Here is a 55671-nt window from a genome sequence, read left to right as displayed (position 1 = left end):
CGGATATGCGCCCGAAACGGCCACCGTGGGGTGCAAGTGCAAATGCTGACCCAGGTGCGGGTGGCGCAAGCCGCTGCGCAGCAGCAGCGTCGGCGTTTGAATGGCCCCGCCGGCTACCACCACGCGGGCGGCTCGCACGGTTATGCGCACGGTGCGGCCATCGGCGGCGGTGCACAGGGCCTCGGCACCCGTGGCGCGGCCAGCTTCAATGGTTACGCGCTCTACGTGGGTATTGGGCAGCAACCGGGCGCCGTGTTCGGCGGCGGTTTTCAAGTAAGTGTTCAGGGTGCCCTGCTTCACGCCATACCGGTCGCCGAGGGTGCTGAAGCCAAGGCCACGAAAATGCAGCTCGGAGTCGTCGAGGTTTTTCTCGTTGCGCGGAATCAGGCGCACCTCCTGGCCCAGCTTACGCGAGCCGTCGAGCAAGGCCTGGTTTTGCCCGTTATGGCGCGGGTAGTCGGTGTTTACGCTTAGGGCCGCCGTTACCGCCTCAAGGCTGGATTTAAACGACGCCTGCGTGAAATGCGGGACCTGATGCTCCCGGGCCCATTCTTCCAGCACGTAATCGGGCGTGCGGAACGAGCCGGCCCAGTTTACGGTAGTGCCGCCGCCCAGGCAGCTGCCGGCCAGCAGGGTAATGCCGCCGTCGGTGGTGCTAAGGGTGCCGCGGGCGTCGTAGAGCTGGCCGATCATGTCGGCTTCGCGCTGGGTGAACTCGCAGCCGTGGCAGTAGGGGCCTTTTTCCAGCACCAGCACATCGTGACCGGCCGCGGCCAGCTCGCCGGCCACCACGCCGCCCCCCGCGCCGCTGCCTATCACCAGTACGTCGCAGGTGTAGGTTACGTCGCGCTCGGGGTGCAGCGTGGCCAGGGGCTTGGGCGTGTCCACCACGCCGTCGGTAAGGGCGAGGGGGCCGGGGTAGCCCAGGGCTTCCCAGTTGGGGTTAGCGGAGCTGGCGTCGCCGCCGGCGTAATACAGAAACGTGCACAGCTTGCGCAGCGCCTGAAAACCCTGACGCAACGGCGGCAGCATGCTCTGCGCCCAGGACTGCAAAAGCTGCTCGCGCTGCTCGGGGCGCAACTCGGCAAATGCTTTGGGCGGCCCAAACCAGGTTAGGCCCAGCAGCGGGCCACCCAGCAAATCGAGCAGCTGCGCAAACTGCTTTTGGGCGGACTCGGGCTGCGCTTGAATTGCCGCCTCCAGCTGATCCAGGTTTACGCCCTCGGAGCCGCGGCGGGCCCAAAAAGTGGGGTGCGCATCGTGGCGTCCGGGTATGGCCGGAATAAAGGCATCGGCCAGGGCAGCCAGGGTGGTACGCTGTTCGGCGGAGAATTTCATGCGGCAAAAGAGATAAGCAAAAGCGGCGCAGCTGACGGGGCCGGGCTGGTGGCAGTGGATGCTGCCCGGCCTTCTGCTAAATATCCGCATTATTCATCGAAAGCGCTGCATGCCGAGCTTTTATAACACCGCAAAATCGAGGTTAATAAAAGGCTGGCCCACGCTTGGCTCGCTTGCTTCGTATTTTGACGGCCGTGTCCACCCCGGCCGCCGCGCTTATCAGGGGCAGAAAGAAACCGGTGGAATTAACCGGCCACAGCTATGCAGATGAGGCCTTAAAAAAACTTCAGCAGCCAGCCGATGAGCTTTTTCACCTGCGGGGTATATGGCGGGTACATGGCCTTGAGGGCGGTGCGGCCCACGCGCTGTTTCAGCACCGATTTCTCGTTGGAGAACTGCAGAAAACCCGCGTAGCCGTGGGCCCGGCCCAGCCCGCTGTTGCCAAAGCCGCCAAAGGGTAAATCGGGGTGGGCCAGGTGCAGAATGGTTTCGTTCACGCAAGCGCCGCCGGCGGGCATGTGCCCGAGCAGGTACTGCTGGTTTTGGCTGCTTTGGCTGAACACGTACAGGGCCAACGGGCGGGGGCGGCTGTTCACAAAATCGGTGGCTTCCATGAGCGTGCGGAAGGTGTGCACCGGCAGCAGCGGCCCGAATATTTCCTCCTGCATCAGGCGGCTGTCGGGCGGTACCTGGCTGAGCACGGTGGGCTCGATAAAGCACTGGCTTTGGTCAACGATGCCCCCGATTTCGACGCGGGCGCCCTGGCGCTGGGCGTCTTCCAGCAGGCTGGCAATGCGCTGAAAATGGTGCCCGTTCACAATGCGGGCGTACGATTCCGACGCGGCCACGCCCCGGTTGTCGGGGTTGTAGAAGCGTTCGATTACGGCCCGGATTTCCTCTACCAGCGGCGCTTTTACGCTTTCGTGCACCAGCAGGTAATCGGGCGCTACGCAGGTTTGGCCGGCGTTAATGCACTTGCCCCACACAATTTTCTCGGCCGCGTCGCGCAGGTCGGCGGTTTCGTCTATCACGGCCGGCGACTTGCCGCCCAGCTCCAGGGTAACGCTGGTGAGGTGCTCGGCGGCGGCGCGCATCACCACCTTGCCCACTTGCGGCGAGCCGGTGAAGAAAATGTGGTCGAAAGGCAGGCTGAGCAGCGCGGTGGCCACGTCCTTGTCGCCTTCCACCACGGTTACCTCGGCGGGGTCGAACAGCTCGCGGGCCATGCGCGTGAGCAGGGCGGCCACGTGCGGCGTCATTTCCGAGGGCTTGATAACGCAGCAGTTGCCGGCCGCCAAAGCCGACACCAAGGGGTCAATGGCGAGGTAAAACGGGTAGTTCCAGGGCGCAATAATCAGGCACACGCCCTTCGGCTCCACCTGCACCCAGGAGCGGGTGCCCACCAACGACAGCGGCGTGCTTACGCGCCGGGGCCGCAGCCACTGCTTCAGGTGTTTAAGCGTGTGGCGAATTTCGGTTTGCGACGCCCAGATTTCGGTGACGTCGGTTTCTTCGGCGGGCTTGCGGAAGTCGGCAAACAAGGCCTGCTGAATGGCTTCGCGGTTTTGGGCTATCCAGGTACCCAACTTGCGCAGCCGAGTGGCCCGCTGCTCAAACGTTTCCTGACGCAGGGCTTCGCTGCGGCCGCGCTGGCGGTCGAACACGTGGTGAACATTAGTAGCGGCAGGGGCAACGGGCGTAACAGAAGCCATAGAGCGGGCAACAGGAATGACACAAACAAGATAAGCGAAAAGCAGCCGCAGGGTTGCAGGCCGGCGGCAATACGCGACGGGTTTCGCGCTTTGGCCGTTGGCTACTCCTGCTTCCGCTTGCGCCTGCTGCCCTTAACCATTCACGGAAACATATGGTTGCCGGTTGTGACATTGATGGACGCCCGGCATGCCGCCAACGCGCTGCTGCCCAAAGCCGCTTTTCGTACCGCCGCTACCCTGCGCCCGGGCCAGCCCCGAGGACCTTATTCGTACCCTAGAGTTGCTGCCCTCGAAGAACACCTACCGGACTGATTTCGCCAGAAGCAACTTTCTATATCCGTCCGTTTCTATGTAGCACGTCGCTCGAAGGGTAAGGCCGCGGTGGCCGCACGCCGGGCGTGCGGCGGGCTTCTTCGTGATGAACATGCGCTATTTTTTGGCGGCGGCCTGTACGTTGCTTGCCGGCCTGGCGGTTGGCCAGGAGTTACCCCGCCGTGCTTTCGTGGGCATTAACCTGCGCGGTATTAACGACAGCATTCAGCAGCGGCACCGCTTGCCCAACCAGCAGGGTATTCTGGTAACGGGCGTGCGCGAGGCGTCGTCGGCCAGGGCGGCGGGGCTGCTGCCGAACGATGTGGTGGTGAAAGTGGGCACCCAGCCCGTGCAGGACGTGCCGCAGTTCGTGGGCATGCTGAAGCAGTTTAAAACCGGCGACCAAAGCACGTTTACGCTGCTGCGCAACGGCAAAACGGTGCGCCGGAAGGTAGCCTTCAAGCCCTACCCACCCGAGGTCAGTCCGTTTTACGACGTGGCGTATTCTGCCGTGCGTTTCGGCCCAAACACCTTGCGCACCATTGTTACCAAACCCACCGGCAACCCCGCCCAGAAGCATCCCATGGTGCTGTTCATTCAGGGCGTGAGCTGCCATTCCGTGGATAACCCACTAGCGCCCGGCAACACGGAGCAACGCATCATCGACTCGCTCAGCCGGCACGGCTACGCCACCATGCGCGTGGAGAAAACCGGCATGGGCGACAGTCAGGGCACGCCGTGCGCCGAGTCGGATTTTCACATGGAAGCGGGCGGTTACAAGGCCGGGCTAGCGGCCATCCGGCAAATGCCCTGGGTCGATCAGGACAATATTTTCCTCACCGGGTTCAGCATTGGCGGCATCATGGCGCCATTGGTAGCCGAGGGCCAGCCCATCAAGGGCATCGTATCCTGGGGCACGGCCAGCCGCACGTTTATCGAGTACCTGCTGCACAACAAGCGCAACCAAAGCACGCTGCAAGGCATGCCCCTCGACCAGGTTAACGCCCAGCAGCAGCTCTACGCGGCCGTGCTGCACCTGCTGCTCACCGAAAAGCAAACGCCCGAGCAAGTGCTGGCCAAATACCCGAACGCCAAGGACCTGCTCCGCTTTCCGCAGCACTACACCTACATGCAGCAGTGGCAAGACGCCAACTTGGCCGCGGCCTGGAAGCGGCTGAACACCCGCGTGCTGGTGCTGCGGGGCGCCGCCGATTTCGTGTCCTATAACGAGGACCAACAGCTGATTGTAGATGTGGTGAACCGCGAACATCCCGGGCAAGCCACGTTTCAGCTCATGCCCGATGTAGACCACGGCTTTACCCGCGCCCGTACCATGCAGGAAAGCATGCAGCTGGCCGGGGTCCCGAACACCGAAAAAAACTTCGAGTTCATGAGCGTCATTGTCCGCTGGCTGGATGATGTGCGTAAGCAGAAAGCATAGCCTGTAGCGTACGGCCACAGCGCAAACGGTCCGGTGCAAAATCATTTGCACCGGACCGTTTGCGTTGTTACTGCTACTTGCGTTTCTGCAGCACAATGTCGCCACTGTCTACGGCACCGGAGGCCACGCTGCGCGTGCGGCTGCCGCGCACCAACTGGAAGTTGCGGAAATACGCGGGCAGACCCTCCACGTTCATTTCCTTGCCGGTGCGCAGTTCGTAGTGAAGGTGCGGGAAGTACGAGCTGCCCGACGACCCAACCCGGGCCAGCACCTGATCGGCGCGCACTTCATCGCCCACTTTCACCGTTAGGCTGTTTTGCTTGAGGTGGCCCAGCAAACTGAACTCGCCGCGGCCGTGGTCGATAACCAAGTAGTTACCATACAGCAGCAGCGGGTCTTTTCCCACCATGTCGCGGGGGCTGAAGTAGTCCTGGCCGTTGTCGTTATCGGGCTGGGCGGCGTAAGCGGCCACCACCCGGCCGGCAGCGGGCGCGTGCACCGGCTGATTGAAACCGGGGTAGTCGGTGTTCTTTTTGCCGTTGCCGGTGTGCAGCTCACCGGTCGGGGTTACCACCGCAAAGTCGTGGCCGTAACGCATAAAATTCGACCGAATGCCTACCTGCTGGGCCACGGGGTGCAAAAAATCGAGGCGGCGGTGGTGGGCATTTTCGTCGTGGCCGTCCCACACCAGCTGGCGGCCGGTGAGCGGCAGCGCTAAAGCCGCCAGGGGCTTGTAACGTTCGGGCCATACCTCCACGCGGGCCTCTTTCTCGGCGCGTTTCGGGGTTTGAAAATGGAACACGTAGGCCATGCGCCCTACTTCTACATCGTCGGCAAAGCTGTGAAAGGGGTTGAAAACCAGCGCCGCGGTGCCCGGGTTAAACTGGCGGTGCGACAAGCCGTTTACCGACGGACTGAATCCGTTGTTGTCGACGAATTTGCGCAGCACCAGCGCACCGCTGCGGTCGTAGACCGATACTTCCACCTTGCTCAACGAAAGCGTATCGCGGCTGCGGTTGCGTACCAGCAAATCGAAATTCAGGCGCTGGCCGCTGCGCTCTTCCAGCCACACCTTACCGGGGGCGGTGGTAACGGTTACGCCGGTGGTATCGGGCGTGGCAGTGAAGGCAGCCGGGGCACTGGCTAGGGTCAGACTGAGTAGAAGAGCAAACATGAGCAACGCGGCTAAAGGGTACGCAGCGCCAGACGCCAGCGTACCGGTGGCCGTTGCCTGAGGCCGCGGCATTTCTTCTCGCTTAGCCCTAAAACCGACTGCGGCCACCCAACGCCGAAGCGCCGAATGGCCGCACACGCGCGTTCAAGTCTGTTTTAAGCCACGACGCCGGTTTGCATCAGGTGTTGAGAATTTCGCCGCCGTTGGGGTGCAGCGCCTGGCCGGTTATGTACGAAGCGTCTTCGCAGGCCAGAAAAACGTAGCACGGCCCCACTTCGGAGGGCTGACCGGGCCGCTTCATGGTGGTATCCTGCCCAAACTCGCCAACTTTCTCGGGCGGAAAGCTGGCCGGGATGAGTGGCGTCCAGATGGGGCCAGGAGCCACGGCGTTTACCCGAATTTTCTTATCGGCCAGCTGCTGGGCCATGGACCGGGTAAAGGCCGTAATGGCGCCTTTGGTGGAAGTATAATCCACCAGTTGCTGATTGCCGCGGTAGGCGTTAATGCTGGAGGTGTTGATGATGGAGTCGCCGGCTTTCAGGTACTCCAGCGCGGCCTTGGTCACGCGCACAAACGAGAAAAAATTAACCTCGAACGTGTCTTTCCACTGCTCTTCGGGCACCTGGGTTAAGTCGGTGCTGATAAACTGCTCGGCGGCGTTGTTCACCAGCACGTTCAGCCCGCCCAGCTCTTTGGCAGTTTGCTCCACAATTTCGATGCAGAAGTCGGCTTCGCGCAGGTCGCCGGCTAACAAAAGGCACTTGCGTCCTTCCTTTTCCACCAGTTCGCGGGTTTGTTCGGCATCGGCTTGTTCTTCGGGCTTGTACACGATGGCCACGTCGGCGCCCTCACGGGCGAAATGCACGGCCACCGAGCGGCCGATGCCGCTGTCGCCGCCGGTTATAAGGGCCACTTTGTTTCGAAGTTTGTCGCTGCCCTTGTAGCCCGGGCGGATGTACTCGGGCTTGGGATGCATTTTCTGCTCGAGCCCGGGCTGCTGGTTCTGGTGCTGCGGGGGCAACGAGGTCGGTTTGTTTTCCATGGATAAGAGCTGTTAAGGGGCCGGTGCCAGTTTCCGGAAACGGTGGGGCAGCGGCAGTAGTTATAGTCCAGATTACCCAAACGGCGCGTCTGCGCCGTGTTTTTCGGCGCTTTTGCCACCAATCTACCCGCGGTTTTTGCTACATCGTAGCCGGCAGCAACGCCGTGCACCTCCGACTCTATTAGTCTTGTTTCGCCCCTTTGAACTGAAGGACTGAACCCCACGGGGGGCCATGTGCGTTGCGGCCTAGCTACTGAATCTGTATTCATGCCCCGGTTACTTGCCGTTTTGTGCTCGTTGCTGCTTATGGCAGCCCAGGGAGGGCGGCCCGGGCCGGCTGTGCCTCCATTGATGCTTCGGGCCGAAACCCTGCCTTTTACGCCTACCGAATTCTACCTGGCCGACGTGCGCGACGAGCGCGCCAACCGAACCGCCGTGGCCCAGCTGATTCCCGCGCCGGCTACTCCCGGCGGCTCCCTACCGGTCGCACAGCCCGTGGATTTGCAGGGCGGTACCTTGCCAGCCGTGCGGCAGTTCGTGCGGGCCAGTTTGCCCCGTAACTCCGCTTTGCGGGCTGTAACCATGCGGCTGCAGGAGCTAAGCGTACGCGAAACCGCAGCACCGGGTATGCCGGGCCTGGTAGAGGGCCGCGTTACCGTGCAGGCTGCCTTCGACTGGCAACGGAACGGCCGCGCTATTCACCTAACCGATTACCGCGGTGCCGCGCGCTACATCCGCAGTGCAGGACCGCCCACAGCCGCCGAACCCGCGCTGCGGCAAGCTCTGGGAGAGTCTTTGCGTTACCTAAACGGCTGGGTGACCCGCGAAGTAAACGGCAATATCAAGCTGGCCACTCGCCTGCAAGTACATGCCACCGATTTCACGCAGAACACTGACGCCGACACGCTCTACTACTCGCCCGATCAGCCGTTGGCTTTTTCCGATTTCCACGCTTTGCCCCGACCCGCGGGCCGTTACCAGGCCTCAGTGTTTCCCAGCTTTGCGTACACCGCTCGGGCTCAAACCGTAGCCGGCGTACTGCACTTGCACCTGAACATGAAAGTGTTTGTGGTGCGCAGTTCCTCTTGGGTGCTGCCCGACGCCCACACGGCTCACACCCTGAACCACGAGCAGCGCCATTTCGATTTGGTAAAGCTGGTAGCCGAACGTTTCAAGCGCAAAGTGCACCCCGACAGCCTCACCCTCGATAATTTCGACGCCCGCATGCAATACCAGTATCTACAGTCGTGGTGGGAGATGAACCGCCTGCAGGAGCAGTACGACGGCGAAACCGGCGGCGGCACGAACGAGGCCGCCCAGCAGCGCTGGAACCAGCGCATTGAGGCGGAGTTACGGAGCTACGGCGTTACCGGGTAAAGGCTGGCAGTTCGGGCTGAACACGGCACCGCCCGCTTTGCGCTATGCAAAGCGGGCGGTGTTATAGCGGCAGCAGGAAGCGACGTTAGTCTTTTACTTTACGCGTACCGTCGTCGGCGTCGCGCTTCACTTTGGTACCGTTCGGGTACTCTATTTTTCGGTCGCCGTCTTTGTCTACCTTAACTACGGTGCCGTTGGCGTATTCCACTTTGGTACCACTGGCGTCTTTCTTGTACTTCACAATGGCCGGACCGCGGCGACGCGGGGTGGTGCCGCTGGCCGTGGCCCGCGCATCGACCTCAGATGCTTCTTCGGCATCGTTATAGCCGTAGTAGCGGGCGCGGTTGGTTTGGTAGGTACGGTAGCGGGCGTCGTCGTTGATAACCGTGCGAATTTCGTTGTCGGTGTCGGTATCTACTTGGCGCACGGCAGTGTAACGGCCGGTGGTATCGGAGGCGTAGCGGGTTTCCAACTCGCCCAGGCGGCGGGCGCGGGTGTAGTATACGGTGCGCACGCGGCGGGTTTGGGCGGTGTCGGTCAGGCCGAGGTCGGCGTTAACCATGTCGGCGGTACGGTTGGCCTCGTCCTGGTACACGGTCATGTCGGCGTCATCGTCTACCACCACCGCGGTGTCGGCTGCGGGCGTGGTAGCGGCATCAACGGCTGCCGACTTATCCTGACTACAAGAGGTCAGGGCAATAGCAGCAGCAAGGGGAAAAAGCAAGAGAGTATTTTTCATCGGAGTAAGCGCGCAGGGCGCGGGTTTGTGGGAGGCTATTCTATATAGCCGTTTGGCGCTTTACGGCGGAGGTTGAAGCACGGTTATCCCACGCCCTGCCAGCGTAGCAACTCCAATAGGCCTCTAGCTTATTTCCCGGCAACTTTTCCGTGTCACGGCAACATCAGAGACCATCGATACCTCGAATGCAATCAGTTCTGATTAACGCAGTAGCAAAAAACTCCGTTATTTACCCGCTGCCTCTCCCTCTCCATGGTATCGAGCGAAGAAAAAGTTACGCTACGGCTACTTCGCTTGACTTGCCCTAACAAGCTCATGAATATCACCAAACTTACCCTTAACAAGCATTTGCTGTATTGGCTTAGCAAAGTCGGCTATCTGCGTAATCGTAAAACACTTACCAATCTGCGTGTCCTCGAAAAAGGCCGGTTCTTTATTTACAACCTAGAGGGCTTCCATATCGCATCAGAAGCATTTAACTGGTACCTGACCAAAGATGTCCTAGAGCAGGAAGTGCTCAACGTAAGCTGCCGGTATTACCGCCCCAAACCCGGCGACACCGTGGTGGACATTGGGGCCGGCTTGGGCGAAGAATGCTCTATATATTCCCAGATGGTGGGCAAAAGCGGCCACGTGTACGCCATTGAGGCCAACCCCACGGTTTTTAGGGCGCTTTCCGAAGTAACGGCCCTGAACCACGCCACAAACGTGCAGTTGTTCAATATCGCCATCAACGACAAGCGTGCGAAAGTAGCCATCGAAGACGCCCACGACAGCTACCTTTCCGCGTCCCTCGACAACAAGGCTTCGCAGGGCGTAACCTACCAAGTGGAGGGTTTGCCTTTCGCCGAATTCTGCGCCGACCATTCTCTTCGCCACATCGATTTGCTGAAAGTCAATATCGAGGGCGCGGAGCGGTTCATGGAATCCGCGTTTCAAAACCCCGAGCTAACGATTCGTAACGTGGCCATTTCTTGCCACGATTTCCGCTTTGTGAACGAAGGCAACGAGTTCTTTCGCACCAAGGCTTTAGTAAGCGACTTTCTCACCAAGGCCGGTTACGAAATTTGCTCGCAGCAAACCGGCAAGGGCTACGTCGACGATTGGGTATACGGGCGCAAAAAATAGGTTGGCATAACCTATCAGCCTCCCGCAGGTCCCTATTCCCTGAGCTTGCCCCACATGCCCCACCAGCATTTCATCATTCACAAGCCTTACGGCTACCTGTGCCAGTTTGTGAGCGAGAGCCCCCAGGAAATGCGCAAAAAGCGTTTTCTGGGAGAGTTATACGACTTTCCAGTCGGCACCATGGCCATTGGGCGCCTTGACGAAGAAAGTGAAGGGCTGCTGCTATTAACCACCGATGGCGTGGTGAGCGAACGGGTGCGAGGCAAGCACATCGAGAAAGAATACTACGCCCAAGTAGACGGGCTGATTACCGACGAGGCCGTAACCCAATTGCAGCAGGGGGTAGAAATCGGCATTCGGGAAGTGAAATACCAAACCGCTCCTTGCGCGGCGCGGCGCCTGGAACAAGTACCGCCTTTTGCCCCGCGCACCCGCAAAATTCGCGACGACCGGCACGGGCCCACCAGTTGGGTTTCCATTATCCTCACCGAAGGCAAATTCCGCCAGGTGCGGAAAATGACCGCCGCCGTGGGCTTTCCTACTCTGCGCCTGATTCGGGTGCGCGTGGGCGACTTGTGGTTAGGCGACTTGCCGCCGGGCGTGGTGTGCGAGCTTGATCCGGCGTTGTTGCCGGCGTAATTTATTCTGGAATTGCGGCCGGTAGCACGGCCCCATTAGCACTGCACGAAGTACTCCAGAACCAACCGGAACCTTCGTCTCGCCGCAATTCGTTACCTTATATGCATGCCCCCGGCTAAGCCCGACAACGCAGCGGATTATTTTCCGGCCTGCCGGTTTCGTATCTTCGTCGCGGTGCAGTCATCTGTTTAAAACTCCCTTTCATTTCGGGGAACAGATATTCACCTCAAGCAACCGAAACCTATGGGCAGAGCACAAGAAACTTTTGGCAAGAAAGAGAACGAGAAAAAGCGGCTGAAAAAGCGCAAAGAGAAAGAAGAGAAGCGCGATGAACGCCAGGCCAACGCCAAAAAAGGCCAGAACCTGGAGGACATGCTCGCCTACGTGGACGAGAACGGCAACATTTCGGCCACGCCGCCGGACCCCACCAAGAAGCGCGAAATCAAGACCGAGGACATCCAGATTGGGGTGACCAAGCGCGAAGACATGGAGGACGAGGACCCCATCCGCACCGGTACCGTTACGTTCTTTAACGAGTCGAAGGGCTACGGATTCATCAAGGATTCGCAAACCCAGGAAAGCGTGTTTGTGCACGTGAACGGCCTCGTAGACCGCATCAAGGAAAACGACAAAGTGGCTTTCGAGGTAGAAATGGGCCACAAGGGCCCGAGTGCCGTGCGCGTAAAGCTGGCACCTGCTGCTGTGTAATACACCGCTACTCTCTACTTGCGGAAAGGCCGATGCTTCCCAGCGTCGGCCTTTTTTAATGCCGGCAGCGCTACCCGCGGTTTGCCGATATTTGCCTTACAACCGGCCTGCCCCTATAGGTCGGCCTCCCGCATTCATTCCATGGAAGTAAAGGACAGCAACGGCACCCTGCTTGCCGAGGGCGACTCGGTAACGCTCATTAAGGACCTGAAAGTAAAAGGCTCCTCTACCACCCTCAAGCGCGGCACCCTGGTGAAAAACATCCGCCTCACAAACAACCCGGCCGAAATAGAAGGCCGCGCCGGTGGCTCGGTGATGGTGCTGAAAGCAGAATTTTTGAAGAAAGCGTAAGCCTCGTTTACGCTCATAATAGCACATTGCCACGCGGCAGCCTCGGCTCGTGCGTGGCAACGTTCATTCGCACGAGCAGCGTTAGGAACCTACTCTGCCCGTGTTGCCTCCCATAACATTTGCCCCATGACCCAACCGCCCAAGGATTTTGCTGCCGATAAAGAGGGCTTGCACCCGCGCAACCGCCACCGCGACCGTTACGATTTTCCGCAGCTCATCGGCACCTCGCCCGAGTTGGGGCCGTTTGTGGCGGTCAACGCGTACGGCGACGCCAGCATTGACTTTGCTAACCCCGATGCAGTAAAGGCATTGAACCGGGCGCTGCTGAAGCATTTTTACGGCATTCAGAACTGGGATATTCCGGCCGGCTACTTAGCCCCGCCCATTCCAGGCCGCGCCGATTACGTTCATTACCTGGCCGATTTGCTGGCCTCGGCCAACGAGGGAGTGGCGGTGAAAGGCAAAAGCATTCGGGTGCTTGATGTGGGCGTGGGCGCCAACTGCATTTACCCCATTGTGGGCCACCGCGAGTACGGCTGGCGCTTTGTGGGCACCGATGCCGACCCCGTAGCGGTGCGCATGGCCAAGCAAATTGTGGCCAGTAACAGCGGCATCAGCGGTGCCGTGGACATTCGCCTGCAGCTCTCATCAGCCGATATCTTTAGCGGCGTGGTAAAGCCCGCCGAGGTGTTCGACCTAACGATGTGCAACCCGCCCTTCCACGGTTCTGCGGCCGAAGCCGAAGCTGGCACGCGGCGCAAAGAGCAGAACCTGGGCACGGCCAAAGGCCCGAAACCGGTGCCCACTTTCGGCGGGCAGTCGAACGAGCTGTGGTACCCAGGCGGCGAGGCCACGTTCCTGTGGCGAATGGCCGAGGATAGTGCCCTGATGCGCAACCGCTGCTTCTGGTTTACCACGCTGGTTTCGAAAAAGGAAACCCTGCCGGGGCTCTACAAGTCGCTCAAGAAGCTGGGCGCTACCGAAGTGCGCACCATTGGCATGAGCCAGGGCCACAAAGTGAGCCGCCTCGTAGCCTGGACGTTTCTCGACGAAGCCCAGCAGCAGGAGTGGCGCACGAAACGCTGGACGCCCACGGGTTCGGCCACCGCGCCGCCCGCCGTATAGCCCCCAGCAGTATTACCACTAGTTATGGCTATGCCTACAAACAAGTCGCGCCGATTTGTAGCATGGACTCTCACTGGGTTGTTAGCCAGTTGCTCTCTTAACTCCCAAAATACGCAGAGCTACACTTCACCCAACGGGTGGTTTACTTTGGAACACCCTATTAGCTGGCAACTTGAACTGGAAGCCGGAGTTTACACTTTCGTTGACCCAAATGATCTAAGCTGGGCCTTCCAAGTATCCGCTTATTAATCAAAACGCAACTCCGCACCTGATTTCGTTATTACCGATGAGCTACAGGAGGAAGTCAAGCTTCACCCAGAAGCGAAGATTATTTCAATAGGAAACCGCAAAGCCATTTATTACACGAAATGGCAAGAGGGTTATTTTTTACACGGATGGATAACGGTTGGCAAGCGGTGCAAAGCCTTCTGCACTTTCACCTCAAGTTTGGATAACGACAGCCCAGCTTTAGAGGCGGCAAAGAATATTGTAGCTACTATGACCCTACAATGAGAAAGACGGCCGATGCCTTGAGCATCGGCCGTCTTTCTCATTATATGCTTCTCCGTTTTAGCTGCCCAACTGGTAGCTCAGCGAGGCTTGCACTACTTGATTGCGCAACGGCGCACGGTATTCGTGGCGGTGAGTAGGCTGTTCGCCGGTGAGCGGCAGCAAACCGGCGGATGCGCGGATGCCCAGCCCGAAACCGGCCGGCAGCTTCACGCCCACGCCGGCGCTCAGGGCCACATCGAGGCGGCGGTAACGGTCGGTGGCGGGGCGGTCGATGGTGTACTCGCGGGAGCCGGCAATGGAGCCTTTTTCCTCGGCGCCCTGCTCGTGCGCGGCTACTTGCAAACCCAACTGCGGACCCGCTTCCAGGTAAAACTTCCCGAACGTGGCTCGCAGCAGCACGGGCATGTTCAGGTACGACAACCCGAGCTGATACTGAGCGGCATAAGCACCGTCTGAAAGGTGGTAGTCTTCGAGTTTCAGGCCTACGCCCTGGCGGCTGAAGCTGAGTTCGGGCACTATGGAAAACCGTTCGGTGAGCTGCTTTTCGTAGAATAGGCTGACCTGGTAACCCGATCGACTGTTCGCGCTGGCCTTGCGCTCGGGCAGGTTGGTGCGGGTGGCCATGGTGGCGAGGTTCATACCGGCACTTACCCCGAGCTGAGCGTGGGCATGGCTGGTGATGAACAGTAAACCTGCGGTGCAGGCAATCAGGATTCGGCTCATGGTGGGGGGCTGTGGAACGTAACGGCGGTTCGCCTTCTTCTGCCAGAGCTCATGGCGGAAGCCAAAGGTTGCAACGGCGGAATGCCACTGCATAAAAACCCATTATTCAGCACCACAAAACGGTTTTACCCTCGCACTCAAGCCTCCATTTTTGCCAGGTTAGCTTCGGCGGCAGCGGCATCGGGGCTAGCAGCCGCGGCCCGAGCCTGGGCCTGTTTTACCGCCAGGTACGTAAGTCCGGCCGCCACCAGCGCCGCGCCGCTGGCCACCTTTTGCGCAGTGCTCAACTTGGAAACCTGCTTGCCAAGCTTTTTAACCGACTTCAGACCGCTGCGGAACCAGTCGTTTGCAGGCAGAGTACTGAACGCAAGCTGATTGCTAAACGGCTTCCGTTTCGAAGCCTTCTTCGAACCTTTCTTTTTATCGGACTTCCTGGATGCTTTCGACATAACGGGACAGGCATGGAACAACCGGGCGCACCGATGCAGCCCGTGCACCCACACGCGGGCTTACATTCGCAGCCTTGCACTGGAAGGTTTCTTTTTTTACGCCTGCTTTTCCGATACCGTGCGCAACGGTTGCGCTTGCTTGCGAGCCGCTCAAGCTTACAGTAGCAGCACGTCGATGCGGTGGGCGTGGACCATTTCCAGGGTGACGGACCACGCAAAGACGGTAAAGAAGCCATCCTGCGAAGCCACCAGCGCCAGGGCATCGCGCTGGTCGTGCACGAACTGGGCGGCGGCCAGGTGCCGGGTCCCGCCGTTTTGGGCCGGGTGCAGGTACCGGGCTACGCTGCCCACCACAGGCTCGGTCAGCACCATTCTATCGACGGGGGTGCTGTGAGCGGCGCGGGCCACTTTGGCACCGAAGGCCAGCAGGTGGTAGTCGCGGGTAATAACGGTGGCGCCGTCAACAGCGGTAAAACCGCCCACGATGCCGATGGCGCGACGAATTTCCTCCTGCCACTGCCAACGAGCCTGCTCCAGCTGTCGGCCCTCGGCAATACCGGTATATGCCGGGGCTACGGGGTAAGTCATGGGCTGCACAATGGAGGCCTGCCAGCGGGCCGAATCGGAGGGCACCACCAGCACGAGGCCGCCGCGGCCGTGGGCACGCATGGCGCCGGCCAACTCCACCAGAATGTTGTCGGTTTCGCCGGCAGTGCTGGGCAAGCCGCCGCCCGGCAGGAAGTTCTGAAGGGCCGGGCAGTCGTCGATGGCAGTATTTTCGGCATCGACGAGCTGCAGCTGGTCACCGCGCAAAATGGCTACGTTCACGAATTTGCCGAAGCCATCGGTGCGCCGGTGCTTGATAACCAACAGGCCCGGCTCCACCACTTCCAACACAAAGCACAGGGGCGGAATGCTGGTGGCGGTACCCCACACGTACAGGCCTTCGTCGTCGTACCACACGCCCAAATGAATGCCGGGCTGCTCTACGGCGGGCGCGAGCTTGAGCAGGTTGTAGGGCATGAGGCGGCGCTTGCTGAACACCACCGGCTGGGTGGTTTGCTCGGGCGGCAGCAGGGCCAGGGAAATTTTGGGCGGGTGACCTTCCTCGCGGCGCAAACTGGCCCAAAAAGCCGCATCAATCATGACCTCGGCCACGTTGGCGGGCGGGGGCGGCGCGAGCAGGGCCACGTCCCAGGCATTGGCCGCGGCGCGGTGCCGGGCAAAATGCGCTTCGATCATGGGCGCCACCACGCGAGCGGCCAGGTAGGTGGGTTCGGAGAGCATAGAAACAAAGTACGAAACCCGGCGGGCGCGGGTGTGAAAGGCGGTTAGCCCGCGAAACAATCTGCCGGCGCCGGAACGAGAGAGGTGTAAAGCATCGTGAAGCCCTTTCGGTTTGGGTCAGGCCGGAAATCCGTGCGCTTTTCCTCTGAGTTACGGCACCTACCCCGTGGCTTTTCGGCGGTCCTTCTTTCGCACGCTCTTGGCTCCGCCGTGCATCAGCCTTGCCTGGCAGCTTCCAGAATTTTGGCGGTGGTGTGGAAAAAACGAGTGGTGTTCCGGCGACCCAGGGTTTTGTCGAGAAAGGTAGTAGAGGCAGGCGGGCGGCCGTTTTGCATGTGCCACACCACAAAAGCATCCTGCTCGGTCAGGTGCACGATTTCCATATCGGCTTTGGGCGAAAGCAGCGGCAGGGCAAGGCCGGTGGGCAGGGGTTCGGCGAAAAACATCAGGCAGAGCCGTACATCGTCGGGCGCCGCGTACTGCCGGAAGGGGTTCAGGTTTAGTAGCTGCTCCAGCTCGGCTGCGGTGCGCAAAAATACCGGCACGCTGTAGCCCAGCGCCTGCTGCAGGTGTTGTTCGATGCGGGCGGCGAGATGGGCGCGGTCGGGCTCTTCGGCAGAATCAAAGAACACGTTACCGGTCTGAATGTAGGTGCGCACGTTAGCCAGGCCCAACTCGGCAAACAGCTGGCGCAGCTTCTCCATGGAAACGCGGTGGCCGCCCACGTTAATACCGCGCAGCAAGGCAATGTAAGTCATGTGTGGAAGGAGGAGGTTTTGGGGTGCCCAAGCTACCGAAATGCACCAGCTAACCCAACTTGTGCTTGGCAATGGGTTCCCCGAATGCCAAGCGGTAAGGGCTTTGTTTGGGGTGTTGCTGTAGCCTTGTGCATCATGTCGCAAACGCCCCCGCAGGTTGTCGCATTCACACGCGCTGGTCACCCTGCCGGGCCGATACCTTTGCTCTGTACTCTTTAACCCACTACAGCCATGGCCACCAAGATCTTTGTTAACCTGCCCGTTCGCGACCTGAATGCCTCCGTTGCATTCTTCACGCAGCTCGGCTTCCGCTTTAACGCCCAGTTCACCGACGAAAACGCCACGTGCATGATTGTGAGCGAGGATATCTACGTGATGCTGTTGGTGAAACCCTTCTTCCAGACTTTCACCACCAAGGAAATTGCCGATTCCACCAAGACCACCGAAGTAATCCTGGCGCTGTCGGCGGAGAGCCGCGAGGATGTGGATAGCATGGTGGATAAAGCCCTGGCCGCGGGCGGAAAACAATCCAAGGAGCTGCAGGACCAGGGCTTCATGTACGCCCGCAACTTCCAGGACCTCGACGGCCACCTCTGGGAAGTGATGTACATGGACATGAGCGCCGTGCCGCAGGCGGAAAACGCAGCGCCGGTTAGCGTCTCGTAAAGGCCGCACTCGTTCAAGAAACAGGCAATGCAAAAGCGGCTGAAGCTACTAGTAGCTTCAGCCGCTTTTGGCAGTCAATTTTCGGCTTAACAAGCCCGAATTGGCGTGCGGTTACCGAGCCAGAGCCGGCCCGGCAGGCGTTACAGGGTGGCGCCTTCGGTGGCAGTCAGGGCCTCGCCGGTGTTCGGGTCTGTATCGGCGGAGGCCGTGGCAAACATACCCCGGCGCTGCGCCAGGTAGCCCAGGCCCAGGGCCAGCAAGGCCGAGCCGCCGGCTACTTTCTGGGTGGTGGTGAGCTTGCGCAGCGACTTAGCCGCGCCGCTGAACAGGGTTTTCTGCTTTTTTCCGGCTTTGTTTTTCTTCTTAGACATGGCGGGTGCTGGGTTAGGAGTAAGACAAGAAATTGAAACAGGCTGGAACTAGGTATCCGCAAGGCGCGGACCCAAGGTTGCGACCGGCGCAATTCTTAATACGATACGCCCGGCCAAGCCCACCAAGTCGGGCGTTATCGTTCGTCGTCGTCGGGGCTGGCGGCGGGCGTTTTGCCGAAGCTGCCGGCCCGCTTGCCCGACGACTTGGCCGGCTTGGCCGATTTGTGGTGCTTGCGGGGCGCGGGAGCTGGCGCTAGTACTTCGGCTTCCTGCGTTTCCTCGGGCTCCTGCGGCACCGGGCCTTCGCCCAGTAGCAGCGGGCGCCAGGCCAGCGGCAGCAGCCCCACCACCGGCGACTCGCGCCAGTCTTCGCCGCGGTGGTTCCTCACGTAGAGGTAGCCCGCCGCCAGCAGCGTAAGGCCGCCCACCAGCTTCTGCGTGGGGCTGAGCCGGGCTATCTGATTGGTCACCTTGCGGTACTTCTTAATCGACAGCGCCGTGGCGTCGAACAGGTCTTCCGATACGCTGTCGTGGCGTTTCGAGTGCTTCTTTTTCTTCTTGCCCATGGGAGTGCGGAGTTGAGCGGAGCAGAATATGATCGGGCTTACAGGCCCGGCGTAGGGTATTCGCAGGGTAGGCCCGGAAGGTTTCTGTTAGGCCGGGCAATTACCGGGCTAGCCAACGGCCAACTAGCACCCTGCCCCCGCTGCATCTGGGTGCACGAAACACGGAAAAACCCAAAGCGGCTGAGGCTTCAGCCGCTTTGGGTTTTTGCCATTTTGCAAGGAAATTATATATAAATGGCTTGGTTCTTAGTGGCAATGAACCGGCTCCCTGCCTTCGGCTAAACGAGCGTAGATGTGGCTCACACGGGCTCCATTCCAAGTAATACCTACTTAATCCCGACCATAAGGAAGCTCCACCGTTATCGAGATAATATAAATTATATAATATATTCCTAAGAAACTTGAACGTTAACGGGACGTATAGGCAGGCCAACAGGTACATGTTCCACCATCACCTACTGCTCCATTATCCTATGAAAAAACTGACCTTCTTCCCCGCCCTGCTTGCTTTACTGATTGCTACTTCCAGCTGCGATAAGAACCAAGACGCACCTGCGCCTGCTTCGGCCGCAGCCGCTTCTGCCGATGGCAAAGGCGGTAACGACAACCCGGGTGGCCTCACCCAAGGCAAAACCGTTATTTCTACCAACACCGGTACCTACCCCTACACCGAGATGGTGAACAACGAGGTGGTAAACCGGACCGGTACTTTCACTTCGAGCCTCCGCATTACCGGCTTTGAGGTACGCAATGGGGTTATTACTGCCATTGGTACGCTGAGCGCAACGCCAACGTCGGGTCCGGCTTCGGCTTATGGACCGGTAGCCGTGGCCATTCCGCTAACATTGGCACAGATCAGCAGCTCGTGCTCGGGCGGTACTGTTAACTACGGCACCCTGACAGTTAGCCTGAACGGCACGACTCAAAACGTAAACCCCGTACTGAACGTGTCGCCTGCGCAGTCCAGCCAGAACCTGCTGGGCAACCAGCTTTGCTCCCTCGGCCGCATCCTGGGTAACCCCTCGCCTAATGACACGGGTGGCGTAGTGGCGCATCTGAACAAAATCATCAGCATCATCGGCGGCTAAAACCACCTAATTATCCGCAAAAAAGGGAAGCCTTAAGACTTCCCTTTTTTCTTGCCACCTGCAGCTGGCTGTAACCAGTCAGCGTAAAATGCAGCAATGGGCGAAAGAAACAGCAAAGCGGCTGAAGCTCTCGTAGCTTCAGCCGCTTTGCTGTTTCCACCTTTCGGCTGGAGGAATTACATGTGGATTGCCCGGTTCTCCGTCGCGGCGAGGCAGGCTTCCTTCATGGCTTCGGCGTAGGTGGGGTGGGCGTGGCTCATGCGGGCCACGTCCTCGGCGGAGGCGCGGAACTCCATGGCCGTTACGGCTTCGGCAATGAGGTCGGCGATGCGCGGGCCGATCATGTGCACGCCCAGGATTTCGTCGGTTTCCTTGTCGGCCAGCACTTTCACGAAGCCGTCGAGGTCCATGGAGGCGCGGGCGCGGCCCGAGGCGCGGAACGGGAACGAGCCGGTTTTGTAGGCCTTGCCCATTTCCTTGAGCTGCTCTTCGGTGTAGCCCACGGCGGCCACTTCGGGCCAGGTGTACACCACGCCGGGGATGAGCAGGTAGTTGATGTGCGGCTTCTGGCCGGCAATGCGCTCGGCCACGTACACGCCCTCTTCCTCAGCCTTGTGAGCCAGCATGGCGCCGCGAATCACGTCGCCGATGGCGTAGATGCCCGGCACGTTCGTTTGCAGGTGGTCATCAACCTTGATGCGGCCGCGCTCTTCCATTTGCACGCCGGCGGCTTCCAGGTTCAGGCCCGCCGTGTAAGGCGAGCGGCCCACGGCCACGAGGCAGTAGTCGCCCTCAAACTTCACTTCCTCGCCTTTGGGGCTGGTTGCGGTTACCGTCACGGTGTCGCCCTCGCGGGTGGCGCCGGTTACTTTGTGGCTCAGGAAGAACTGAATGCCGATTTTGCCGAGCACGCGTTTGAGCTCCTTGCCCAGCGCGCCGTCCATGGTGGGGATAATCGAGTCGGTGTATTCCACCACCGATACCTTGGCGCCGAGGCGGGCGTACACCGACGCCATTTCGAGGCCAATCACGCCGCCGCCAATCACGATCATGTGCTTGGGTACTTCGCGGATGTTCAGGGCCTCGGTGCTGGTGATGATGCGCTGCTTGTCCTGCTGAATGAAGGGCAGCACGGTGGGCTTAGAGCCGGTAGCAATGATGACGTTTTTCGTCTCGATCTGCTGCGCTTCGCCGCCTTCGGTAGGCGTGATGCTGATGTGGTTTTTGTCGATAAACGAGCCCACGCCGCGCAGCACCTCGATCTTGTTCTTCTTCATCAAGAACTGGATGCCGTCGGTATTCGCCTTCACGACCCCGTTTTTGCGGTCGATCATCTGGTTCATGTTCACCTGCAAATCACTCAGCTCAATGCCGTGCTCCTTGAAGGTGGTATGGGCATTGTGGAAGTGCTCCGTCGAGTCGAGCAAAGCCTTGCTCGGGATGCAGCCCACGTTCAGGCAGGTGCCGCCGAGGGTGGGGTATTTCTCGATGAGGGCCGTTTTGAAGCCGAGCTGGGCGCAGCGGATGGCCGCCACGTAGCCGCCGGGGCCGGAGCCGATGACGGTAACGTCGTATTGGTTCATGGGTAGGTCGTTGGAATGCGCTGGGGCAAAGGTAATAGAACCTCACCCCCCAACCCCCTCTCCTATAGAGAGGGGGAGTTAGAATGTAGAATTTGGGGCTGGGAGGCCGTTGAACGGCAAGCTCCCTACCCTTTTTGCAGGAGGGGACGCGGGCCTTTAGGCACGGCTGGGGTGGTTTTCCGTTGCTGATGCCCGAGAGTAAAGGCCAACAAATGGAACGTCATTCCGAGCGAAGTCGAGGAATCTCGCTAGATAGTAAAGTCACGTTCTCGCATCAGCACGCGAGATGTCTCGACTGCGCTCGACATGACGGGCGGGATAAACGGGAAAACAACGTCATTCTGCAGGTCGGCGCAGCTGCTGGGTAACCACTCGACCCGCCGCAGAAAACACGATAAACAACATCAGCAACGATGGACCACCCAAGCCCCGCTGATGCGGGGCCTCCCCTCCTATTTACAGGAGGATAGTTTTTTAGGCTTTGTTTAACGCTGGCCTGACTTAGTAAACGCTGTTACCAAACGCATAGTAACCATATTTACATCCCTCCTACCTCACCTTTGCCCTCGCCAGTAATTTGGCGAATATACCGGGAGCGAAACGTTTCAGGTACACACCCAGCGTTTCTTTGCCGCCGATATAGGCTTCCGGCTCGCCGCGGGCAATGAAGGGCAGGGCGCGGCGGGCGAATTCTTCTGGAGCAAGACCTTTCTCGGTGGCGTCGTCCATGGTACCCAGGGCGCGGCCGTCGCCGGTGAGGGCGTTGATGGACACGCCGGTGCGGATGAAGCCGGGGCAGATGATGGTGATGCCCACGCCGGAGCCGTGCAGCTCGGCGCGGAGGGAATCGAAGAAGCCGTGCAGGGCGTGCTTGCTGGCCGCGTAGGCCGAGCGGTACGGCGTACCAAACTTGCCCACCAGGCTGCTGATGGTGACCACGCGGCCGCTGCGCTGCTGCAGAAGCTGCGGCAACACGGCTTTGGTGAGGGCCACGGTACCGAAGTAGTTCACCTCCATCAGACGGCGGTCAACATCGAGGGAAGTTTCCAGCGCCAGGGAGCGTTGACTCACGCCGCCGTTGTTTACGAGCACATCCAAGCGGCTGTAATGGGCTACTACCTGCTGGGCTTTGGCCGAAAGGCTGGCCGCTTCGGCCAGGTCGAGGGGCAGTACCAGAACTTCGGCGGGGGCGCACGCGGCGGCCACGCGGTGTAGCTCGGCTTCGTTGCGGGCCGAGAGGACGAGCCGGGCGCCTTCGCGGGCAAAGGCCTTGGCCAGCGCCTCGCCGATGCCGGAAGAGGCGCCCGTTACCCAAACAACCTGGTTTTGGAAGTTCATGCGGCAAAGTAGGGTTTCGCTACGCCAAATGAAAGCGGGGCCGCTGCACCAAACGGAGCTAAGCCAAACTACCGCGCTGGCAACATCTTCCAGCACGTCATGCTTCGGCTCCGCTCAGCATGACGTGCTGAAGTTTTCAACCCCACTTCTTAGTCCACCAGCACGCCGATGTAGTAGTTGAACGTGTCGACTTCGAGGTTTTCCTTGGTGACGCCGGGAAGCTCTACGGGCGCAAACTTGGTGTTGGGGCTAATAAACTGATACTCGCCGCCACGGGCGCGCACGCGCACCGGCATGGTAAACCCCGGCACATTGGCCACCCAGCGGGCGAAGGTTTTGCCTTGCTCGAAGCGAAACTCCAGGATTGGCAGGCTATTGTGGCGCAGGTACTGGTTGAATACGGGCGTGAGGTTGAGGCCGCTTTGCTGGTTGACGTAGTCCACAATTTGCTCCGTGGTGACGGTTTGGTGGTAAAACTCTTGCCCCAGCCCGCGCAGAATCTGACGCCATTTGGCGTCGTCGTTCACGATGGTGCGCACCATGTTCAGCAGGTTGGCGCCCTTGTCGTACATGTCGCCGGAGCCTTCGTGGTTCACGCCGTAGGGTCCGATGAGGGGCCGGTCGTTCTGGATGTGGCGACGCTGGCCGTGCACGTACGCCTGGCCGGCAGGCTTGCCGAACAGGCTTTCGGTAAACAACCCTTCGGAGTAGCAGGTGAACGATTCGTGAATCCACATGTCAGCAATGTCCTTGGCCGTGATGTTGTTGCCGAACCACTCGTGGCCGCTTTCGTGGATGATGATGAAGTCCCATTTGTCGCCCCAGCCAGTGGCCGAGCGGTCCTTGCCGAGGTAGCCGTTCTGGTACTTGTTGCCGTAGGCCACGGCGCTTTGGTGCTCCATGCCCAGGTGCGGGGCCTCCACCAGCTTGTAGCCGTCCTGGTAAAATGGGTAAGGTCCAAACCAATACTCGAACGACTTGAGCATGGGCCGCACGTTGGCCGCGAACTGCTGCTTGGCCTTGGCCAGGTTTTCGGGCAGTACCCAGTAATCCAGCGTCAGCGGGCCTTTTTCGCCGGCGTAGGTACCGTCGCTGAAGTGCTGGTAATTGCCCACGTTCAGGGCCACGTTGTAGTTATTAATGGGGTTGACCACAAACCAATCGAAGCGCGTGTAGCCGCCTTTGAGCTTGGTAATTTTGCGCAGCCGCCCGTTCGACACGTCCTTCAGCCCCTTGGGCACGCTCACGCTGATGAGCATGCTGTCCACTTCGTCGCTCTGGTGGTCTTTGGTGGGCCACCACAGACTGGCGCCGGTGCCTTGGCAGGCGGTGGCCACCCACGGCTTGCCCTGCGCATCCTGCGTAAACACGAAGCCACCGTCCCAGGGCGCGTTTTCGGCCACCACGGGTTTGCCGCTGTAATGCACCGTAAACGCCTCGCGGCTGCCTTTTTTAACGGGCTCGGGGAAGGTCACGAACACGGCGTTGGCTTCGCGGGTGAACGGCAGCTCCCAGTTTTTATACACCACCTTTTCCACCGTCATGTTGGCAAACAGGTCGAACTGCAGGCGGGTAAAATCCTGGGTGGCGGTGAAGCGGAATAAGTTGGAGCCGCCGAGGTGGCGCTTGTCCACATCGAGCTTCACGTTGAGGTGGTAGTACGTAATATCGTAGCAGGTGCGCAGCGGCGTGAGGCTGCCGCGCAGGGAGTCGGCCCGGGTGAAGGCCTGCTTGGTTTGCAGCAGTTGGGCCGAGGTGAGCAGCGGCAGCAACAGCCCGCACAGGAGAAAGGCAAAGCGGTAACGCATGGGGTGTCTTCGGATGAGCTAATGAGGTGCGGGTACAGACCCGGCCGCGGCGGGGCGGTTGCGCAACCGGCAACGGCTTACCAATTACGCTTCTTTTTCGGCCTGCAAGCGACGCCAGACCGTTTTCCGCGTTTATGGCTGACCGCGCCGCGGCGTTTGCCGTAGGTTTGCACTGCTTTTCTAGTGTTATGACTGCTTCTTCCGCTGCCACTCGTCCATCGGCTTTGCTCGTGGGCGGGGCGCTGCTTGCCCTCTACCTCATTTGGGGTTCCACCTACCTTGGCACCAAAGTCGCGCTGACGGCGTGGCCACCATTTCTGCTTTCGGCCACGCGCTATTTGCTGGCGGGCGGGGTGCAATACGGTGTGATGCGCTTGAGCGGCGCCGCTGCACCCAGTAAGCAAGACTGGCTGCGCGCCGCCGTGGTGGGCTTTTGCTTGCCGTTGTTCGGCAACGGCGGCACCACGTTTTCGCAGCAGTTTATCCCCTCGGGCCTCGCGGCGCTTATGGTGGCCACGGTACCCATGTTTTTGGCGGTGCTGGGCTGGGTGAGTGGCATTACTCCCAAGCCCACGGCCAAAGTGCTCATCGGCCTCACGCTGGGACTAGGCGGTATGTATTTGCTGGCCAGCACGCGCGTGGCCGCGCCGGTGCTCATTCCGGGTTACCAAACGCTGGGCATTGCGGCGGTGCTGTTGGCGGCGTTCATGTGGTCGGTGGGCTCGTTGTATTCCAAGAAGAAACCCATCGGCGGGTCGCCGTTTCTGGGGGTGGGCATGCAAATGCTGTGCGGCGGCTTTTTCCTGTTGATTGCCGGCTTGCTGCACGGCGAGGCCGACAAGTTTCACGTAACCGGCATCGGCCTGAAACCCTGGCTGGCGTTTGCCTACCTGGTTTCCATGGGCTCCTGGGTGGCGTTTTCGGCCTACATCTGGCTGATTCGGGTAACCGAACCGGCCCTGGCTGGCACCTACGCTTTCGTGAACCCCGTGGTAGCGGTGCTGCTGGGCTGGGCTTTCGCGGGCGAAGCGCTGAACGCGCAGATGGCGGGCGGCGCGGCGCTTATTGTGGTGGCCGTAATGCTGGTGGTGCTGGGCGGCCGCCGCAGCTCTGCGCCCCAGCCGGCCCCCGCCGGCGAGCGGCAGCTGGGCGACATTCAGGACTAAGCAACAGCTGGTTTACGGGGTTAAACAAGCGCTAGTCTATGCCGAAACCGAACGCGGCGGCCGGGACGTGGGCAAGCTCGTGCGTCAGCCAGATTCAGAGACGCCCTAAACTCAACCCTGAATCCTCTCAGTTCATCCGATTTTTGCTGCGCTTCGCCAGTTTAAGCCGGGCTTTGGCGCCGGGTATGCCTTGTTTTGGTCATCAACCAATTCACCTGCTACCCTCGCGCCATGAAAACACTACTTACTCTATCCCTGGCGGCGGCGCCGCTGTTTCTCTCGCAGGCCCAGACCACGGCCCAGGTAACGGGCCGCCTGCTCGACGAGCAGCAGAAGCCCTTGCCCTTCGCCACGGTGCTGCTGCAACCCGCCCGCGACTCGGCGGCCTGGGTAAAAGTAGAAGTGACCAAGGCCGACGGCAGCTACGGCTTTGCCGGGTTGGCGCCGGGCCAGTACCGCCTCACGGTAACCATGCTTGGCTACCAGCCGCACCGCTCGGCTCCGTTTGAGGTTACGGCCGCCCAAACGGCCATGCAGCTGCCGGTGGTTCAGCTCGTGCCGCTGGCTACTCAGCTGAAGGGCGTGGAAGTGGTGGGCCAGAAGCCGCTGCTGGAAATGCAGAGCGACAAAATGGTGGTGAACGTGGCCGCCAGCCCCGGCGCCGCCGGTGCCACGGCCATTGAGGTGCTGCAAAAAGTACCGGGCCTGGTGGTGCTGAACAACCGCATCAGCCTGGCCGGCCGCGAGGGTGTAATCATCCTGCTCGACGGCCGCACCACCCACTACACCGATGTAGTGAGTGTGCTAAAGGATTTCCCCAGCAGCAACATCGAAAAGATTGAGGTACTGACGCAACCCGGCGCGGCCTACGACGCTGCCGGCAGCGCGGGCGTTATCAACATCATTCTCAAGAAAAACACGGGCCTGGGCACCAGCGGCTCGGCCAACCTCACGGCCGGCTACGGCCGCTTTGCCAAAGCCGGCGCCGGTGTCGACCTGAACCACCGCGCCAAAGCCGTGAACGTGTTCGGCAGCTACGCTTACAACCACCGCAAAACCTACGACCAGCTGAATACCGACCGCGTGGTTGAGGAAAACGGCCAACTGGTTGCCTACGCCCAGCAGAGCTACCAGCCGCGCACCTCGCAGGTAAACACCGCCCGCGCCGGCGCCGATTTCAGCCTCTCGCGCCGCCAGACCCTGGGCGTGCTGCTCAACGGCTACACCGCCCGCACCGACGTGAATGCCGAAAACCGCGTTGATGTAACCAAAGGCACCGGCGTGGTGAACAACACCACCCGCAACAACAGCCAGCGCAGCACCAACAGCTACGCCGGCAACCTGAACTACAAGCTGGCCCTGGACTCTCTGGGCCGCGAGTTGGTGCTCGATGCCGACTACTCCACTTACAGCTCCGGCAACGACAGCCGCCTGAGCAACAGCTTGGGCACTTCGGAAGTCCCGACCCTGGAGCTGCTGCGCTTCGATCAGCAAACCGATATTCAGCTGCGCTCGGTCAAGGCCGATTACCGCCACCCGCTGGGCAGCACCGCCAACCTGGCGCTGGGTGCCAAAACCAGCCAGGCAAACATCGACAGCAAGCTGGACTTTGCCCGCCTGGCGCAAAATGCATGGGTTCCTGTGTCCGGCCGCTCCGACCATTTCCGCTACGAGGAACGCATTTCGGCCGCTTACGTGAGCTTCGACAAGCAGCTGACGGGCCTGAGCGTACGGACCGGACTGCGCGCCGAGCACACGTATTCCCTGGCTAACTCCGTGGCCCTGGACCGCACCGTGCGCCGCGACTACCTGCAATTATTCCCCAGCGTGTCCGTCGACAAGGCGCTGACCAAGAAGTTGGGCACCACCCTCTCCTACGGCCGCCGCATCGACCGGCCCAGCTACCAAGACCTGAACCCCAGCATTGTATACCTCGATCCGTACACCCTGCAAAAGGGCAACCCCTTCCTGAAGCCGCAGTTTACCAACGCCTACAAGGCCGCCGTAACCTACCAGAAACAGCCCGTGCTGCTGTTCGCCTACAACCGCACCAACAACGCCATTAGCCTGGTTACGGGGCAGGAGGGCAGCATCATCTACTCGACCACCGCAAACCTGGACCGCCTCGACAACTACAGCGGCACGCTCAACTTCCCCATTAGCCTGGGCAAGCTGCTAAGCGGCTACGGCGGCACCAACGTGTTTTACAACAAGTACCGCAGCCAGTATTTGGGCAATGAGTACCGCAACAGCAAGCTGTCGGCCATGTTTTACCTGCAAAACAAGGTGAAGCTGCCGCAAAACATGAGCCTGGAGCTGTCGGGCTTTTACCACACGGCGGGCGTGAACGGGCTCATCAACTTCCGCCCCTTCGGGCAGGCTACCGTTGGCCTGCAGAAGTCCTTCCTGAAAGACCAGGCCCAGCTGCGCCTCGCCTGCTCCGACGTGTTCTTCACCAACAAGCAGCGCGGCACGGTGCAGTACCAGGACATGAACATCCGCTTCTTCACCCAGAACGAGTCGCAGCAGGTGCGCGCCAGCTTCAGCTACAAGTTTGGCAACCAGCAGCTGCAGGCGGCCCGCAAACGCGCCACCGGCCTCGACGAAGAGCGCGGCCGCGTGAAGTCCGACAAAGAGTAACTTACCGACCGCGGCTGGTCCGCGCCGCCCCATGAAAACCTTCGTAAACCGTCCGCAACGTTCCGATGTGCAGGTAGTAGCCGTGTACTGGCTGGTCGCTCTGCTCATCATCTTCCCCAGCTACGTGGTGGAGTTTGGCTGGCTGCGGTCGGTGGCCGCTATGGCCTACAACATGGTGCTGGACACCGCGGCCGTGTACTTCATCGTGTTCTGCTTTCTGCCGCTGGTCATGCAGCAACGGATGCGCCTGGTGGCCCTGCTGCTGATTCCGTTGTTCCTGCTGCTGAGCGGCCTGCTGTTCAAAGCCGGTTACGACCTGATTCTCGGCCAGACGCTGCCCTGGACGCCGACGCAGCTGATCAGCAGCATTATCCGCCACGGCCAGAGTTACGGGGTACTGGGCATTATGCTCATCGGCAAGGGCTACTTTGACATGCAGCGCCGCCTGCTGCTGGCCCACAAAGCCCAGACCGAGAGCGAACTGAAGAACTTGAAAGCGCAAATCGACCCGCACTTTCTCTTCAACAACCTCAACATTCTGTACGCCCTCATTCAGCAGGACAAGCAGATTGCCAGCCACTACCTCAGCTGCTTTTCGGCCCTGTACCGCTACCTCATTCGCCACAAAGACGACGATTTTGTGTCGCTGGCCGACGAGCTGAAGTTTGTAGACGAGTACATCTACCTGCTTAACCACCGCTTCGGGCAGGCCTACTCCTTCCACAAAGTAGTGCTTACCGAGGCCAACCTCGATGGCCGCTTTGTGGTGCCGGCCACCCTACAGATTCTGGTGGAAAACGCCATCAAGCACAACCGCGGCGACGAAGACAACCCGCTGGCCATTGTCATCAGCGTGAACGACGACACGGTGTCGGTGAGCAACAAGATTCGGCCTAAGCTCACGCCGGTGGAGTCTACGGGCACTGGCCTGCTGAATTTGCAGGAACGCTACAAGATTCTCTCGAACAAGGAAATGCAGATTTACCGGGACGGTTTTTTTGAAGTATTGGTCCCCGTCATCAAAGAGTGGAACTAGCTTCGCCTATCTTCTCCCGTTAGTTTGCTTTGTTACCTGCTATGAACGTTCTGATTATCGAAGATGAGGAGTGGTCGGCGCGCCAAACCACGCAGTTCCTGCACGATTACGCGCCCCAGGCGCAGGTACTAGCCGTCATCAAGAGCGTGGAAAAGGCCCTGGACTGGTTTGCCCGCAACCCCATGCCCGACCTGGTTTTCTCCGACATCGAGCTGCTCGACGGCAACGTGTTCACGCTCTACAGCCAGGTTAGCATCACCTGCCCCATCATTTTCGCCACCGCCTACGACCAGTTTCTGCTGCAAGCTTTTAAAGTAAACGGCATTGCGTACCTGCTCAAGCCCTTCGACGCGGAGCAGTTCAAGATTACCCTCGACAAGTACGACGCGCTGCGCACCAATTTTACCCAACCCAGCGCGGCGCCCGCCACTGGCCTGAACGAGGCCGTGGTGCAGGAGCTCAGCCGGGCCTTGCAGCAAAACAGCCGCTCGTTTAAGCAGCGCTTTTCGGTGCGCATGCGCAACAGCCTCTACATCTTGTCCGTCGACGACGTGATGTACCTGCAGGCCGATGAAGGCGTGGTTTTCGCCACCGATAAGCAAGCCGCCCGCTACCCGCTCGCCGGCACGCTCACCGACTTGGAACGCCAACTCGACCCAGACCGCTTTTTTCGCATCAACCGCTCGGAGCTGGTAAACATCAGCTACGTGGAGAAAATAGAGCCCTACTTCAACAACCGCCTGTCGGTAAAAATGAAGAACGCCGATACGGCCCTGGTAACCAGCACGGCCCACACGCCCGAGTTCCGTAAGTGGCTGGAAGGCTAACCGCCCCGGCTGCCCGCACTTTCTTTCGCTTACCCCGCGCCCTAGCGCCCCGCTTACTACATCGCATGCTTACGCTTCCCTTGCTCCTCCCCGCAACCTTGCCCTATGAAAAAGATCTGCACTGTCGCCGTCATCACCGATGACCAGTTTTTCCGGGACGCTTCCACGTACTTCCTCGCGCAGCAGAACTACGCCGTACTAGACCTCGGCCAGGCCGAACACGAGATTCACGCCCAGCTCCTGCACCAACGCCCCGACCTGCTGATTTTGCACACCGGGCACCAAGGCGCCTGCGCCCTGCGGTGCATTCACGAGCACAACCTCCCTACCAAAACGGTAGCCTACACCGACGCAGTAGGCCAGCCTCCTTCTATCAGAATTACCACAAGAAGCGCGCCCGCCTAGCCAGCTTCTCGCAGCCCGAAACTTCGGTGGCTGCACCCCCGGTTGAGGCCGCTCCCGCCCTGGTAGCCACCGTCTAACCCTCCCCTATCGTCATTCCCGGGCCGAAGCCCTGCTCGCCGCGTTCCAGACCGCAGCAGCCGCCCCGCGGCCCTTTCTTTTCACCGATACGCTGGCGCCGCCTGCGGGTGGCCTGGCCTTGCCTTGTCATGTCCACTTCCTCCATCCTGCTCGCCGAAACCCAGCAGCTTTCCTTCCGGTTTGGCGCCACGCCCATTCTGCACGAGGTTAGTTTGGCCGTACCCGCCGCCAGCATTTACGGCTTTTTGGGCCCGAACGGCGCCGGCAAAAGCACTACCCTGCGCGTGTTACTGGGCTTGCTGCCCGCCCCCGCCGGCACCGTCCGCCTCTTTGGCCAGGACCTGGTGCGCCAGCGCGAAGCCGTGCTCAGCCGCGTGGGCGCCCTCATCGAAAACCCCTCGCTGTACGACCACCTCACGGGCCGCGAAAACCTGGAAGTGACGCGCCGCCTGCGCCGCTTGCCGGCCGCCCGCACCGCGGCCGTGCTGGAGCTGGTGGGCCTCACCGCCGATGCGCACCGCCCCGCCCGCCAATATTCCCTGGGCATGCGCCAGCGCCTCGGCATTGCCCTGGCCCTGCTGCCCGACCCCGAACTGCTCATCCTCGACGAACCCACCAACGGCCTCGACCCAAACGGGATTATCGACATGCGCGAGCTGCTGCTGCGCCTGCAGCGGGAACAAGGCAAAACCATCCTCATTTCCAGCCACCTGCTCAGCGAGATTGAGCGCGTGGCCACGCACGTAGGGGTTATTCGGGAAGGCAAGCTGTTGTTCCAGGGCAGCCTCGCCGATTTGCAACTGCGCCAGGCCGATCAGGCGCACATCGTCATCGAAACCCAGGATGCGGCGGCCTGCCGGCAGTTGCTGCCCGCCGAGCTAGGCGAAGCCCGCGTAACCGCGCCGGGTACTCTGCACCTGCCGTTTCGCACGCCCGAGCGCGTGGCGGCCCTGGTGCAGCAGTTGGTGGCGGCGGGTCAGCCCCTGTACCAGATTGCCTGCCGTCAGCCCAGTCTGGAAGAAACGTTTCTGCACCTCACCGCTACTCGCTCATGAACTCCACGCTGTTCGTTCCCCGCTTTTCTGCGCCGTCGCTGCCCGATCAGCTGCGCGGCGCGCTGCTAGCCGATGCGCTGAAGCTTCGCCGCACGGCCGCTCTGCGGTTGGCCCTGGGCCTGGCTACGCTGCCGGTACTGGTTATTTTTCTGGTGTTCTACTTCCGGGGCGCATCGCTGCTGACAGCGGGCCAAAGCCCCTGGGTGCCTTATCTGCACAACGCCTGGCGCACCGAAGTTACGCTGTTGCTGCCGCTGTTCGTGGTGCTGCTCACCAGCTTGGTAGTGCAGGTTGAGCACCGTTCCAGCGCCTGGAAGCACCTGCACACCCTGCCCGTAACACGCGGTGTGCTGTTCTTCAGCAAGCTGCTGGTGCTGCTCGGGCTAAGCTTGCTGGCGCAGGTACTGCACGCTGTTTTACTGCTGCTCACCGGCTGGTTGCTGGGCCTGTTGCAGCCCGATTTGGGCTTCCAGCTTCACGCCGCTCCCGTGGCCGCCGTGGCTACAGCCGTGCTAAAAATTTACGCCGGCACGGCCGGCATTCTGGCCGTGCAATACGTGGCGAGCCTGGCGTGGCGCTCCTTCGTGGTGCCCATTGCATTGGGGTTAGCCGGCACAGTGCTGGCCCTTACGGTGCTGCGCATCGCCCATGCCGACTTGCTGCCCTACGGCGCGCCGCTGCTTACCTGGCGAACTTTTGCCGCCGATGGCCCCGCGCTGCTGGTACCCGCTACGCTGGCTCCGCACGAGTGGATCAGCCTCGTGTGGGTAGCGCTGATGCTGGTGTTCGGTCCCCTGTGGCTGCGTCGTCGGCTGGCCTAGCGTTCCTGGGTCCTATTCAAAAGTGCTGTTCCTGGCGAAAACTCAACCCCAGGCTAAGGAGTGTGGGCAGTTACTGAAATGAGATTTTGAGGCTTTTGAGAACGTCATACTGAGCGCAGTCGAAGCATCTCTACCGCTTCGCTTTCACAGAATCGTTCGGTACAGATGCTTGACTTCGCCTACCTGCGGTTCGACAAGCGGACGCCAGATGAGCATGACATTCTTTTTGGCTTACTCTCCACATACCTGGCCCAGATGGTCCGGCAGGCTGACTTCCAGGAGCTGTGGTTTGCGGGCCCCGATACGATTGAGGAGCTAAAAGACTCGCCGCTACGCTACTGCACCTACTTTCCGCACCCGCTCCGTCGTACGGCTAACGGCTATGCCGTAGCTGCTTAATGCGCGGTGAGAAAGCTGAAATGCTGTTTACGCAGGTTGGTTTGCCGCTTATGTCGTCTAGCGTTTGGGCTTGTACCCACTGAGCACGGCCTTGCCCGTAGCCACCGTCAGCGCATCTTCCACAAAACCCGGCCAGGGCTCCTGCAGACTGGTGCGCTCCGAGGCCAGTTTGCGCAGACGCAAAGCCGCAAACGTACCCGCTACCGCCCCCAATCCACCCACCGCAGCGCCGGTAAACAGGCTGCCACGGCCGGTTTTATAAAGCACCGCGCCCACCAAAGCGCCCGACAGAATCCGTCCCAGCAACACGGGCGGCACGGTGCGGTCGGGCATGCCGGGGAGCTTGTCACTGACCATTTCAGCCCCCGCCATCAGCTTCAATCCGCGCGAAGCGGTTTTTGACTGCATCCAGCTAAGAGCGGACTGAGCCAATCGGCCCGAGGGCTTGGCCCGCAAGGCGCTGCTGAGCAAGGCCGGGGCCGTCATGCTGCGCATACCGGCAACGACGCCTAGCCCGAGGGCTTTCCAAAAAACAGAAGGGCGGGATTTAGACATACAGCAAGGGGCTTGGTTGCCGTGTTAAACGCAATAAACCAGCCGGCGGGTTATTGCAGATGGTGCCTGGCCGCACAAACCACACTAAACTCTTGCTCTTTAGCCCTCTGCAGAATCTGAAACTATGCAGGCCAGGGCAATATTATAATGTTTACATCCTATATTGGATAGCAATCCGCCTGGCTTAGCTCTTTAACAACTACCCATTGGGAGGGTAGGAGAAGCGCTACGCAGGGCTCGGGCAGATGCAGGGAAGAGCCAGACTGGCCCTAACTTGCACAGGCAGCCTACGTATGAATTCTACGCCTTCATTTCCCTGCTATGACTGCTCCCGCTTCCCTCTCCGACATCTGCCACGAAGCCGACATCAAGACCCTCGTGGATAGTTTTTACGACAAGGTGAACCACGACGAGCAGCTCGGGCCCACATTCAACAGCATGGCGCAGCTGTACTGGCCTTCGCACCTGCTCACCATGTACGATTTTTGGAGCAGTACGCTGTTGGGCACCATGCGCTTCACCGGCGAGTCTATTACCAAGCACGTCGCGCTTCCGCTGCAGGGCGAACATTTCCAGCGGTGGCTGAATCTGTTTAACGCCACGGTAGAGGAGAAATTCGCCGGCCCCAAAGCCGAAGAGGCCAAGGCCAAAGCTTCAGGCATTGCCGCTTCTTTCAACCCGAAGTCTTCCCGCCAGTGGATACCGGTGAGCTAAACCGGCGTCGGCATTACCAAGAGAAAATAAAAAAGGCGGCCTTTGCGGGCCGCCTTTTCTTATGCACTAACCGGTAAGAGTTAAACACCCAGCAGCAAGCGCGTCGGGTCTTCGAGCAGTTCTTTCACGCGCACCAGGAACGACACCGACTCGCGGCCGTCGATAATGCGGTGGTCGTAGCTCAGGGCCAGGTACATCATCGGGCGAATCACCACTTGGCCGTTTTCGGCAATGGGACGCTGCACAATGTTGTGCATGCCCAAAATGGCCGATTGCGGGGCGTTGATGATGGGCGTGCTCATCATGGACCCGAAGATGCCGCCGTTCGTGATGGTGAACGTGCCGCCGGTCATCTGCTCGATGGTGAGCTTGTTGTCGCGGGCCAGCGTAGCGAGGCGCACTACTTCCTTCTCGATGCCATCAAAGGACAGTTCCTCGGCGTTGCGGATAACCGGCACCACCAAGCCTTTCGGGGCCGATACGGCAATGCTGATGTCGCAGAAGTCGTTGTACACGATGTCGGTACCGTCGATCTGGGCATTCACCGAGGGCCACTCTTTCAGGGCCACGCACACGGCTTTGGTGAAGAAGGACATGAAGCCCAGGTTCACGCCGTTTTTCTCTTTGAACTTGTCCTTGAACTTGGCGCGTAGGTCCATGATGGGCTGCATGTTCACCTCGTTAAAGGTGGTGAGCATGGCCGTTTCGTTTTTCACCGACACCAAGCGGCGCGACACCGTTTTGCGCAGGTTGCTCATCCGCTCGCGGCGCTGGTTGCGGTTACCGCTTGCGGCCGGTGCAGCTTGGGCTTGCGGTGCGGGAGCAGCCGAAGCAGCCGGGGCAGCTGCTTGCGGAGCCGAAGCAGCTGCCTGTGGCTGAGCCTTCAGTGCGTCCTCCTTCGTAATGCGACCATCGCGGCCGGTGCCTTGTACACCCGCGGCGTTAATGCCTTTCTCGTCGAGGATTTTACCAGCGGCCGGCGAAGGAACACCTGACGCGTACGTAGCGCTACCGGCAGCCGAAGCCTGCGCAGCCGGAGCCGGAGCAGCGGCCTGTGGAGCGGCGGCCGGAGCAGCAGCACCCGCCGAAGCACCCGAACCACCCTCAATGCGAGCAACCACGGCACCAATGCCAATGGTTTCGCCTTCCTTAGCCCCGTGACGCAGAACGCCGCTGCCTTCAGCCGGCAGCTCAAACGTAGCCTTGTCGGATTCCAGCTCGGCAATGATTTCGTCGCGCTGCACCGTGGCGCCGTCAGGCTTCAGCCACTTGGCCACGGTTACTTCCGTAATGGATTCGCCCACGGTCGGAATCTTCATTTCCACCGTGGCGCCACTGCCGCCACCAGCAGCCGGAGCGGCGGGTGCCGCGGCCGGCGTGGGCGTGTTGGCCGAACCAGCCTGCGACCCACCGTAACCCGACTGGTTGCTGGCCTGCGGGTTTTCTTCGCCTTTGGTAATGGGGTCGGCAGAAGACGCGGCTGGTGCTGCCTGGGCAGCGGGAGCAGCAGCCGGTTGGGCCGGCGCAGCAGTGGCGGCACCATCGCCGCTGATTTCAGCAATGGCGGTACCGATGCCGATGGTTTCGCCTTCGGCCACGCGGATTTTCAGGATGCCGTCGGTTTCGGCAGGCAGCTCAAACGTGGCTTTGTCCGATTCCAGCTCAGCCAGAATTTCGTCGCGCTTCACGGCGTCGCCGTCTTTCTTGAGCCACTTGGCGATGGTGACTTCGGTAATGGATTCGCCAACGGCGGGTATTTTGATTTCCAGAGCCATGGAGTAGCTGATTGGAGGAGAGTTCGAGATGAAGGGGAAAGATGCAAAGCAAAAAGCAGATGCCGCCGGCCACGCGCCGACGGTCTACTTGGCGCTAGTCTTGCTTTTTGGCGACTTCTACCGTGGCTTTAATGTTCTGGTCTTCCACTTCGCTTTGCGCGATGCCGAAAGCCCGGGCCACAATTTGCTTCTGCTCTTTCACGTGCACTTTGTTGTAGCCGGTAGCAGGCGAAGCCGAAGGCTTGCGGGCCACTACGTCGCCTAGCTCGCGGCGCATAAAGCGCAGCATGTAGTTCCAGTAACCCATGTTTTCCGGCTCTTCCTGCACCCAAATCAGCTCGGCTTTCGGGTACTTCTTGAGCTCCGCGTCGAGCTGCTTTTTGGGGAACGGATGCAGCTGTTCTAAGCGCACAATGGCCACGTCTTTCCGCTCGCTCTTGGTTTGCTCTTCCAGCAGGTCGTAGTAAATCTTGCCCGAGCACAGCAGCACGCGCTTCACCTTCTTGGCTTCGGCGTACGTATCGCCCAGCACCTCGCGGAACGTGCCCGAGGTGAACTCGTCCAGCGGCGAAGCACACAGCGGGTGACGCAGCAACGATTTCGGCGACATAACCACGCAGGGCTTGCGGAACGACCACGTAAGCTGACGACGCAGCAAGTGGAAGAAGTTCGCCGGCGTGGTGATGTTGGCCACCACAATGTTGTTTTCGGCCGCCAGCTGCAGGAAGCGTTCGGGGCGGGCGTTGGAGTGTTCCGGGCCCTGGCCTTCGTAGCCGTGGGGCAGCAGCATTACTACGCCGTTCATGCGCTGCCACTTGCTTTCCGACGACACGATGAACTGGTCGATCATCGTTTGGGCGCCGTTGGCGAAGTCGCCGAACTGGGCTTCCCACACCACCAATGCGGTGGGGTTAGCCATGGCGTAACCAAATTCAAAGCCCAGCACCGCGTACTCGCTCAGCAATGAGTTGTAGATGTGCAGCTTCTCTTTCGTGCCTTCGATGTGGTCGAGTGAGTTGTACGGGGCCGACGTAACGGCATCGTGCAACACGGCGTGGCGGTGCGAGAACGTGCCGCGCTGTACGTCCTGGCCGCTGAGGCGCACGATGTGGTTTTCCGTCATCAAGGAGCCGTAGGCCAGCAGCTCGCCTGCCGCCCAGTTCAGCACCTTGGTTTCGTAGAACATCTTGTTGCGCTCCTTCAGCAGGTTTTCAATCTGCTTGAGCGGACGGAAACCTTCGGGTAGCGTGGTCAGGGCCTTGGCTACGCGCTCCACCGTTTCCTGGCTGATGCCGGTAGCGGGCGACTGATCGAAATCCTCGGGCGTGGCGCGGCGCAGGCTGCGCCACTCGTTTTCTAGGGACTGGTAGTTGTAGGGCAGCGGCTTTTGCTTCACCATGTCCAGGCGCGCTTGCAGCAGGTCGCGGAATTCGCGGTCCATTTGCTCGGCCAGCTTGGCATCTACTTCCCCGCGCTGCACCAGCGTGGCGTTGTACACCTCGCGTGGGTTCTGGTGCTTGGAAATGATGTTATAGAGCGAAGGCTGCGTGAATTTCGGCTCGTCGGACTCGTTGTGGCCGTGGCGGCGGTAGCACACCATGTCCACGAATACATCGGCCTGAAACTGCTGGCGGTACTCGGTGGCCAGCTGCACGGCAAACACCACGGCCTCGGGGTCGTCGCCGTTTACGTGCAACACCGGCGCGTCGATGATCTTGGCCAGATCCGTCGAGTAAATCGACGAGCGGGCGTCCTCGAAATCGGTGGTGAAACCTACCTGGTTGTTGATAACGAAATGTACCGTGCCGCCGGTTTTATAGCCTTCCAGCTGCGACATCTGCGTTACCTCGTAGCCAATGCCCTGGCCGGCTACGGCGGCGTCGCCGTGGATGAGAATGGGCATGGTGCGCTTGAAGTCGCCGCCGTACTGGTGGTCGAGCTTGGCGCGCACGAAACCTTCCACCACCGGGTTAACCGCCTCTAAGTGCGAGGGGTTAGGCGCTAGTTTCAGGTTTACCTTTTTGCCGCCGGCGGCGTCTACCTCCGAGCTATAGCCCATGTGGTACTTCACGTCGCCGTCGCCCATGGTCAGGTCCGGCACGGCGGTTCCCTCGAATTCCGAGAAGATTTGCTCGTACGTCTTGCCCATGATGTTGGCCAGCACGTTCAGACGGCCGCGGTGAGCCATGCCGATGATTACTTCCTCCACGCCCAGCTCGGCACCTTTCTGAATGATGGCATCCAGAGCCGGAATGGTGGTTTCGCCGCCTTCCAGCGAGAAGCGCTTCTGGCCCAGAAACTTCGTGTGCAAGAAGTTCTCGAACACCACCGCCTCGTTCAGCTTGCTGAGGATGCGCTTTTTGTATTCGATGCCGGGGTTGAAGCTCAGCGAATCTTTCTCCACCTTTTCACGGAACCAGTCCAGTACCCGCGGGTCGCGGATGTACATGTACTCGAAACCGATGGTGCGGGTGTAAATCTTCTGTAGCGCGTCTACAATGTCACGCAACTTGGCTTCGGAGCCCAAACCCAAAAGCTCACCGTTGCGGAACGAGGTATCCAAATCGGCTTCGCTGAGGCCAAAATCGGCCAGATCGAGGCGGGCATGGCGGTCCTTCCGTTCGCGCACCGGGTTGGTGCGGGCCCGCAAGTGGCCGCGGCTCCGATACGCGTGAATGAGGTTGCGCACCGCCGTTTCTTTATCCGACGACACGGACGCCGCGGAGCTGATGTCCGTGCTGCCAATGGTGGATGCGGCCGTAGAAAGTACGCCGGAGCCTACCTGTTGCGTACCGTCGCCATCTTCTGGATAGGCCTGCGAAAAGTCGAAGCCTTCAAAAAACTTGCGCCAGCCAAAGTCTACCGACTCAGGGTCGGCTTTGTAGGCTTGGTACAGTTGGTCAATGTAGTCGCCGTGGGCATTGGCGATATAAGAGTATGCGTCCATGGAGAACGGCTATGTTGGAAAGACAAAAGTAAAGGGTTGACTTAATTACACAAATGCGTATTCGGTTATGCAAATTCGCTTAATTATCAATCTAATAAACAATAATACCCCTATAAGTGAGTGCGGCAATGATGAGTATAACCGCAGAGCTCGGTTATTCCAGGGCCAAAAAGAAGCCTTCAGCTATACGCAGAGGCAACGCTAGCAGCTGAGCCAATGTACAACCCTCGCCGCACTTGGGTTTCGGGGCTGGTCCTGTAAGCAGTATCACCGGGGGTCTGCAAGAGTATAAACTATTTGCAAAGGCGCCTTAGTCAAAGCAGACCAACCAACTAAAATTCGCTCAGCTAATTGTTTTTCCAAGCGTGGCAAGCGCCGGTCTGTTGCTGGATACGATATGCTGAGGTTGCCGAGGACCAGTAGCCGATGCAGCAGGGGCCTCTGTACCGGCAGCCAGAGTTTCCCGGCAGATAAATTACAACTAGCAGCTACTAACGCCGGTCGCATTTAACATCTTCATCCCCAAATGAGTGTGAACGAACACCGACTTCACCCAATTGCTCCATTTGCAACTGGCGCAGCTGATATGCGTACCTGACCCAACAAAAACAACAATGCTCAATGCGGCTGAAAAGCCGCCATAAATAACATTTATCCGATAACAATTATTGCTTATTTAATTTTTCTCGTAAGTTTAACCTTCCTTGTTAACCCAAAGGGTAACCTTCTGGGGCTTAATAGGGTTGAAGCCTTTCTGCCCACCGCGCGACGGTGGGGCCTCATTCTCCTCGGGCGTAAGCAGGAGCCACGAACTCAAACGGTATGTCCATCGCACTTTTTCTCCTGTATCTTTTCCTTCCCGACCCCACTACTGCTCTCCCACAACCTTCACCTACGGCGCTGACGCCGCGCATTGTGAAGGTGGCTCCTACGCCAGCCACGGTAGCCTACCAGCGGCCACCGCAAAAGCTTCCCACTTACCGAGTTACGGCCACCGTGTACATGGCCGACCCGCGGCAAACCGATGACGAACCCTTCATCACCGCTGACAACTCCCGCATTCTGCCCAACCAAACTCGAAAGCGCCGCTGGGCAGCCATTTCGCGCGACCTGCTCAAGCGCTGGGGCGGCCCGTTCGATTACGGCGACTCGGTGCAGGTAACGGGCATTTCTCCCAAACTGGACGGCGTTTACGTCATCCACGACACCATGAACCGCCGCCACAAGCACTGTTTCGATGTGCTGGTAGGCAAAAACGAAGCTCACCTGGCCGATATGTGGCGCAACGTTCGCCTCACGCCAGTTCCCAAAAGAACCGCTCCCGAGCCGGTCTGGTCGGCGGGCTAAACGCCGGGAAAATTTTCCACCACCAGTGGCTCCCCCTCAGCATCGTACAGATAGCTCAGCGGCTGGGCCGGATTACGCATGATATCGGCCAGCCCGATATTCCAGGGCCGCCACAGGTCCTCTAATGCCTGCCCGTAGGCCATGTTGCTCCACGGGTTAAATACCACACCGGTAATATCGTCGAGGAAGGTGTCCATCACCAGTTCCTCGTCGCCGGGCTTTAGCGGACGCGGGAAATATTCCGGTACCGCACTCAGCAGATACGCTCCGTAATAGACGCGCGCCTTGAATTCGGCCAGCTGCACCGGGTGCAGCGGCCGGGGGCGCGCGTCGTCGTATACGCGCCGCATTACATCCAGCAGAATAGCGTTATCGAGCAGGCAACTGATCAAGGCTACGTTGCCGAGACGGATGCTGAACACCATGGTGGCCAGGTCGTCGTCGTACGCGAAGGCCGGGTCGTCGGGGCCGGTAGCTACGTTGAGCACGAACACTGAACCGGGCGTGAAGTCATCGTAGCGCATGGGTACGCGCAAAGCCTGCAGCACCTGGAAGAAGCTGCGGAAGCGCGTGAACAGCGCCCGGTTTTCGGACAGAGGATAGCGCGGCTTAATAAGCGGCGCTTTTTCGCGTTCCAGCTCGTTTACGAAAATGCCGTAAAACATCTTCCCCAACCATAAAAACTGCGTTTGGGCGTCCAGCTCGCGCAAGCCTTCGGGGCTGGTGGCGGTGGCGGCTTCCACGCGCGCCTCCAGCGGCCCCACGTGCTGGGTGCGGCAGGTAGGGCAGCACGGAATGCGCATCTCACCAAGGGTACTCGAGCTTTGGTCGAGCAGGTGAATGGGGTGCTCGTGCAATCCGTAGCGGTCCATGAGCCAATCGGCAAACACGGGAATGGTGTCGATGGCTAAATCGAGTTCGGTGCCGCAGAGGAAGCAATTCGGCGCGCCGAATTGCATGCGGGCGAAGGGGTCGTAGAGGGCGAAGCGGGGCAGAGCAGCTGACATAGCCGCAAAAATACGCCGCCTGCTGCGTCCGGCGGTAACCGGCGCAGCAGGCGGCGTAAATAGAACGCAAAGAAATTAGCGCGAGAGGGTGGAGCCCAGCTTGATGAGCAGCTTGCCGAGCTGGGCCAGCGGCGGGCCATAACCACCGGCCGCTTCATCGGCCACTTTGCTGGTTTCGGCGCCCAGCGTAGCCAGCGACTCGGCAATATCGTGCGACTCCCCCGAAGCATCGGTGAGCTGCTCGCGCAGGGTGGTAAGGGCTTGAATGATCTTGGCCAGCCCCGGTTTGTCGGTAGCGCGGAGCACTTCGGTCCACCGGTCGATTTCGCGCAGGCCGTACTCGTTTTCTTTACTCGGCACTCCGTCGCTGAGCAGCGCCAGCGTATCGTCTATCAATGCCGAGTGCTGACCATCAGTCACTTCAAGCGGCGCCTGAAAATCGGGTTGGTGCGTGGGAGTGGGCGTAAGCGAATCCATATCGGAGAGAAAAAAATGTCAGAAAACAAGCGCGGCGACTGGGTGCATATACTCAGGGCGCTGCTAAAAAGTTGGCTCAGCCGCGGCGCCATTGCAGGCAGCGGCAGTGCTGCCAAGCCGGTAACTTGCCTATTGACCCCTGCTGACCGGGCAAAAAAACCGCGCCGTTGGGTTACCTCAGCCCAGTGCCAGTATAAAGGCCCACACAACCATCCATCATTTACTAGTTGAGCCATGAAATTCTCCCTGAAAACCCTCCTGTTCGTTGCTGCTTTCGGTGTATTCGCTACCACGTCGTGCAGCGAAAAAACCGCTGAAAACGCTGAAGCCACTGCCGAAAGCGCTGCCAACGATGCTGCTGCCAACACCGAAGCTGCTGGCGACGCTGTAGAAAACGCTACCGACAACGCTGCTGCCGACGTTAACGCCGCTACCACTCCCGAAGCCGGCGACACGGCCGTAGTTCGTGACCAGCCCGCTAACGGTGTAGTTGACCAGACCCAGAAGCAGTAGTCTTCCCGGTTTTAAGCACAAAGGCCCGCCGCTCTAACCGAGCGGCGGGCCTTTGCTTTTTCCCTTAAACGGTGTTTTTTGCCAACATCGGCGGCGTCTCGGCCAGCTCAAGCAAAATTTCATAATAGGGTCGCCCCAAGGCTCGTGCTTTCAGCCACGCATAGAAGCTAAGGGCCTGCAGGTCTTCGCGCTCGAGGGGAAGAAACCGGGGCATTTGGGCCACGCGCTGTGCAAACTCTGGGCGCTGCACGGCTTCGGGGTCTTCCAAAAGGTCGCGCACCAGGGCCAGGTAGGTTAACACGTAGCGGTAGCTGCCGCCATCGGGGCCGAACCGGTCGCGCACGAAGCGTTCAATGGCGCGCAGCCGGTGCCCGGCCACGTCGGCGTTGCCCATTTCGAGCTGGGTTAGCATTTCGCCCATGTTCTTGTTGAGCAGCCATTCCACGCCCATTTTCTCTTCGCACCAATGGTCGGAGCGGCCAATGGTTTGCAGGGCATGGTTGGTGCGCTGGTAGCGGCCCTCGGCAAAGTAGTGGAAGCCCAGGGCCAGCTGCGCCGTGAGCTGGTCGCGGGGATTTAGCGGCTGGGTGCGCGGTAACTCTTCGAGCAGCGCAATGCTGTCGGCGTTGCGGCGCAGAAAGGAGTAGTTGGCGGCCAGCAGAAAAATGTAGCGGGGGTAAAACTCCGTGCGGTAGCTGCGCGGGCCGCTGTCGAGCAACTGGCGCAGCTGCTCCAGGTACTGCACCGACTCGGTGAAGTGGCGGTTGCGGTACAGCGCGTGCGCCAGCATGTACAGCAGGCCCAGCTGGTAGCTACGCTGCGCGGGCGCAAAGCCGTGCCGCTTTTCCATCAGGTGGTAACAGCGGCGCACGAAGGGCTCGAACGAGGCAAAGTCGCGGCGCACGAGCATAGCCGAGCGCGCAATGGACAAGAGCCGGTACAGCAGCGAGGGGCGCCGCCCGAAAGCTTCCTGCAGGTCGTACTCGCGCAGCACGTCCTGCATAATCTGGTCGAAGGATGTAGCCGAGCGGCCCTGCGTGCGGGCCTGCTTCAGGCGCTGGCGCATCAGGCTGTAGGCAATGGCGGCGCGCTCTTCCTCCTCGGCGGCTGGCTTGTTGCGGTTACGCCGCCGAATAATGTCGTCGATGGGGTCGGCATGCTCGCTGTTGGCGTGCTCGATTTGCAAGTTGTAAACTGTGTTCAGCAGCTCGTACTGTTCGTTCTGGCTGGCTAGTTTCTCGGCTTTGCGCAACGTGGTCCAGGCCAGCCGGGGTACCCCGGCCTCGAACAGGTGCTGGGCCAGGCTTAACTGGCCGCGCACGGTGGCAGCGGCGGTGGGGTCTTGGTCGCGCTGCTTGAGCAGCAGGTAATCGGTTACCTGGCGCAGCAGCCGCTTACGCAGGGCATAATATGCCACGGGGTTGGGCTCGTCGGGGTATAAGCGGCTCAGGAAGTCGTCGGTGGTTAGTTCGCGCTTATGCCAGAGCAGCTCGCAAAGCTGGGCATCTTTGCGGCCTTTCTCCTTGCGGCGCTGCCGCTGCAGGAAACGCAGAAACTCCTTTCGGTCGTCGGGGGAGAAGGTGCTGAGGGTGGTGCGAAGGTCATCCATAGGGCCGGTACTGCTAACAGCTACAATGGTACGCATTTCAAGAACAAAACCGCCGACATTATAAAATCCTTTTAATCAAATACAATATATTGTTTTTCAGTGCATTAATTACAAACAACCTGCTTATAAAAAGTCATGAATTGCCGTTAATTGGTTGTACCGAAAGGCTACAAAAGCCTGTACCTTTCGCTTACACTTTATCCTCCCCCATGAAACCCCTTTTACTTTTTCTCGGCTTGCTTTTCCTGACGCAGGTAGCGCAGGCCCAAGACTTACTCACCAAGCGCAACGGCGACGAAGTGCAGGTGAAGGTGCTGGAAGTCACCCCCACCGAAATTCGCTACAAGCGCACCGACAACCCCGAGGGCCCGCTGTTCATTCTGCCGCGCACGGAGGTGTTCATGATTAAGTACGCTAACGGCACCAAGGACGTCATGACGCCTGCGGGCACCCCTGCAACGCCCGGCGCTGCCGCCACCCCAACGGCACCTCCCCCACCCGGCCCCGTGGTGCCCGGCGACGAGCCCGGCGCCTGGGACGGCGTGAAGCTTGGAGGGCCCCGCCTGGGCTTCACGGTACTCACGGGCGGCATTGTCGATAAGCTCGAGCGTCGCTACGATATGAATCTCAACCCCTTTCTGACGCAGTTCGGCTGGCAGTTCGAAACTCGCTTGTTTCGTTTGCCCAACGGCACCTCGGGCCTGTTCGAGTTCGTACCCCTGATTGCCGGCCTGGAGCAGGGCAAGATTCTGCCTAGCCTTAACGCCATTCTTGGCATTCGGGGCCCCAAAGGCTTCGAGGTAGGCGTAGGTCCGAACCTGACGCCTTTTAGTGCCGGCATCGTGCTGGCGGCAGGCACCACCTTCCGTAGCAAAGGCGGCATTAATTTCCCCGTAACGCTGGGCGTGGTTCCGGGCAACGGCGGTGCGCGCATAAGTTTACTGATGGGCTTCACCACGCGCCGGCCCTAAGGCACTGGTTTACTGTTGGCTTCTGTTTCTACTGTCATGAACACTCGTTTACTACTTGGTTTACTGCTGGTGCTGCTCTCGCTGCGCGGCCAGGCGCAACAACCCACAGGCGGTGCAGCGGCTTTGCCGGCACCCTCCGATATTATTCTGCTCACCAACGGCACCGAAATTCCGGCGCGGGTGCTGCTTATTTCGCCGGCGGCCGTGCGTTACCTGCCGGTACCCGCTGCTGGCAACCAGCCCGCTGCCCCCGACACCCTCTCCCTGGCCCGGCAGGAGGTATTTCTCGTGCGTTTTGCCAACGGCACCAAGGAAGTTTTACAGCCTGAAGAGCAACCCACTGCCTCAACGTCGCCGCTCGTGGGCATGAGTGCCGACCAGCGTTACCAGCAGGGCCGTGCCGATGCCCGCAAGCACTACAAACCGGCCAAAGGGGTGTTTTGGGGAACGTTTGGCTCCTCGTTTTATCCGATAGGCGTTTTGGGCGGCGTGGTAACGGGGGTTGCCGTGGGCACCACGCCACCCCGCCGGCAAAACCTGAAGGCCCCCCAGCCGGAGCTGCTCAACGATGCCGACTACTACAAGGGCTACCGCAAGCAGGCCCAGGCCCGCAAGCTTGGCAAAGCCGCCGAAGGGCTGGGCGTGGCCGCAGGCATTCAGGTCGCTGTCATTATTGTTGTTGTAGCAACGTTCCTCGGAAGCTACTAACCCTGTCACCTGGCAACCGTGTTCGAATGATTTAGCGTGGTTTTATTGTCATCTACCGCTTACATAAACCGAAACAAACCATCCTGAATACGTGGCCGCTGACTTGCTCAGCTGGTTTCTTCCCGCCATTTATCGTTGCTAATCCGGGCTTATCCGTATACCGCCCCGCACCCCTTGTGCGGGGCGTTTTTTGTTACGTGCTTCGTACCGGCTGATATCTGGCTGGGTTACGGCCTTTCTCTCGACCTCCGACGCTCCTTGTTGCCGCCATGAGCACCGCCCCGGATAACCTGTACACGCAGGGCAACACCGCTCTGCTGCAGTTGCCCCAAACTGCCCTGTTCTGCTCCCGCGACTACCCTCCCGGCATTGAACAGCTGACGTTTATGTGGGCCATGGAACAGCGCTACCGAAGCAACTGCGTGCTGTCGGGGTTCCATTCACGGCTCGAGCAAACGGTATTTCGCTACCTCCTACGGGGCCCTCAGCAGCCCATTGTGTACGCGCTGGGCCGGGGCATTCAGCCCAACCTGCGCCTTGAATACGGGCCCGAGATTCTGGCGGGCCGCTTGCTGTTCGTTTCCAGTTTTGCGCCCGAGGTGCGCTCCATTACGCAAGAAACCGCCGATAGCCGCAACCTGCTGATTGTCGACATGGCCTCGCAGTTTTTCGTGCCGTACATGGCGCCCGGTGGCAACATTGAAAAGCTGCTGGCCTCGCCCGCGGCCCACTCCAAACCGGTGTACACCCTCGACCTACCCGAAAACCAGGCGTTGCTGGCCGCCGGCGCCCTTCCCTTTCGGCCCGGCGGCGTGTTTGGCCGCCATACTTCGCGCCCCACATAACCCCGGCTGCCCTGGAATGCGTATGCACAAACTCCTCTGATTCGAATTTGTCATGGCTACGCTTTCCTCCCCTATAACTTCTCATTTGCCCGGCTCGCCCTCGGCAGGCATACGCACGCTGGCCCGCTTCGGCTTCGCGGCCAAAGGCATTGTATACCTCTTGCTTGGGGCGCTGGCGGTTATGGCGGCCACGGGCATAAGCGGTGGACAAACCGCCGACAAGCAGCAGGTATTCCAAACCATTCAGGATATGCCGCTGGGCCGTTGGCTGCTGGGCCTGGTGGCGTTTGGTTTGGCCGGCTACGTGGTGTGGCGTTTCGTGCAAGCCATCCGCGACACCGAGGACAAAGGCCACGATGCCAAAGGCATTGCCCAGCGGCTGAGCTTTGCGTTCAGCGGTGTTGTATACGCGGTTCTTGCTTACTATGCCGGCAAGGCAGCTTTCGAGAACAGCAACCCGGACGGCAGCGGCGGCGGTAGCAGCCGTCAGTCTATGGTGGCCACCATACTGGAGCAGCCTTACGGCCAGTGGCTGGTGGGAGCTTTGGCGCTGGGCATTGTGGGTGCGGGCGTCTACCAGATTTACCGCGCTTATTCGGGCAGCTTTGCCAAGCACGTAAACAGCAGCCAAATTCCCGCCGATCAGCAGCAGGTGGTGTACCGCATGGGCCAGGTAGGGTACACGGCCCGGGGCATTGTGTGGGGCATTTTGGGCTACTTCATGCTGCAAGCGGCCATGCACGCCAACCCGCGTGAAGCCCAGGACACCGAAGGCGCTTTCGATATGCTGGGCGCCATGGGCTCTGGCTTGCTGGTGGCCGTGGCGTTGGGCTTCATGGCCTACGGCCTGTACATGATTGTGCGCGCCAAGTACCCCATTCTGAAAGGCGTGTAAGCGCAGCACTGAGCCATTGGCTTTAAGCGGTCAGCTGTTCGCTTTTATTCGGAAAACCGTGAGTTACCCATCAATCATTGCCGGTTTGATGGTGCCTGGGTACTTGAACCCGCCCGGCCACCATGCCGAAACGGCCCCGAATCAACATTGATTCGGGGCCGTTTCGGTGTTAAAAGGACGCTGTGTCCCTACTGCACAATCCGTTCCCGCACCAGCGTGCGGGTTTGCGTGCCGCCGGGCCGGTGCACGCGCCACTGCACGATGCCCAGCCCCTTGGCCCACCAGTAGCGCGCCGGGTTGCCACTTTCCGACAAGTCCACCGCCGTGCTCAGCTCCACCACCTGGCTGAACACGCGCCCGCCCAGCAGCCGCTGCGGCGCCCGGTGCCGGTAGGCGCTGATGACGGCGAAGTCGCCGCCGACCAGCTCCCGCTGCTCCACGCGCAGCACGTAGGGCAGCAGCAAGGAAGACGCCCCGTCCTGGTCCCCGCTCACCACCACGCCCCGCTCCACCCACCAGCAAGGACGCACATCGTTAAGAGTCCGGTTAAACGAACTGGAATCCGGATTGGTCGGGCAGCCGTTGCCGGAGCGGTACACGCGCTGGGCGCTTTCGCGGCTGGAGGCCGTGCGCACCACCAGCTGCTCGGTTTTGCTGATCCAGCGGTTGCGCTCTTTGTCCTCATCTATATAAGTGCGGGCGCTGACCACCCACACGCTGTCGAGCCGGCCGCTGGCCGAGTCGCGGTACACCCAGTGCGTGCCGGGCAGAAAGTGGGCGTAGGCCTTCAGGCCCGCCGGCAGCGGCACCAGCGCCGGCTCGGGGTTCTCCCGCCCGCACTGCACCGCTATCAGGGGCAGCAGCAGGGCCGGCAGCAGCAGGCGTTGCGCGGGCGCCCTCATTGCACGATGCGCTGGTGCACGAGCGTCCAGGTTTGGTAGGGGCCGCCGGGGATGCGCCGCAGCCGCTGGCGTACCAGTCCGAAGCCCGGCGCCCAGTAGTAGGTCACCGTGGCCCGCCCCTCCGACTCGTCGTACAGGTTCGTGGCCCGGATGACATCGGCGTACGCGCGCCCGCCCAGCGTGAGCGGCGCCGGGTAGCGGTACAGGTACAGGATCGAGCCCGACAGGCCCTGCGTCACGGGCTGGCCCACTGGCAGCGGGTGCAGCAGCACCTCGGCCCGCCCCGGCGCGTCCCCGAACGGGTCGTTGCCCAACCGCCGGCGAATGACTGCCCCGCACAACGGGTGGTCGTCCGTGTCGCCCCCGCAGCTATTGGTAATCAGGTACGAGAAAGTCGCTGCCGCTCGCGACGAAACAACCGTGGTCGTTATCAGCTCGGTTCGATAAAGCACCTGCCCTTGCTCTTTGCTCTCGGTGATGAGGCTATCGAGCTGGGTGACCCAGACGCTGTCGAGGGCGGCCGTGGCCGAGTCGCGGTACACCCAGTACGTGCCGGGCCGGAAGCGCGCCAGGGCCCGCAGCTCGGCCGAGGCGAAGGTCGTCGGCGGGTCCGGCTCGTCCTGGCGGCACTGCACGGCCAGCAGCGGCAAGAGGAGCATACACAGCAGGCGCCTCACTGCACGATGCGCTGGCGCACGAGCGTCCAGGTTTGGTGGGGCCCGCCGGGGATGCGCCGCAGCCGCTGGCGCACCAGCCCGAAGCCCGGCGCCCAGTAGTAGGTCACCGTGGCCCGCCCCTCCGACTCGTCGTACAGGTTCGTGGCCCGGATGACATCGGCGTACGCGCGCCCGCCCAGCGTGAGCGGCGCCGGGTAGCGGTACAGGTACAGGATCGAGCCCGACAGGCCCTGCGTCACGGGCTGGCCCGCCGGCAGCGGGTGCAGCAGCACGTCGGCGCGGCGCGGCGCGTCGCCGAACGGGTCGCTGCCCACCCGGCTGCGGACGACCGCCCCGCACAACGGATGGTTGCCAGTATCGCCCCCGCAACTGTTGGTAATCAGGTAGGAAAAAGCCGTTGCTGCTTGCGACGAAAGGACAGTGGTCGTTATCAGCTCGGTGCGGTACCTATCTACTTTATTTATTTCCGTAAGGGTGCTGTCCAACTTAGTGACCCAGACGCTGTCCAAGACAGCCGTGGCCGAGTCGCGGTACACCCAGTAGGTGCCGGGCCGGAAGCGGGCCAGCGCCCGCAGTTCGGGCGAGGCGAAGGTCGTCGGCGGCGCGGGCTCGTCTTTGTGGCACTGCACCGCCAGCAGCGGCAGCAGTACCAGCCAGTAGGCTTGTTTCATGGTTAATAGCGTTAAATTACTGTACGGCCAGGCGCAGCACGCGCCGGGTATCACCCACAATCACTTCTACCAGATACGTGCCTGGCGGCAGCGCGGCCACGGGTAGGGCCAACGCCTGCGGCCCCGCCGCTACGGGTCGCTGCTCCGGCAGCTGAGCCTTTTCCAGCCCGGCTAGGTCCAACACGCGCACCCGTACCGGCCCGGCCGCTGCTAGCTCGTAGTGCAAGGTCGCGGCTCGTGTAGCCGGGTTAGGCGCAATGGTCCAAGCCGTGGCCCGGAGCCGTTGCTCACGCCCGGCACCCACGGAGCCAGGCGCAGTCACATGCCGGGCGCGGCGCCTACGTACAGCGGCCCCGCCGAGCCCGCCGCCCGTTGGGTGACGGTGGTGTAAGCCGCCGCCACGCCGTCTACGTAAAAGCGCACCAGTCCGGCGGCGTCGCGGGTTACAGCCACGTGGTGGCAGCGGCCGTCGAGCGGAATGTTGGTGCCGGCCTGCTGGTAGCCGTAGTTCATGCCGCTGAGCTGCAGCAGCAGGTCGCCGTTGCCGAAGAGGGTAAACAGCAGGCCCTGGCTGCCCTGCCGGTTGGCCAGAATGGTCTGCGGGGCCCCGTCAACAAAGGCGCGGGTCGAGCGAATGAGGGCCTCCACCGTAAACTCGGTAGCCAGGCCGAAGGCCGGGCTACCGTTGACCGGAGCCACCACCTGGTCGTCTTCTCCGTCGAAGGCCAGGGCTTCGTTCTGGGCAGCGGCGCTGCCCACGTTGGGGTTGCCGCCCGTTAGCTGGGCGCAAGCCAGAATGGGCGACGCGCAGTTGGGCACGCCCACCACCCCAGCCAGCGCGGCCGGGACGCCCAGGGTTGCCCCCGCGTCTACCGACAGCTCCGCCGTGGCCGCAAACACCAGGTTGGCTCCCGGCTCCACGCAAATAAAGCCGCCGGGGTCTACGCGCAGGCGGCCGTTTACCTCCAGGGTGGCGCCGTTGCGCACCAGCAGCGTGGCCCCGCTCCCAATAACCAACTGCGCGCCGGCCGCCACCAGCGTGCGGCACCCGCTTTGCATTTCCAGCAGCCCCCCGTTGGTTAGGCGGGCGGTGGCGGTGTTGGCGGTGGCGGCGCTGCCCACCTCCAGGCGGCCGCCCTGCTGCACGGTCAGGCGCAGGCCGCCGCACAGCGTTGCCTCAAATCCCGTGTTGGTGGGGGCTTGCCCCGTAGCGCGGTTGCTGAACCCAATGGCGCCGGCTTGCCCAATGGCAAGGGTGGCCCCGTCGCGCAGGCGCAGGTCGTCGCTGAGCCAGCCCGCGCCGTTGGCCGCGGGCGCCGCCAGGTTGAAGCGGGTGCCGGCGCCGGTTAGCTCGCCGGGGTCGGTCCAGGCCGAAAACTGCACCCGGCCGTCGGGCTCGAACGCCCCGTTTTCAGCTTTGAACAGCGGCTCGTCTACGGTCGTCCGCACGATAACGGAGTCGGAGCTGAGGGTTTGCGTGGGGGCCGGCGGCACGGGGTTCAGCACCGTCTCAAAATTGGATACCCGGTTGAGCGTAAACACCTCCGTGATGAGGCGCCGCTGGTCGCAGTCGGCGGTAAGCTCCAGCAGAAAGCGGTGGTATTGCATGGCGTGCTGGGTAACCTGCGGGCTAAACAGCCCAATTCCCCAGATGCCGTTCCCGAAATGGGTGCGAACGGGCGCGCATAGCTGGTCGAAGCTCAGGCTCACCCGGTCCCGCACCGGCGAGTTGGGGTTGCCGGGAGCCAGCCGGTCCTCGAAATCCTTGGCGGGGTTCGGCCCGGCCGCGGGCGGGGCGCCGGGCTGCAAAGCCAGGTTAGCCTGCCCGTCCCATAGATCGTACAGGGCGGCGGCTATATTAAATTCGGAAAGGAAACCGTGCGTGAGCGTGTTTTCAAGATTTATAATACCGTTTCGTCGCACGTTTTGCCGCCTCAACTCGGGGAGCAACCGTTGGATAGGAGCGAAGAGTCTTTCTTCAAATTGGTCATTGTTATCATCAACCTCTCTTTCCCCATCATACCGCACGGTGTAGGCGTCCATAATCATGGCAAAGCCGGTGGCCCAGCCTTCCGTCCAGGCCAAGCGGGGGTTGCTGTCGTTGCGGCGGGAGGAGTGGCTCACAAAGCCGGCTTCGATGGGGTGGCTCCACGAGCGGCGCTGCAGGTGCCACATCAGGTAGTGCCCAAACTCGTGGTACACTGTTTCTTCGGTTTCGTTGTCTTCGCCAATGTAGAGGCAATCCTCGTTGGACAGAAACGTAAGCATATAAGCGGTGCTGGCAATGCCAAGAATGGGCATGAGCACGTTGGCCAAGGGGTTGCGGTAGCCGCCCGGCGCAAAAAAGGCAGATTCCGGGTTGCCCTCGAAGGGCGGGCTGCCAAAGGGCGAGGGCGGGGTTAGCATAATCACCAACGGCTGGCTGGAGGCCGTGGGCAGCGGGAAGTTATTGCCCAGCTCCCAGCGCGCAAACTCCCGCGCCTGGTAGGCAAAGTGCAGCAGGTGGGGCTTCACGTCGGCAAAGCTGGGGCTCACGTTGCCAAAGTTCACGCCGCCGGTGCTGTGGTGCCAGCCCCGCGGGTTGCTTCGGGCTATGGTGCCGTCGCGCGTAATGCCAATGCGCTTAATCACCCGGATGGTGCCGCCCGCCGTGGAGGCTATTATTTTCAGGTACAGCTCCAGGTTGTCGCCGTCCCAGCTTTGGCGCGTGTTCACCGGGATGCTAAAATCGCCGTTGTCGTTGAGCCGCTGCCCAGGAAATCGTCCAGGCCGTCGTCTTTGTCCCACACTTCCACCCGAATGCCGGTCACGGCGTTCAGGTTGATGGCCGGCACGTCTACCCGGCCGCTGATGGTGCCGTTCCAGGTTCGGGCGCGGGCCGCGTCGCTTTCGTTGCTGTCGTCGTCGGTGCCGTCGTCGCGCACGGGCACGGCGTAGGCCAGCCCCGGCACCGACTTCATTTTCTTGGGCACGTTTTCATCCGCCAGCTCGGCCTCGGTCAGGTTGCACACCGGCACGTTACCCGGCTTGATTTCCTCCGGCGGCGGCGGCGTCCAGGTATAGTCCGGGGCGTCCCACACGCGGTTGAGTTGGTCGAGCCCGTGGCTGCTCCATACTTCCACCGTGTTGTAGGGCGTGAAGTACACGAAAGCCGTGCCCCGCGTTGCTACCGTGCCATCGGGCCGCACGGCGCGCAGCTGCAGGCGCTCCAGGTAATGCGGCACGTTGGCAGGGTTGTAGGCAACGGCAAACGCCAACCGGATTGTATCGCCGGCTTGCACCTGCTGATCCATTTCGGCGTAGCTCCGTCCCTCCCAATGGTTTAGCAGGTGCAAGCCCGGTGAAGGCTCCAGCTGCAAGCGGTAATCGGCTACCCCATTGCTGCCGACGAGCAGCAGCGCCTCCACCACCAACTCCCCCGTGCGGCCCGCCGTTTCCCGGCTCACCACGCTCAGGGCCACCGCCGTACCCTGCGCCTTTACTCCCCCACTCACCAACCAACAGCACATAACCAACCAGTACAAGTGTTTCATAATATAGAATGGTAAAAGATGAAATTTTTCTAATGTATTTATTCCCCGTGAGGTATGCATTAACACACTAAAAAATAATATCCTCTACCAGACTTTCTATCGGTACAACGCGCCCCCTGCCAGTGGACCCCGGCTGCAGTCTCACACTCGATAAAAAAAAATCGAGTGTGAGACTGCAGCCGGGGTGGCCGCCGTTACCTTACCCAACGGGCCGCCGCTGCCGGCGGCCCCGCCCCGCTACCATGCTTCGTACGCCCACCTCGTACTCGCCCACCACGGCCGCGTCCGTGCGCCGCCACTTCGCCCTGAGCCAGGCCGAGCTGGCCCGCTGGCTGGGCCTCACCACGCGGCAGGTAATTGCCGTGGAGGCGGGCAAGCGGCGGTTTTCGGCGGCGGCCGAGGCCCGGCTGGCGCGTTTGGCCGACCTGCTTCCGACCGCCGCCCTGCCCCCTGCCGAAACCCCGCCCGCGCCGCCCGCCCCGGCCGGGGCCGCCGCCCAGGAGGCCGAGCAGCTGCGCCGCCGCGCCCGCCGCTGCCGCTACCTGGCCCGGCGGCTGCAGTTTCAGCTCGATACCCTGGGCCTGCAGGATGCCGCCCTGCTGCGCCGCTGCCAGGGCCTGGCCGCCCTGCGCGGGGCCCTGGCGGCGGCACCCACCCCGCTGCCCGCGGCCGACGCGGCCTGGCTGGCGGGCCTGGAAGCGTCCACGGCCGCCGCCCTGGCCCCGCGCCCCGGTCCGCTGGCCCGCGCCCACCTGGCGCTGCGCTGCCGCCTGCTGCTGGCCGAGGCCGACGCCCTCGACGCGCTGCGGGCTGCCGGGGCCTGAGCGCCCGGCCGGCCGGGCGCCGTAATATTTTTCCATAGTGATTATACAATACATCCACCTGGCGGCGTTGAGGGCGTGTTTCAACCATCAACCACTTAACCCTTTTGTAGTATGCCGCTCGACGTAACCCTATTGCTAACCCGCCCCCAGTGCGACGCCGTGACCGAGGAGCTGGACAAGCGCCTGCGCCTGCTCAGCAACCGCGAAGAAAACTTTGAGTACCGCGACGAGGTGGGCACCGAGCGCGCCACCGAGCTGAACGAGGAATTAGCCGGCCTCAACCAGCGCATTGCCAGCCTCGACGCCTACCTGCCCACCCTCACCGCCGGCACCGCCGAGCAGAAGCGCGCCGCCAACGAGCGGCGCCGCGCCGACGACCGCCGCGGCGAGGTGCTGGCCCAGCAGGACGCCCGTGGCGGCGTGCCCGCCGTGCTGGCCCAAAGCCTGCTGCGCGAAATCCAGAGCCGCACCGCCGTCATCAACGAAGACAAAGCCCAGGTGGCCGCCCACCGCAATACGCTGCCGGCCTAAGCCCGGCCAGGATACGGCCTAAAAACGCAACAGCAGGCCCGCCGTGCGGCGGGCCTGCTGTTGCGTTTTTAGGGGCGGAGCGGGGGCGCTAGGCCGGCACTTCCTGGCCCACGTAGTCCTGCAAATACGCGTAGCGCGAGGTGAGCTGCCCGGCCCGGGCAATGGTGGCCCGCTCGATTACACCCTGCGGATCTTCGCCGAATAAGTGCGGAAACACGTTGTCGATGAGCTGGCGGCCGAAGTCGCGGGAGGCGTTACGGGGCAGCTCGCAGGGCAGGTTGTCCACGGCCATAACGGTTATGTTAGTCGGCCGGCTGTAAGCGGCTTCCAGCTCGCCGGTGGCGGGGTTGTAATCGAAGGCGGGGTCTGGAATGCTGGTGCTGCGCTTGGTGGTGGGAATGGAGCCGTCCACGTCGCAGGTTACGTCGGCAATGGTGTTGATGCGGAAATCGGGGCGGCGCGTATCGGCTTCGGTAAAGAGCCTGGGGGCCGAGGGGTGCCAGTAGGCGCAGGCAATGAGCAGGTCGGTTACGGGCAAGTACTTGCCGAACGTGGACTCGTAGTGCTCGGGGTGGCGGTGGAAATCGGGCGTGTCCCACACGCGGCCGTCGCGGCGGCGGTTGTAGTCGGAGGAGCACAGCTGGGTGTACACCGGCTCGTCGAAATCCAGGTAGAGGTAATCGTAGACGCTTACCCGGCGCAGGCCCATTTTCTGGAGCACCTCCAAGGCCCCCTGGGCCACGCGGCCCGAGCCGGTTACGGCCATTTTAATGGGCGGCAGCGCTTTCACCTTGAAGTATTCCTCCTGCATGTCGTCGAGGTCGGTGCAGAGGTAGGCGGGCTTGAGCTGGTAGAGGCCGTGCTTGCGGCCGTAGGTGAGCAGGCCGTTGTAAGCGCCCACAATGCCCGCCCAGCGCCCAAACGCCACAATCCGTTCACCGCGGGCGTTGGTGAGCATTTCGTAATCAATGAGCGTGATGTTTTTCTGCAGTACCTGGCGCAGCAATTCGCGGTTGGCCGGCTGCTTTTTCACGGTGTGCGAAAAGAACACGTAGGTCTTGTTGGGAATCAGCTGTGCTATGGGCACCTCCTTCACTCCCATCAGAATGTCGCAGTCGGCTACGTCGGGCTGCACGGCTATGCCCAGGTCGCTGAATTCCCGGTCGGCGTAGCTGCGGATGTCGCTGCTTTGCACCACCACCTGCACGTGCGGCCAGGTTTGCTGCACTTCCACGCACTTTTTGGGCGTGAAGGGCACGCGGCGGTCAACGGGTACTTTGCCTTCGCGAATAAGGCCTAGCTTAATGGATTTCATAGCAGTAGCGGGGAAAGGTCTGCAACGGCAAATCTAGGTTTTTCGATTTTAAGAGGTGGCAGAACGACAGCTCCCCTCCTTATCAAAGGAGGGGATGCCGTGCCTTGAGGCTCGGCTGGGGTGGTTTTTCGCCCGCGCCGCCAGATAGTAAGCCCATTCATATCAACTGGTCGTGCAGAGCGCAGCGAACCA

General features: G+C 60.9%; 54 protein-coding genes (1 of these 54 running past the window's edge). 27 read left to right on the top strand and 27 right to left on the bottom strand.

Features of this window, described 5'->3' with window-relative positions; translation table 11 throughout:
* Both ABD903_RS21745 and ABD903_RS21740 read right to left on the bottom strand, forming a co-directional pair.
* Positions 1 to 1338, bottom strand: the 5' portion of a protein-coding gene (locus ABD903_RS21745; RefSeq protein WP_345227745.1) for an FAD-dependent oxidoreductase. Its footprint begins 720 nt before the window's first position; only the first 1338 of its 2058 coding nucleotides appear in the window; it begins with the start codon at positions 1336 to 1338; its stop codon lies beyond the left edge, outside the window.
* Positions 1339 to 1613: 275 nt separating this feature from the next.
* Positions 1614 to 3050: an aldehyde dehydrogenase family protein gene (locus ABD903_RS21740; protein ID WP_345227744.1), complete on the bottom strand. Its 1437-nt coding sequence runs from the start codon at positions 3048 to 3050 to the stop codon at positions 1614 to 1616.
* Positions 3051 to 3474: 424 nt separating this feature from the next.
* Here ABD903_RS21740 and ABD903_RS21735 point away from each other — a divergent pair, with 424 nt between their 5' ends.
* Positions 3475 to 4803 carry a PDZ domain-containing protein gene (locus ABD903_RS21735; RefSeq protein ID WP_345227742.1) on the top strand — a complete coding sequence of 443 codons (1329 nt, stop codon included), beginning with the start codon at positions 3475 to 3477 and terminating at the stop codon, positions 4801 to 4803.
* A 73-nt stretch (positions 4804 to 4876) separates the two neighbouring features.
* Here ABD903_RS21735 and ABD903_RS21730 read toward each other — a convergent pair whose 3' ends face one another.
* Positions 4877 to 5977: a M23 family metallopeptidase gene (locus tag ABD903_RS21730; RefSeq protein WP_345227741.1), complete on the bottom strand. Its 1101-nt coding sequence runs from the start codon at positions 5975 to 5977 to the stop codon at positions 4877 to 4879.
* A 178-nt stretch (positions 5978 to 6155) separates the two neighbouring features.
* Positions 6156 to 7019, bottom strand: coding sequence for an SDR family oxidoreductase (locus tag ABD903_RS21725; RefSeq protein ID WP_345227739.1), 864 nt, complete (start codon positions 7017 to 7019; stop codon positions 6156 to 6158).
* Between the two features lie 267 nt (positions 7020 to 7286).
* Between ABD903_RS21725 and ABD903_RS21720 the strand changes: the two genes are divergently transcribed.
* Positions 7287 to 8396, top strand: a complete 1110-nt coding sequence (locus ABD903_RS21720; protein ID WP_345227738.1) for a hypothetical protein — start codon at positions 7287 to 7289, stop codon at positions 8394 to 8396.
* An 85-nt stretch (positions 8397 to 8481) separates the two neighbouring features.
* Here ABD903_RS21720 and ABD903_RS21715 read toward each other — a convergent pair whose 3' ends face one another.
* Positions 8482 to 9135: a T-complex 10 C-terminal domain-containing protein gene (locus ABD903_RS21715; protein WP_345227736.1), complete on the bottom strand. Its 654-nt coding sequence runs from the start codon at positions 9133 to 9135 to the stop codon at positions 8482 to 8484.
* Positions 9136 to 9450: 315 nt separating this feature from the next.
* Between ABD903_RS21715 and ABD903_RS21710 the strand changes: the two genes are divergently transcribed.
* The 6 genes from ABD903_RS21710 (at position 9451) to ABD903_RS23300 (ending at position 13335) form a co-directional block, all read left to right on the top strand.
* Positions 9451 to 10263, top strand: coding sequence for an FkbM family methyltransferase (locus ABD903_RS21710; protein ID WP_345227734.1), 813 nt, complete (start codon positions 9451 to 9453; stop codon positions 10261 to 10263).
* Positions 10264 to 10317: 54 nt separating this feature from the next.
* Positions 10318 to 10902, top strand: coding sequence for a pseudouridine synthase (locus ABD903_RS21705; RefSeq protein WP_345227731.1), 585 nt, complete (start codon positions 10318 to 10320; stop codon positions 10900 to 10902).
* 243 nt (positions 10903 to 11145) lie between these two features.
* On the top strand, positions 11146 to 11610 hold the full coding sequence (locus ABD903_RS21700) for a cold-shock protein (RefSeq protein ID WP_345227729.1): 465 nt from the start codon (positions 11146 to 11148) through the stop codon (positions 11608 to 11610).
* Positions 11611 to 11751: 141 nt separating this feature from the next.
* Entirely contained in the window at positions 11752 to 11961 is a 210-nt protein-coding gene (locus ABD903_RS21695; protein WP_345227727.1) for a zinc ribbon domain-containing protein YjdM, read from the top strand.
* Between the two features lie 126 nt (positions 11962 to 12087).
* Positions 12088 to 13086, top strand: a complete 999-nt coding sequence (gene rlmF / locus ABD903_RS21690) for a 23S rRNA (adenine(1618)-N(6))-methyltransferase RlmF (protein WP_345227725.1) — start codon at positions 12088 to 12090, stop codon at positions 13084 to 13086.
* Positions 13087 to 13110: 24 nt separating this feature from the next.
* The gene (locus ABD903_RS23300) at positions 13111 to 13335 is read left to right on the top strand and encodes a DUF3805 domain-containing protein (protein WP_425555548.1); all 225 of its coding nucleotides are present in this window, start codon (positions 13111 to 13113) and stop codon (positions 13333 to 13335) included.
* A gap of 321 nt (positions 13336 to 13656) precedes the next feature.
* Here the strand turns inward: ABD903_RS23300 and ABD903_RS21685 are convergent, their stop codons facing one another.
* The 4 genes from ABD903_RS21685 to ABD903_RS21670 all read right to left on the bottom strand — a co-directional run bounded on the left by ABD903_RS21685 (position 13657) and on the right by ABD903_RS21670 (position 16816).
* Complete coding sequence (locus ABD903_RS21685) at positions 13657 to 14322, bottom strand: porin family protein (protein ID WP_345227723.1); 666 nt, start codon at positions 14320 to 14322, stop codon at positions 13657 to 13659.
* A 137-nt stretch (positions 14323 to 14459) separates the two neighbouring features.
* Positions 14460 to 14609, bottom strand: coding sequence for a hypothetical protein (locus tag ABD903_RS21680; protein ID WP_345227722.1), 150 nt, complete (start codon positions 14607 to 14609; stop codon positions 14460 to 14462).
* 318 nt (positions 14610 to 14927) lie between these two features.
* Positions 14928 to 16058, bottom strand: a complete 1131-nt coding sequence (locus tag ABD903_RS21675) for a putative sensor domain DACNV-containing protein (RefSeq protein ID WP_345227720.1) — start codon at positions 16056 to 16058, stop codon at positions 14928 to 14930.
* Positions 16059 to 16273: 215 nt separating this feature from the next.
* The gene (locus ABD903_RS21670) at positions 16274 to 16816 is read right to left on the bottom strand and encodes a DUF1697 domain-containing protein (protein WP_345227719.1); all 543 of its coding nucleotides are present in this window, start codon (positions 16814 to 16816) and stop codon (positions 16274 to 16276) included.
* Positions 16817 to 17047: 231 nt separating this feature from the next.
* On the opposite strand from ABD903_RS21670, the gene ABD903_RS21665 reads away from it, so the two are divergent.
* Positions 17048 to 17482 (top strand): VOC family protein, encoded by a 435-nt coding sequence (locus ABD903_RS21665; RefSeq protein WP_345227718.1) that lies wholly within the window; start codon positions 17048 to 17050, stop codon positions 17480 to 17482.
* Between the two features lie 140 nt (positions 17483 to 17622).
* Here ABD903_RS21665 and ABD903_RS21660 read toward each other — a convergent pair whose 3' ends face one another.
* A complete protein-coding gene (locus ABD903_RS21660) occupies positions 17623 to 17853 on the bottom strand; it encodes a hypothetical protein (RefSeq protein WP_345227716.1) in 231 nt (76 codons plus the stop codon).
* Between the two features lie 134 nt (positions 17854 to 17987).
* On the bottom strand, positions 17988 to 18419 hold the full coding sequence (locus tag ABD903_RS21655) for a hypothetical protein (RefSeq protein WP_345227715.1): 432 nt from the start codon (positions 18417 to 18419) through the stop codon (positions 17988 to 17990).
* Positions 18420 to 18892: 473 nt separating this feature from the next.
* On the opposite strand from ABD903_RS21655, the gene ABD903_RS21650 reads away from it, so the two are divergent.
* On the top strand, positions 18893 to 19507 hold the full coding sequence (locus ABD903_RS21650) for a hypothetical protein (protein ID WP_345227714.1): 615 nt from the start codon (positions 18893 to 18895) through the stop codon (positions 19505 to 19507).
* A gap of 176 nt (positions 19508 to 19683) precedes the next feature.
* On the opposite strand, the gene lpdA is transcribed toward ABD903_RS21650, so the two are convergent.
* The 3 genes from lpdA to ABD903_RS21635 form a co-directional block, all read right to left on the bottom strand.
* Complete coding sequence (lpdA, locus tag ABD903_RS21645) at positions 19684 to 21090, bottom strand: dihydrolipoyl dehydrogenase (protein WP_345227712.1); 1407 nt, start codon at positions 21088 to 21090, stop codon at positions 19684 to 19686.
* A 549-nt stretch (positions 21091 to 21639) separates the two neighbouring features.
* Complete coding sequence (locus ABD903_RS21640) at positions 21640 to 22428, bottom strand: SDR family oxidoreductase (RefSeq protein WP_345227710.1); 789 nt, start codon at positions 22426 to 22428, stop codon at positions 21640 to 21642.
* Between the two features lie 149 nt (positions 22429 to 22577).
* Entirely contained in the window at positions 22578 to 24236 is a 1659-nt protein-coding gene (locus ABD903_RS21635) for a M1 family metallopeptidase (protein ID WP_345227708.1), read from the bottom strand.
* 188 nt (positions 24237 to 24424) lie between these two features.
* Between ABD903_RS21635 and ABD903_RS21630 the strand changes: the two genes are divergently transcribed.
* The 8 genes from ABD903_RS21630 (at position 24425) to ABD903_RS21595 (ending at position 32663) form a co-directional block, all read left to right on the top strand.
* Complete coding sequence (locus tag ABD903_RS21630) at positions 24425 to 25402, top strand: EamA family transporter (RefSeq protein WP_345227706.1); 978 nt, start codon at positions 24425 to 24427, stop codon at positions 25400 to 25402.
* Positions 25403 to 25633: 231 nt separating this feature from the next.
* Positions 25634 to 28042, top strand: a complete 2409-nt coding sequence (locus ABD903_RS21625; protein ID WP_345227705.1) for an outer membrane beta-barrel protein — start codon at positions 25634 to 25636, stop codon at positions 28040 to 28042.
* Positions 28043 to 28073: 31 nt separating this feature from the next.
* Positions 28074 to 29078, top strand: a complete 1005-nt coding sequence (locus ABD903_RS21620) for a sensor histidine kinase (protein WP_345227703.1) — start codon at positions 28074 to 28076, stop codon at positions 29076 to 29078.
* A gap of 41 nt (positions 29079 to 29119) precedes the next feature.
* Entirely contained in the window at positions 29120 to 29905 is a 786-nt protein-coding gene (locus tag ABD903_RS21615; RefSeq protein ID WP_345227702.1) for a LytR/AlgR family response regulator transcription factor, read from the top strand.
* A 105-nt stretch (positions 29906 to 30010) separates the two neighbouring features.
* Positions 30011 to 30310 carry a hypothetical protein gene (locus ABD903_RS21610; RefSeq protein WP_345227700.1) on the top strand — a complete coding sequence of 100 codons (300 nt, stop codon included), beginning with the start codon at positions 30011 to 30013 and terminating at the stop codon, positions 30308 to 30310.
* Between the two features lie 206 nt (positions 30311 to 30516).
* Positions 30517 to 31443, top strand: a complete 927-nt coding sequence (locus ABD903_RS21605) for an ABC transporter ATP-binding protein (RefSeq protein ID WP_345227698.1) — start codon at positions 30517 to 30519, stop codon at positions 31441 to 31443.
* On the top strand, positions 31440 to 32264 hold the full coding sequence (locus ABD903_RS21600; RefSeq protein ID WP_345227696.1) for an ABC transporter permease: 825 nt from the start codon (positions 31440 to 31442) through the stop codon (positions 32262 to 32264). Before ABD903_RS21605 ends, ABD903_RS21600 begins: the two co-directional genes overlap by 4 nt.
* Before the next feature lie 165 nt (positions 32265 to 32429).
* Entirely contained in the window at positions 32430 to 32663 is a 234-nt protein-coding gene (locus ABD903_RS21595; RefSeq protein ID WP_345227694.1) for a hypothetical protein, read from the top strand.
* Between the two features lie 57 nt (positions 32664 to 32720).
* Here the strand turns inward: ABD903_RS21595 and ABD903_RS21590 are convergent, their stop codons facing one another.
* Positions 32721 to 33218 (bottom strand): hypothetical protein, encoded by a 498-nt coding sequence (locus tag ABD903_RS21590; protein ID WP_345227692.1) that lies wholly within the window; start codon positions 33216 to 33218, stop codon positions 32721 to 32723.
* 321 nt (positions 33219 to 33539) lie between these two features.
* Between ABD903_RS21590 and ABD903_RS21585 the strand changes: the two genes are divergently transcribed.
* Entirely contained in the window at positions 33540 to 33932 is a 393-nt protein-coding gene (locus ABD903_RS21585) for a group III truncated hemoglobin (protein WP_345227690.1), read from the top strand.
* An 80-nt stretch (positions 33933 to 34012) separates the two neighbouring features.
* On the opposite strand, the gene odhB is transcribed toward ABD903_RS21585, so the two are convergent.
* Together odhB and ABD903_RS21575 are read right to left on the bottom strand one after the other, a co-directional pair.
* Positions 34013 to 35707: a 2-oxoglutarate dehydrogenase complex dihydrolipoyllysine-residue succinyltransferase gene (gene odhB / locus ABD903_RS21580; protein WP_345227689.1), complete on the bottom strand. Its 1695-nt coding sequence runs from the start codon at positions 35705 to 35707 to the stop codon at positions 34013 to 34015.
* A 94-nt stretch (positions 35708 to 35801) separates the two neighbouring features.
* On the bottom strand, positions 35802 to 38654 hold the full coding sequence (locus ABD903_RS21575; protein WP_345227687.1) for a 2-oxoglutarate dehydrogenase E1 component: 2853 nt from the start codon (positions 38652 to 38654) through the stop codon (positions 35802 to 35804).
* A gap of 822 nt (positions 38655 to 39476) precedes the next feature.
* Between ABD903_RS21575 and ABD903_RS21570 the strand changes: the two genes are divergently transcribed.
* Complete coding sequence (locus ABD903_RS21570; protein WP_345227685.1) at positions 39477 to 40001, top strand: RlpA-like double-psi beta-barrel domain-containing protein; 525 nt, start codon at positions 39477 to 39479, stop codon at positions 39999 to 40001.
* Here the strand turns inward: ABD903_RS21570 and ABD903_RS21565 are convergent.
* Together ABD903_RS21565 and ABD903_RS21560 are read right to left on the bottom strand one after the other, a co-directional pair.
* Complete coding sequence (locus ABD903_RS21565; protein WP_345227683.1) at positions 39998 to 41008, bottom strand: hypothetical protein; 1011 nt, start codon at positions 41006 to 41008, stop codon at positions 39998 to 40000. The genes ABD903_RS21570 and ABD903_RS21565 overlap by 4 nt on opposite strands.
* 75 nt (positions 41009 to 41083) lie before the next feature.
* A complete protein-coding gene (locus ABD903_RS21560; protein WP_345227681.1) occupies positions 41084 to 41485 on the bottom strand; it encodes a hypothetical protein in 402 nt (133 codons plus the stop codon).
* A gap of 234 nt (positions 41486 to 41719) precedes the next feature.
* Between ABD903_RS21560 and ABD903_RS21555 the strand changes: the two genes are divergently transcribed.
* Positions 41720 to 41998 carry a hypothetical protein gene (locus ABD903_RS21555; protein ID WP_345227679.1) on the top strand — a complete coding sequence of 93 codons (279 nt, stop codon included), beginning with the start codon at positions 41720 to 41722 and terminating at the stop codon, positions 41996 to 41998.
* Between the two features lie 64 nt (positions 41999 to 42062).
* Here ABD903_RS21555 and ABD903_RS21550 read toward each other — a convergent pair whose 3' ends face one another.
* Positions 42063 to 43607, bottom strand: coding sequence for a tetratricopeptide repeat protein (locus ABD903_RS21550; protein WP_345227677.1), 1545 nt, complete (start codon positions 43605 to 43607; stop codon positions 42063 to 42065).
* Between the two features lie 209 nt (positions 43608 to 43816).
* On the opposite strand from ABD903_RS21550, the gene ABD903_RS21545 reads away from it, so the two are divergent.
* From ABD903_RS21545 to ABD903_RS21530, 4 genes are all read left to right on the top strand, one after another.
* Positions 43817 to 44578, top strand: coding sequence for a hypothetical protein (locus tag ABD903_RS21545; protein WP_345227676.1), 762 nt, complete (start codon positions 43817 to 43819; stop codon positions 44576 to 44578).
* Between the two features lie 36 nt (positions 44579 to 44614).
* The gene (locus ABD903_RS21540; RefSeq protein ID WP_345227674.1) at positions 44615 to 45286 is read left to right on the top strand and encodes a hypothetical protein; all 672 of its coding nucleotides are present in this window, start codon (positions 44615 to 44617) and stop codon (positions 45284 to 45286) included.
* Positions 45287 to 45555: 269 nt separating this feature from the next.
* Positions 45556 to 46131 carry a hypothetical protein gene (locus ABD903_RS21535; protein ID WP_345227672.1) on the top strand — a complete coding sequence of 192 codons (576 nt, stop codon included), beginning with the start codon at positions 45556 to 45558 and terminating at the stop codon, positions 46129 to 46131.
* Positions 46132 to 46183: 52 nt separating this feature from the next.
* Positions 46184 to 47026, top strand: a complete 843-nt coding sequence (locus tag ABD903_RS21530) for a DUF1206 domain-containing protein (RefSeq protein WP_345227670.1) — start codon at positions 46184 to 46186, stop codon at positions 47024 to 47026.
* A gap of 188 nt (positions 47027 to 47214) precedes the next feature.
* Here ABD903_RS21530 and ABD903_RS21525 read toward each other — a convergent pair whose 3' ends face one another.
* From ABD903_RS21525 to ABD903_RS21500, 6 genes are read right to left on the bottom strand one after another with little or no spacing between them, the layout of a single operon-like run.
* Positions 47215 to 47928: a hypothetical protein gene (locus ABD903_RS21525; RefSeq protein WP_345227668.1), complete on the bottom strand. Its 714-nt coding sequence runs from the start codon at positions 47926 to 47928 to the stop codon at positions 47215 to 47217.
* Complete coding sequence (locus ABD903_RS21520; RefSeq protein ID WP_345227666.1) at positions 47925 to 48587, bottom strand: hypothetical protein; 663 nt, start codon at positions 48585 to 48587, stop codon at positions 47925 to 47927. The genes ABD903_RS21525 and ABD903_RS21520 overlap by 4 nt, the downstream gene beginning before the upstream one ends.
* A 14-nt stretch (positions 48588 to 48601) precedes the next feature.
* Positions 48602 to 49276 (bottom strand): hypothetical protein, encoded by a 675-nt coding sequence (locus ABD903_RS21515; RefSeq protein ID WP_345227664.1) that lies wholly within the window; start codon positions 49274 to 49276, stop codon positions 48602 to 48604.
* Positions 49277 to 49292: 16 nt separating this feature from the next.
* A complete protein-coding gene (locus ABD903_RS21510; protein ID WP_345227662.1) occupies positions 49293 to 49598 on the bottom strand; it encodes a T9SS type A sorting domain-containing protein in 306 nt (101 codons plus the stop codon).
* The gene (locus ABD903_RS21505; RefSeq protein WP_345227660.1) at positions 49595 to 51991 is read right to left on the bottom strand and encodes a LamG domain-containing protein; all 2397 of its coding nucleotides are present in this window, start codon (positions 51989 to 51991) and stop codon (positions 49595 to 49597) included. Before ABD903_RS21505 ends, ABD903_RS21510 begins: the two co-directional genes overlap by 4 nt.
* On the bottom strand, positions 51988 to 52809 hold the full coding sequence (locus tag ABD903_RS21500; protein ID WP_345227658.1) for a hypothetical protein: 822 nt from the start codon (positions 52807 to 52809) through the stop codon (positions 51988 to 51990). The genes ABD903_RS21505 and ABD903_RS21500 overlap by 4 nt, the downstream gene beginning before the upstream one ends.
* Positions 52810 to 53051: 242 nt before the next feature.
* On the opposite strand from ABD903_RS21500, the gene ABD903_RS21495 reads away from it, so the two are divergent.
* Together ABD903_RS21495 and ABD903_RS21490 are read left to right on the top strand one after the other, a co-directional pair.
* Positions 53052 to 53633, top strand: a complete 582-nt coding sequence (locus ABD903_RS21495; RefSeq protein ID WP_345227656.1) for a hypothetical protein — start codon at positions 53052 to 53054, stop codon at positions 53631 to 53633.
* 111 nt (positions 53634 to 53744) lie between these two features.
* Positions 53745 to 54164 (top strand): hypothetical protein, encoded by a 420-nt coding sequence (locus tag ABD903_RS21490; RefSeq protein ID WP_345227655.1) that lies wholly within the window; start codon positions 53745 to 53747, stop codon positions 54162 to 54164.
* An 88-nt stretch (positions 54165 to 54252) separates the two neighbouring features.
* Here the strand turns inward: ABD903_RS21490 and ABD903_RS21485 are convergent, their stop codons facing one another.
* On the bottom strand, positions 54253 to 55479 hold the full coding sequence (locus ABD903_RS21485; protein ID WP_345227653.1) for an NAD(P)-dependent oxidoreductase: 1227 nt from the start codon (positions 55477 to 55479) through the stop codon (positions 54253 to 54255).
* Positions 55480 to 55671 lie beyond the last annotated feature (192 nt).

It is taken from the genome of Hymenobacter koreensis, from assembly GCF_039541855.1.
Lineage (GTDB): Bacteria > Bacteroidota > Bacteroidia > Cytophagales > Hymenobacteraceae > Solirubrum > Solirubrum koreensis.
This window is presented reverse-complemented; position numbering and strand designations above follow the sequence as displayed.

Bases quoted from the DNA above. Each gene is read 5' to 3' on its own strand.
- ABD903_RS21585 (WP_345227690.1), top strand. From the start codon at position 33,540: ATGACTGCTCCCGCTTCCCTCTCCGACATCTGCCACGAAGCCGACATC.
- ABD903_RS21640 (WP_345227710.1), bottom strand. From the start codon at position 22,428: ATGAACTTCCAAAACCAGGTTGTTTGGGTAACGGGCGCCTCTTCCGGC.
- ABD903_RS21740 (WP_345227744.1), bottom strand. From the start codon at position 3,050: ATGGCTTCTGTTACGCCCGTTGCCCCTGCCGCTACTAATGTTCACCAC.
- ABD903_RS21560 (WP_345227681.1), bottom strand. From the start codon at position 41,485: ATGGATTCGCTTACGCCCACTCCCACGCACCAACCCGATTTTCAGGCG.
- ABD903_RS21660 (WP_345227716.1), bottom strand. From the start codon at position 17,853: ATGTCTAAGAAGAAAAACAAAGCCGGAAAAAAGCAGAAAACCCTGTTC.
- ABD903_RS21600 (WP_345227696.1), top strand. From the start codon at position 31,440: ATGAACTCCACGCTGTTCGTTCCCCGCTTTTCTGCGCCGTCGCTGCCC.
- rlmF (WP_345227725.1), top strand. From the start codon at position 12,088: ATGACCCAACCGCCCAAGGATTTTGCTGCCGATAAAGAGGGCTTGCAC.
- ABD903_RS21650 (WP_345227714.1), top strand. From the start codon at position 18,893: ATGAAAAAACTGACCTTCTTCCCCGCCCTGCTTGCTTTACTGATTGCT.
- ABD903_RS21670 (WP_345227719.1), bottom strand. From the start codon at position 16,816: ATGACTTACATTGCCTTGCTGCGCGGTATTAACGTGGGCGGCCACCGC.
- ABD903_RS21730 (WP_345227741.1), bottom strand. From the start codon at position 5,977: ATGTTTGCTCTTCTACTCAGTCTGACCCTAGCCAGTGCCCCGGCTGCC.
- ABD903_RS21695 (WP_345227727.1), top strand. From the start codon at position 11,752: ATGGAAGTAAAGGACAGCAACGGCACCCTGCTTGCCGAGGGCGACTCG.
- ABD903_RS21605 (WP_345227698.1), top strand. From the start codon at position 30,517: ATGTCCACTTCCTCCATCCTGCTCGCCGAAACCCAGCAGCTTTCCTTC.
- ABD903_RS21715 (WP_345227736.1), bottom strand. From the start codon at position 9,135: ATGAAAAATACTCTCTTGCTTTTTCCCCTTGCTGCTGCTATTGCCCTG.
- ABD903_RS21705 (WP_345227731.1), top strand. From the start codon at position 10,318: ATGCCCCACCAGCATTTCATCATTCACAAGCCTTACGGCTACCTGTGC.
- ABD903_RS21555 (WP_345227679.1), top strand. From the start codon at position 41,720: ATGAAATTCTCCCTGAAAACCCTCCTGTTCGTTGCTGCTTTCGGTGTA.
- ABD903_RS21710 (WP_345227734.1), top strand. From the start codon at position 9,451: ATGAATATCACCAAACTTACCCTTAACAAGCATTTGCTGTATTGGCTT.
- ABD903_RS21665 (WP_345227718.1), top strand. From the start codon at position 17,048: ATGGCCACCAAGATCTTTGTTAACCTGCCCGTTCGCGACCTGAATGCC.
- ABD903_RS21615 (WP_345227702.1), top strand. From the start codon at position 29,120: ATGAACGTTCTGATTATCGAAGATGAGGAGTGGTCGGCGCGCCAAACC.
- ABD903_RS23300 (WP_425555548.1), top strand. From the start codon at position 13,111: ATGGCTATGCCTACAAACAAGTCGCGCCGATTTGTAGCATGGACTCTC.
- ABD903_RS21495 (WP_345227656.1), top strand. From the start codon at position 53,052: ATGCTTCGTACGCCCACCTCGTACTCGCCCACCACGGCCGCGTCCGTG.
- ABD903_RS21725 (WP_345227739.1), bottom strand. From the start codon at position 7,019: ATGGAAAACAAACCGACCTCGTTGCCCCCGCAGCACCAGAACCAGCAG.
- ABD903_RS21520 (WP_345227666.1), bottom strand. From the start codon at position 48,587: ATGCTCCTCTTGCCGCTGCTGGCCGTGCAGTGCCGCCAGGACGAGCCG.
- ABD903_RS21545 (WP_345227676.1), top strand. From the start codon at position 43,817: ATGAAACCCCTTTTACTTTTTCTCGGCTTGCTTTTCCTGACGCAGGTA.
- ABD903_RS21685 (WP_345227723.1), bottom strand. From the start codon at position 14,322: ATGAGCCGAATCCTGATTGCCTGCACCGCAGGTTTACTGTTCATCACC.
- ABD903_RS21700 (WP_345227729.1), top strand. From the start codon at position 11,146: ATGGGCAGAGCACAAGAAACTTTTGGCAAGAAAGAGAACGAGAAAAAG.
- ABD903_RS21595 (WP_345227694.1), top strand. From the start codon at position 32,430: ATGCTTGACTTCGCCTACCTGCGGTTCGACAAGCGGACGCCAGATGAG.
- ABD903_RS21590 (WP_345227692.1), bottom strand. From the start codon at position 33,218: ATGTCTAAATCCCGCCCTTCTGTTTTTTGGAAAGCCCTCGGGCTAGGC.
- ABD903_RS21500 (WP_345227658.1), bottom strand. From the start codon at position 52,809: ATGAAACACTTGTACTGGTTGGTTATGTGCTGTTGGTTGGTGAGTGGG.
- ABD903_RS21610 (WP_345227700.1), top strand. From the start codon at position 30,011: ATGAAAAAGATCTGCACTGTCGCCGTCATCACCGATGACCAGTTTTTC.
- ABD903_RS21655 (WP_345227715.1), bottom strand. From the start codon at position 18,419: ATGGGCAAGAAGAAAAAGAAGCACTCGAAACGCCACGACAGCGTATCG.
- ABD903_RS21620 (WP_345227703.1), top strand. From the start codon at position 28,074: ATGAAAACCTTCGTAAACCGTCCGCAACGTTCCGATGTGCAGGTAGTA.
- ABD903_RS21530 (WP_345227670.1), top strand. From the start codon at position 46,184: ATGGCTACGCTTTCCTCCCCTATAACTTCTCATTTGCCCGGCTCGCCC.
- ABD903_RS21635 (WP_345227708.1), bottom strand. From the start codon at position 24,236: ATGCGTTACCGCTTTGCCTTTCTCCTGTGCGGGCTGTTGCTGCCGCTG.
- ABD903_RS21535 (WP_345227672.1), top strand. From the start codon at position 45,556: ATGAGCACCGCCCCGGATAACCTGTACACGCAGGGCAACACCGCTCTG.
- ABD903_RS21525 (WP_345227668.1), bottom strand. From the start codon at position 47,928: ATGAGGGCGCCCGCGCAACGCCTGCTGCTGCCGGCCCTGCTGCTGCCC.
- ABD903_RS21625 (WP_345227705.1), top strand. From the start codon at position 25,634: ATGAAAACACTACTTACTCTATCCCTGGCGGCGGCGCCGCTGTTTCTC.
- ABD903_RS21575 (WP_345227687.1), bottom strand. From the start codon at position 38,654: ATGGACGCATACTCTTATATCGCCAATGCCCACGGCGACTACATTGAC.
- ABD903_RS21485 (WP_345227653.1), bottom strand. From the start codon at position 55,479: ATGAAATCCATTAAGCTAGGCCTTATTCGCGAAGGCAAAGTACCCGTT.
- ABD903_RS21630 (WP_345227706.1), top strand. From the start codon at position 24,425: ATGACTGCTTCTTCCGCTGCCACTCGTCCATCGGCTTTGCTCGTGGGC.
- ABD903_RS21515 (WP_345227664.1), bottom strand. From the start codon at position 49,276: ATGAAACAAGCCTACTGGCTGGTACTGCTGCCGCTGCTGGCGGTGCAG.
- ABD903_RS21570 (WP_345227685.1), top strand. From the start codon at position 39,477: ATGTCCATCGCACTTTTTCTCCTGTATCTTTTCCTTCCCGACCCCACT.
- lpdA (WP_345227712.1), bottom strand. From the start codon at position 21,090: ATGAACCAATACGACGTTACCGTCATCGGCTCCGGCCCCGGCGGCTAC.
- ABD903_RS21540 (WP_345227674.1), top strand. From the start codon at position 44,615: ATGAACACTCGTTTACTACTTGGTTTACTGCTGGTGCTGCTCTCGCTG.
- ABD903_RS21565 (WP_345227683.1), bottom strand. From the start codon at position 41,008: ATGTCAGCTGCTCTGCCCCGCTTCGCCCTCTACGACCCCTTCGCCCGC.
- ABD903_RS21735 (WP_345227742.1), top strand. From the start codon at position 3,475: ATGCGCTATTTTTTGGCGGCGGCCTGTACGTTGCTTGCCGGCCTGGCG.
- odhB (WP_345227689.1), bottom strand. From the start codon at position 35,707: ATGGCTCTGGAAATCAAAATACCCGCCGTTGGCGAATCCATTACCGAA.
- ABD903_RS21675 (WP_345227720.1), bottom strand. From the start codon at position 16,058: ATGCTCTCCGAACCCACCTACCTGGCCGCTCGCGTGGTGGCGCCCATG.
- ABD903_RS21490 (WP_345227655.1), top strand. From the start codon at position 53,745: ATGCCGCTCGACGTAACCCTATTGCTAACCCGCCCCCAGTGCGACGCC.
- ABD903_RS21720 (WP_345227738.1), top strand. From the start codon at position 7,287: ATGCCCCGGTTACTTGCCGTTTTGTGCTCGTTGCTGCTTATGGCAGCC.
- ABD903_RS21550 (WP_345227677.1), bottom strand. From the start codon at position 43,607: ATGGATGACCTTCGCACCACCCTCAGCACCTTCTCCCCCGACGACCGA.